The organism is Bacteroides sp. 44_46 (assembly GCF_001915465.1).
GTDB lineage: Bacteria > Bacteroidota > Bacteroidia > Bacteroidales > Bacteroidaceae > Bacteroides > Bacteroides clarus.
In genome coordinates this window covers 1-56,394 of sequence record NZ_MNQO01000007.1, presented here as the reverse complement: position 1 = coordinate 56,394, position 56,394 = coordinate 1, and the positions used below count along the sequence as shown (strand labels likewise).

Sequence of the window (56,394 nt, the reverse complement as noted above, 5' to 3'; positions counted from 1 at the left end):
GTAAATCGGCATTTATGAACGCTGCCGAGTATGATGAAGTGTCGGGCTACACCGAACCGTCGGAAAGCGAACACGACTTCTTCGTCATCGGACATACGTCGACTTCCGTCAGCCTTGCCACCGGACTGGCCAAAGCGCGTGATTTGAAAGGTGATACGGGCAATGTGATAGCCGTAATCGGTGACGGCTCTTTAAGCGGCGGCGAGGCTTTCGAAGGATTGAACAATGCCGCCGAATTAGGTACGAACTTCATCGTGATTGTGAACGATAACCAAATGTCCATTGCCGAAAACCATGGCGGACTGTATCGTAACCTGCAACTGTTGCGTGATACCGACGGGCAGGCGCCTTGCAATTTCTTTACCGCTATGGGATTGGACTATCTGTACGTAAAAGACGGTAATGATGTGCAGGCATTGATAAGCGCTTTCCAAAAAGTGAAAGATATCGACCATCCGGTTGTGGTGCACATCAATACCCTTAAAGGTAAAGGCTACCGTCTTGCCGAGCAGCAGCAAGAACGTTTCCATTACAGTATTCCGTTTAGTTTGGAAACGGGTAACCCGTCGGTTGACTTCGGTAATGAAGAAGATTATGGCGACCTTACGGCACGTTACCTGCTGCAAGAGATGAAGCGAGACCGTACCATTGTCGGTATCACAGCGGGTACACCCACTGTTTTCGGCTTTACGGCGGAGCGTCGCGAAGAGGCGGGACATCAGTTTGTTGATGTGGGCATTGCCGAGGAACATGCCGTTGCCATGGCTTCCGCCATTGCTGCCGGTGGTGGAAAGCCTGTCTTCGGTGTATACAGTACTTTCATCCAGCGTGCCTACGACCAGTTGTCGCAAGACCTGTGTATTAATAACAATCCGGCATTGATTCTCGTCTTTTGGGGCGGAGCGTCGAGCATGAACGATGTCACTCACCTTTGTCTTTTTGATATTCCGGTCATCGGCAATATTCCGAATATGGTCTATCTGGCTCCAACCTGCCGTGAGGAGTATCTGGCTATGTTGGAGTGGGGCATTCACCAGACGGAGTATCCGGTGGCCGTCCGTGTTCCCGCCAACGGGGTTATTTCACGCGGCATCGATCCGGAAAAGGATTATGGCAAGCTGCTGAACCGCTATGAAGTGTCGCGCCGTGGCGAAAAGGTTGCCGTTCTCGGACTTGGTTCTTTCTATCAATTGGGTGAGGAAGTAGTCAGGAAGCTGAAAGAGGACACCGGAATCGATGCAACGCTTGTCAACCCTCGTTTCATTACGGGTGTGGACGAAGAACTGCTCGAAGACTTGAAGTGCGATCATACATTGGTGGTTACTCTGGAAGACGGTGTGCTCGACGGCGGCTTTGGAGAGAAGATTGCCCGTTACTATGCTTCGTCGGATATGAAAGTCTTGAATTATGGTATCAAGAAAGAGTTTGCAGACCGCTATGACATAAGCGAGTTGTTGCGGGATAACCGTTTGACAGCGCCGCAGATAGCGGATGATATAAAGAGGGTAAGATGAGAAAAAGCGGAGATAAGCTTTGGCAAAATAAACTCCCGGTTTAATGGGGATAAATTAAGAGTTTAATAGCAATAAACAGGCAGTTTATTGCTATTAAACTCTTAATTTGTTTTGGGTAAACGATAGTAAACTATACGTGTCTCGATTGTCGGTCTTCAGGTTACTTGATACCCAGCTTCTTGGCAATGTCTTTGGGCAGTGCATCCTTATGAACGATGATGTTCATCGTTTTGTAGCGCACGAACGCTTTGGAAGCATACCACAAACCTTTGTATGTGCCGGCTTGTCCCCAAGAATTCTTTACCATATAATATTCGTTGCCCTCTTGGTCTTTGGCGATACCGTAAATCAGCATACCGTGGTCATCGGTCGTTTCCCAGTTGTCGTATGCCAACTGACGTTCTTCCTGTGTGCACCATTTTTGCGGTTGCGGCTTGCTGTTCAGTTTCTTTTCCTCGGGTTTCATCTTCAGCCAGTGCGCCATGTCGGAACCGCTTAACTCTTGAACTTTTTCAGCATCAGGCATAACGGCCACACCGTCGCGTGTGAAACCCTGTTCGCTTACGTCGCTGCCCCAAGCGATGGTGTAACCCTTGTTGATGGCATTGTCGAATACTTGCATCAGCTCGTCGATAGGCAGGTTGTAGGAAGAAGCCCAGCGCCAGTTGTCTTGGATTTCCAGAACGAACGGCTGGTAGAACGGGTGGTGAGTATAGGAAGTGAGTGAGATGTAATCATCAGCATTCAAGCCCGTGGATTCGTAAAAGGACTTCGGGGTATACTCCTTGCCTTTGTAGGTGAACTTTTCGGGACGTTCGCCCAAATAGATGTCGTGTATGGAAGCGATGGCTTTCTTCCAAAGCAGGTTGTTGTCTTTGTCGGCCTGCAATTTGCGGTGATTTCCTTTGGCGATGGCTGCCACTACGGCATCGGATACGGCTGTCAGCTCGTTATGATTGCTCAGCGTATCGCCGTACATCACTCCCGGACGCATTTCTTCTTCGGGCACCAGGCCGAATGTTTTCATACCGTATATCACATCGTAGAACGAACCGCCTTGCGAGAAAGATATATCGCCGTGTGTGCGTACTGCTTTGTCGGCACGGTCTAAGTAAGTGTTGTGCACGATAAACATTTCTGACAGGTCGTACTCGCCCTTGCCCATACGGAGCAACTCGGATTCGATGAACGCCAGTCCGGAATAGCACCAGCATGTGCCGGCACGGTTCTGGTTCTTGATGGATGTAATCGGGTTTTCTTTTACGGTAGTAAAGACGAATCCCTCTTCTTTCGGGGTGTCCTGTGCCATTGTATTCAGACTGAACAGTCCTAAGGCAGCGATCAGTATAGACTTTTTCATCATGATTAAATTGTTATTAATTTATAGTTGTAGCCGCAAATATAGGTAGAATATCGTAAACAAAAGCTATCTTTGGCACGTTAATTCTGACACTTATGGAGAAAATAGTACGTATGGACAATCAAAGCGGCCTGGTTCTTGAGGGTGGCGGCATGCGCGGCGTCTTTACTTGCGGCGTGTTGGATAATTTTATGGACCGGGGTATCCGCTTTCCTTATACGATTGGCGTCAGTGCAGGCGCATGTAATGGACTGTCGTATATGTCGGGGCAGCGGGGACGTGCCAAGTATAGCAATATAGACCTGTTGGAGAAATATAATTATATCGGACTGAAGTATCTGCTGAAAAAGCGCAATATCATGGATTTCGACTTGCTGTTCAGGGAGTTTCCCGAACATATCCTGCCGTACGATTATGATGCGTATTTCCGTCGCCCGGAACGTTTTGTCATGGTAACGACCAACTGCCTGACGGGGGAAGCCAATTACTTTGAGGAAAAACGGAATAAGGAACGGGTCATTGATATTGTCCGCGCTTCGAGCAGTCTGCCTTTTGTTTGCCCCATTACCTATGTGGACGATATCCCGATGCTGGATGGCGGCATTGTGGACAGTATTCCTTTGATGCGCGCCCGCCGGGACGGTTACGACCGCAATGTAGTGGTGTTGACACGTAACCGGGGCTACCGTAAGGATATTCAAGGGACTAAAGTTCCGCCTTTTATTTATAAGAAATATCCTCATTTGCGTGAGGCAATCAATCGGCGCAGCAGTGTCTACAATGAGCAGCTTGAATTGGTGGAACGGCTGGAAGATGCGGGGGAGATTACCGTTATACGCCCGCAAAAGCCAATAGTGGTAGACCGCATCGAAAGAGATATAAACAAACTGACTGCTCTTTATGAAGAGGGATATGCGTGTGCGGCAGCTTTCCGGTTTGAGTAAGCTGTTAACTAAGGTATAAATTTGCCGGATAAAAATCATAATAAGGAAAATAATTTGTATCTTTGCGCCCACATAACTTCTGCAAGTTATAAATATCCGGGGTTGACTGGATTTGACAGCGGGCAGAAATGGTAAGTAAGCATGCAGTGCGTCGTTGATTTGCACTTAAATCTCAGTCTTCAAAATTTTATCTGGCGAAAGACAATTTGCTCTTGCTGCTTAATCGAAGTATAGTAGATTAGCTTAATCCCGATACAAGGTGTCGGGACGGGACATCACTCGGAAGCTGTTGCTCCGAAGCATTCCGGTCAAGTGGTGCAGTCAAATCGGGGATAGTTCATGTCGGCCTCGCGGCATGGATGAAACTTTAGAGGATAAGGTAACGGTTGATGGCTTTGGTTCTGCCGTTGCACGAAAACTTAGGCAAAGATAAGCATGTAGAAAGCTTATGATTTCCTCGTTTGGACGAGGGTTCGATTCCCTCCAGCTCCACTCTTGATGTTGAAAGACAGGAGATTGGAATAACGACTCCCCCAATTAGTCTCATAAAACTAATTGGGGGAGTTCTTTATTCTTTGGGAGTTGCCTTTGCCGCGCATTCCGGGCAAAGCCCTTTCAATACATAGTTGATACTGCTCAGCGTAAATCCTTCCGGCACCTGTACTACCGGCGTAGGGATATTCTGGAAGCAGAATGTTTTGTTGCATTCTTCGCAATGAAAATGAGTGTGCAAATCATTGACTTCGCAAGAACAGCCGGCGCTGCATACCGCATATTTAAACGACCCCGACCCGTCGTCAATGCTGTGTATCAGGTGATGAGAAAGGAAAAGAGTGATGGTGCGGAAGATAGAAGATTTATCAACCGTATCCAGCATATTTTCCAAATCGAGCAAAGAGACGGAGCGGCCTGCCTTTAGCATGGCCTGCAACACTAATATGCGTATGGCGGTAGGTTGTATCTCTCTCTTTTCCAACAGGTCTAAATAATCCTTTTCTTTCATAAGATTCTGCCTTTCTATTTTATCAGTTTCTGTATGCGGATAGCGTTTACTATAGCGATAAGAGCCACGCCGACATCTGCAAAAACGGCTTCCCACAGTGTAGCCAATCCGCCGGCACCTAAAATCAGTACTAACAGTTTAACCCCGAAAGCCAGCGAAATGTTCTGCCAGACAATCCGGCGCGTCTGCTTACCGGCACGAATCGCAGTAGCTACTTTGGAGGGCTGGTCGGTCTGGATTACGACATCGGCCGTTTCAATGGCGGCATCGCTGCCCAATCCGCCCATTGCGATTCCCACATGGCTGAGGGCGAGGACGGGAGCGTCATTGATGCCGTCGCCTACAAAAGCTATCCGATTACCGGCATTCTGCCGAAGTTCCTCTATGTGCTCCACTTTGCCGTCGGGCAGTAAGTCGCCATAAGCCTGTGTTACTCCCAGCTTTTCTGCAAAGTTAGTGACAATCGCTTGTTTATCTCCCGATAATATCTGAATATTATTGATATTTAAAGTTTTCAAATCCTCTATGGCTTTGCGGGCGTCTTCTTTCAGCGTATCGGATAACAGCAGGTAACCCGCATAGGCAGAATCGACGGCGCAGACTACCACCGTATCGGCAATCTTGGATAATTCCTGCGGATATTCCACGTTATATTTGGATAATAGGCGGGCGTTACCTACCAGTATGCGCTGTCCGTCTATCTTTGTTTCAAGACCGTGACCTGCAATTTCCGTGACTTCCGCAGTGGGAACAAAGGATATCCGCCTTTGCTCCGCGTAGCCGGTAATAGCCTTGGCTATGGGGTGTGTGCTGTTGCGTTCCGCGGAAGCGATGATTTGTATCAGCTTTTCTTCGGATACGCCGTGTTGTGTACGGCAGGACTGTACTTCAAACGTTCCTTTGGTCAGCGTGCCCGTCTTGTCGAAGACTACCGTATTGACTTTGGTAATGGCATCCAGGTAATTACCGCCTTTGAACAATACACCCAAGCGGGATGCGGCGCCGATACCGCCGAAGTATCCCAAAGGAATGCTGACTACCAGAGCGCAAGGACATGAAATGACCAGAAATACAAGTGCCCGGTACAGCCAGTCGTCAAAGGTGAATATGAACTGCGTGTTTGCCAATGAATAGAGGAAAGGCAGCAGCACTATCAACACCGCCAGCCCGGTTACAATCGGCGTATAGATGCGGGCGAACCTGCGTATGAACAGCTCGGCGGGCGCTTTGCGTTCGGACGCGTTCTGCACCAGCTCCAGTATGCGCGACAAAGCGCTCTTCTCAAAGGGCTTCGTCACTTCCACCCTGATAACCTTATCTGTGGCAATCATTCCGGCAAGTACTTCTTCGCCTTTTCGTATCGTGCGGGGCACGCTTTCGCCCGTAAGGGCGGAGGTGTTGAATGCGGCCGATTCGCCCAGCATTGTTCCGTCCAGCGGAACACGTTCCCCGGGTTTCACTTCGATAATGTCACCCACCTGTACATTGCGGGGAGATTCGGTAACGGCCTCATTATCCCTGATAACCGTTGCCTTTTCCGGGCGTACATCAAGCAATGCGCTGATATTCCGCTTGGCTCTGCTTACCGCTTTGTCCTGAAATAATTCCCCCAATGAATAGAACAGCATTACTGCCACGCCTTCCGGGTATTCCTTAATATAGAAAGCCCCTAACGTAGCGATAGACATCAGTGTAAATTCACTGAAAACATCTTTCCGCAGAATACTTTCCCATGCCTCTTTCAGTACGGGTAACCCTACGGGCAGATATGCCAGCAGATACCAGACAAGTACGACGGTATCGTCCGAGAAGAAGCTTATATTCATCGCTTTCATGGCTATTCCGCCAAAGAGCAGAAGGGCTGAAAGCAGGATTCTCCGATACTCCTTTAAGAAACCGGTATTTCCCGGTGTATTCTTCGGCTGTGCATTGTCATGCGCACAGCAACATGTACAACTATGATGTCCCATATTATCTTTATTTTTGATGCAAAGATAGGCAATGGGAAATGCAACCAAGTTGCAAAGTTACGTTACTCTGGATAATATTCAGATTTCAAGCATTTTCTTTTCTCTTTCCAAATCCTTTTCATTGAGAAGGGGAGAGGGGACAGAGCAGGTTTTGATATAATCGCCCGGTTGGCAGGTATAATTATAATAAGGTATTTGCTCTTCCGTCAGTTCTTCTTTAGGGATGATAGCGCCCTTCAGCTCCAGAAAGTCATCCATGTTGGTGCTGTCCGAGTATTTGATGAAGATGATTCTTCGGGCTATCGGGTTGCGGTTATAATCCAGACAGAGGTAGAGGCCTTTGAGCATGTGCGGGAAATCGTACATGGGCAGTTGCAGATAGATTGTGAATAAGGCCATTTGCGGAGATTCCCGTTCGTTGAACATAATGTAGGAATTCTGATGATTGCTGAAGATACCTGTGCCGAAGTGGGTAGTGTTGTAGGCGCTCATGTGTATGACCTTGACATAATCGTTGTTTTCGGATGTCGTGATAAGGTAAGGCTCCACTTTCAGGGCGTTGGTTGAGGAAGAAAGGCTGTAACTGATGTATATGCCGCTATAATTGTACGCGTCTTGCACCGAGCGGAGCATTTCTTCCGATATCATGTCCAGAAAGGGATTCTCTTTCTGTCCGGTGGCAGCGGCGGGTTCCAGTTCGTACAGTCGCTCTTTTAATTCTTTCAGATTACCGAGAAGGCGTTTTTTCGATACATTGTTCACTTGCGACAGCGCGTAGTCCAGTGCTTCTTCTTCATTATTACCTTTTTTAATGCACCCGATATAGGTGGGCAATACGCTTGAGTAGAGCGAGGACAATACGCTTGCCGCCATATTGGTGTGGTCGGCTATCTCTTTCATCTTTACACCTTTGTTGCGCAGGTACTCAATGCGTTTGTATATTTCCGGCAGTTCGTTCATATCGTTGCGGGTTACTGGCTGTTTACTTAAAATGTCTGCAAAGAAAATCACGTGGTGTTATGCTTTCATTACATTAATATTGCATTAATGTTACATTATAAAATGCTGGTTTCATGAATATTATTAATAATGGAAATTCATTTTTGCTGTTGAAAAGCTGCCTTACATTTGCTGCCGGAATCAAAAACAAGATAGATATTATGAATACGATAACCGGTAAAAAAGAAGCCGTTGTTTCCAACAAGAAATTGTCTGATGCCCTGTTTATTCTTTGGGCGGGCGGGGCGGCACTGCTTTCTTATTCTTTGGTATATGCATTGCGCAAGCCGTTTACCGCCGCAACTTTCGACGGACTCGACTTTTTCGGAATGGACTATAAGACTGCGACCAGTATTATACAGATATCCGGTTATTTTATTTCCAAACTGATAGGCATCAAAGTGATTTCTGAGCTGAAGAAAGAAAATCGGCTGAAGTTTATTATCCTTTCGGTCGCGGTCGCCGAACTGTCCCTTGTTCTTTTCGGAGCGCTTCCGCAGCCTTTCAATGTATTCGCCCTGTTCTTCAACGGGCTTTCTTTGGGATGCATGTGGGGAGTGATTTTCAGTTTTCTGGAAGGGAGGCGGGTAACGGATTTGCTGGCCAGCCTTATGGGACTGAGCATCGCTATCAGCTCGGGCACCGCAAAGTCGACCGGACTTTTTGTGATGGATAACTTGCATATCAGTGAATTCTGGATGCCTGCTTTTATCGGAGCGTTCGCTTTTCCGCTTTTATCCTTTTTGGGGTGGCTGATGACGCGGATGCCCCAGCCTACGCAGGCTGACAAGGAACTGCGCACGGAAAGGGTTACGTTGGACAGCAAAGCCCGCCTGAATCTGTTCAAGAGCTTTATGCCTGTACTGATAATGCTGTTCTTCGCCAACCTGTTCATTACGGTATTGCAGGACATCAAAGAGGATTTTCTGGTGAAGATACTCGATATCAATGCTGCGGGACTTTCTTCGTGGGCGTTTGCCCGGGTAGACGCGACGGTTACATTAATCATTCTGTGCATGTTCGGGCTGATGTCAATGGTAAGGAGCAACATAAAGGTACTGTGCCTGCTGTTGGGACTGGTTACTTGCGGCACGGCCGCGTTAAGTTTCATGGCTTTCAATTATTCGGCTTTGCGGTTGCCGCCTATGATGTGGCTGTTTCTCCAAAGCTTGTCGCTCTACACAGTCTACCTTAGTTTCCAGACACTCTTTTTCGAGCGCTTCATCGCTTGCTTCAAGATAAAAGGGAATGTGGGCTTTTTCATTATTACACTGGATTTCATTGGTTATACGGGTACGGTGGTGGTACTGGTATTCAAGGAATTCTTTAATCCTGCCGTCAACTGGCTGGACTTTTACAATCTGATGTCCGGTTATGTAGGTATAGCGTGCAGCGTTGCGTTTGTCGGTTCGGCAATTTATCTGGTACAGCGTTATCGCCGTGAGAAATATGCGGAAACTTCCGGCGAGGAATTCGATACACCTCATCCGGCGGGTGGCTTATCCGGTAAGCGTGTTTCATTGGAACTTCTTCCGGATATGGCAAAATAAGCAGACAGGAAAAATAACAGTAAGATATAAATTATGAAGAAAATTGAATGTATTATCATGGATTGGGCAGGCACGGCAGTCGATTACGGCTGTTTCGCTCCGGTCGCCGCTTTCATTGAGAGTTTTAATGTGATAGGCACTCCGGTAACGGCTGCTGAGACACGTGCCCACATGGGGCTGACCAAAGTAGAGGAAATACGCGCTTTGTTCCATATCGACCGCGTAAGAAACGAGTTTGAAAAGAAATACGGCCGCCCGTATACCGAGGAAGATATATTGGCGCGCTATGCGGATTTTCAGCGTGTGTTGTTTGCATCCCTGGAAGACTATACGACACCCGTTCCCGGTGTGGTCGAAACAATATCGGGATTGCGTGCGCAAGGGATTAAGATAGGCTCTACTACCGGTTATAACCGTGCAATGATGGATGTCGTATTGCCTGCCGCCGCGGCCCGCGGATATGTGGTTGACAATTGTGTCACTCCCGACGGACTGCCTGCCGGCCGTCCCGCTCCTTATATGATTTATAAGAACATGACGGAGCTTGCCGTGCCTTCGGCAGACTGTGTAGTGAAAGTAGGCGATACGATTGCCGACATCAAAGAGGGAGTGAATGCCAAAGTCTGGACGGTAGGCGTCATACTTGGCAGCAACGAACTGGGGCTGACCCTGGAAGAAGTGAATGCTTTGCCCGCCGCCGAATTGACAATCCGCAAGCAGGATGTCCGCCGCCGTATGCTGGCTGCCGGAGCCCATTATGTAATAGACTCCGTTGAAGAACTTCCCGCCGTGATAGATGATATTAATAACTTTAAAATACCAAGAATATGAAACCTTACATTTTATTGACCCCCGGGCCTCTCACTACTTCCGAAACCGTAAAAGAAGCCATGCTCACCGATTGGTGTACATGGGATGCGGATTATAACGTGCATATCGTGGAAGAAATCCGCAAATCCCTCGTTGCGCTTGCCACAAAGCGGACTGATGAATATACTTCCATTCTTTTGCAAGGCAGCGGAACCTATTGTGTGGAAGCCGTTATCGGAAGTACTGTTAAGCCGGGTGACAAGCTTCTTATTTTAAGTAACGGAGCCTACGGTGACCGTATGGGAAATATAGCCGAATATCACGGCATCGACTACGATATGCTGGCCTTTGATGAGACGGAGCAGGTATCTGTCGACTATGTGGATGATTATTTGGCGCATAATGCGGAGATTACGCATGTGTCGGTAGTGCATTGTGAAACCACTACCGGGGTGCTGAATCCGTTGAAGGAGATTGCCCATATTGTAAAGATGCACGGCAAGAAACTGATTGTAGATGCCATGAGCAGCTTTGGCGGCGTACCTTTGGATGTGCAGGAGCTGGGTATCGATTTCCTTATCAGCAGCTCCAATAAGTGTATTCAGGGAGTACCGGGCTTCGGCTTTATTATTGCCCGCAAGTCGGAGTTGGCGCACTGTAAAGGCGTTTCCAAATCTCTGTCGCTCGATATTTACGATCAGTGGGAAACAATGGAAAAAGGGCATGGAAAGTGGCGCTTTACATCGCCTACCCATGTGGTGAGAGCTTTTAAACAGGCCATGGATGAATTGCTGGAAGAGGGCGGGGTAGAGGCACGCCACGAAAGATATTGTGCGAATCATGACGTACTGGTAAAAGGAATGCGCTCACTCGGCTTCAAGACTTTGCTTCCTGATGAAATACAGTCTCCGGTTATTACCTCTTTCCTCTATCCGAATGCGGACTTCGATTTCACATCGTTTTATGCGCAGCTCAAGGAAAGGGGCTTTGTGATTTATCCGGGCAAGATTTCCCAGGCGGACACGTTCCGTATCGGTAATATCGGCGATGTGTATCCGGAGGACTTCGGCAAGCTGATTGAGGTAATCAAAGAATGTAAGTATTAATGAGCGTTTCGGGCAAACTGCGGTTTCCCAGTCGCATACCGAGATACTCCGGGGCATATCCTCGGGGTATCTCGGTCGTATTCACAGGGTATCTCGGCTGTACCTTCAGGGTACCTCAGTCGTACCCTTAGGGGTATCTCAGCCGTACCTTCAGGGTACCTCGGTCATATACTTAGGTATCCCCCTGCCTGAAATGCGCTGCGGGGCACAACAATTATCGGGGGAAAATCGTTGTAGACGTAAGAAAAAATTATATCTTTGTTCGTAGAGTCAGGTATTCATGAAGATTCTGAACCCGATTACGAACTTAAATTCATCTTTATGAAACGATTCTTCCTCTTTGCCGCTGTGGCTGCATACATGGTGCTTGCAGGATGTAACGGGCGTCAAGACCACGCTTCATCTCCTGTCGCGCGGGTATCGGAACCTGCCGATACCGTTGTGCCTGTGGTGGAAACGCCTTTCAGGGAGAAGTTGCTGACGGCAGCCGATATCACGCTGACCAAAGACTTGCTTTACGATACGTATACGTTGGAAGATACCTATCCGTACAAGGATACCGTGCGTTCGTTCAAATGGGATGTAATCCGTAATTGTCTGGCTTATATAGAGAACATGCAACGGGACGGCGTGAAGTGGGCGGTATTGCAGAATTATAAGAATCTGAATCGGGAAGCCCCTTTAGTCCGCAAGTTTGTGCGTAATGCCTATCGCCGCGTGGCGGACACACTCGGAGTGGAGCGTTATCAGTCCGTTCCCTTGTATCTGCCGGGAGATACGTTGGTCCCCGAACGCTATGGCAGGGATGGGACATTGGCTTATCTGCTGGGTACGGAAGGTGGTTTCGACCGTATTCTTCCTATTACGCTGGAAGATGAATGGCTGGTACCTCATCGTTATCTGAGAGAGCTGGCGGACAGTACCGTCTTTCATCATGTCATTTTCGTAGACCGGCTTGACCAGAATATCGCCACGCTGGAGCGCATGGATAAAGGCGAATGGAAAATCCGCAGCATGAATCCTGCCACCACGGGACGGCATGTGCCGCCCTATGCGCAGGAAACGCCGCTGGGGATGTATTTGCTTCAGCAAAAAAAGTCGCGTATGGTTTTTCTGAAAGACGGCTCTACGGCAACGGGCGGGTATGCACCCTATGCCAGCCGCTTTACCAACGGTGCCTATATTCATGGAGTGCCGGTGAATGTGCCGCGTACGGCGATGATTGAGTATAGCTGGTCGTTGGGCACTACGTCGCGTTCGCATATGTGCGTGCGCAATGCTACTTCGCATGCAAAGTTTGTGTTCGACTGGGCGCCGGCGGAACGATCTTTAGTGGTTGTTATCGAATAATGCCTTTCTTTTTAACTATCTGTGTGATAGGTGTATGGACGGAAAGTGCTAACTTTGCCGCCGATATTTTCTCAGGTCGGATATTTATGTTGCGAGTTTGCTTGTCTTTTTTATTCCTGTTTTTTCCTTGTTTCCTGTTTTTGGGAAGCAAGCCTGCCACCGGTGTGCCGGATAAGCCTGATGTTGCGCCGGCGGTGGAATCGGCGGCATGCGCAGAGCTGTACCGTTCCATGCAACTGGAAGGAGTGGTGAGTTGGAACGCTTTCCGTCAGGCGGTAACGGGGTATCATAAAATAGCAGGCCGTAAACGGGATGTGCTCACTCTGATTGATTTCTCCCGTCCCTCTACCGAGCAACGTCTGTTTGTATTCGATATGGGGCGGCGGAAGCTGCTTTTTTCCTCGGTCGTTGCGCATGGCAAAAACAGCGGTGACAAGTATGCCACCTCATTTTCCAACGAATACGGTTCTTACAAAAGCTCCTTGGGCTTCTACCTGACGGAGACGACCTATCAGGGCAGGAACGGATATTCCCTTATCCTGAACGGGTTGGAAAAGGGTATCAACGACCGTGCCCGTGAGCGCGCCATTGTGATGCACGGGGCTGCCTATGCCGATCCTTCGGTGGCAATCAGAGGAGGACGTTTGGGACGGAGTTTCGGCTGTCCGGCTGTCCCGCAAAAACTCAGCCGTCCTATCATCGACGCCATTAAAGGAGGGAGCGTGATGTATATCTACGCCGGGACTCCCGACTATCTGGCTCATAGCTCCGTACTGAAGAAAACGACCGGCTTGTAAGTGGCTGTTTTCTGTCTGAATAAACATGTCGAATCACTCTCGGGATTTTCCGCATCTTTTGATATGCATCAATTTCCGCCAGCATTTCTTTTACTAATTTTGCACCGACTTTCGGGGGATTAGATTGTATGGCGACATCAAGAGAAATGACGGAAGGACGGGCTCTTCCGCTGATATTCAATTTCACTTTGCCTTTATTGCTGGGTAATTTGCTGCAACAGACCTATTCTTTGGTGGATGCTGCGATTGTCGGTAAGTTTTTGGGGATAAATGCGCTGGCTTCTGTCGGGGCGAGTACATCGGTCATATTCCTGATACTCGGTTTTTGCAACGGATGTTGCGGCGGATTCGGCATTCCGGTGGCGCAGAAGTTCGGGGCGAGGGATTATGTTACGATGCGCCGTTATGTGGCGGTCAGTCTGCAATTGGCCGTGGTAATGTCGGTGGTGCTTGCCGTGGTCACAAGCGTTTATTGCGCGGATATTCTGCGCATGATGCGTACACCGGAGAATATCTTTACCGGAGCTTATTATTATCTGCTTGTTACTTTTATAGGTGTTCCCTGTACTTTCTTCTATAATTTGTTGTCCAGCATTATACGTGCTTTGGGGGATAGCAAGACGCCGTTTTGGTTTCTGCTTTTTTCCACCGTCCTGAATATTCTGCTCGACTTGTTTTGTATCCTTGTTTTGGACTGGGGCGTGGCGGGAGCGGCGATCGCTACGGTCTTTTCCCAGGGAGTTTCGGCGGCGCTGTGTTATATCTATATGATGAAGCGTTTTGAAATTCTGAGAACTACTCCTGCCGAACGTAAATTCGACGGCGCGCTGGCGCGTACGCTGATGTATATCGGAGTGCCTATGGGGTTGCAGTTTTCCATCACCGCTATCGGCAGTATCATGCTGCAGAGCGCCAACAACGCGTTGGGTACGGCGTGTGTAGCGGCTTTTACGGCTGCCATGCGTATCAAGATGTTCTTTATGTGTCCCTTCGAGAGCCTGGGTATGGCGATGGCCACTTATAGCGGACAGAACTACGGTGCGGGCAAGCCCGAACGTATATGGCAGGGTGTCAAGGCAAGCGCTCTGATGATGATTGTCTACTGGGCGTTCACTTTCGTGGTGCTGATGCTCGGAGCCGGAACGTTCGCTCTGCTGTTTGTAGAGGCTTCGGAAGTGGAAATACTGAGAGATGCGGAACTTTTCCTGCATATATCTGTCTCTTTCTTCCCGATACTGGGGTTGCTTTGTATCCTGCGCTACACGATTCAAGGAGCGGGCTACACCAATCTGGCTATGCTTTCGGGCGTTTCCGAAATGATAGCCCGTATTCTGGTCAGCTTGCTGGCGGTTCCGGCATTCGGCTACATCGCCGTTTGCTTCGGTGACCCGACCGCTTGGATTTTCGCGGATTTGTTCCTCATTCCCGCTTTTATTTATGTCTACCGACGTATACTTCGGATGAACAAAAAATAGTGTATCTTTGTACCGGTAGTTGGTACGATGATGGCCGAACGGAAGATTATACATATCGATATGGACGCTTTTTACGCATCTGTGGAACAGCGCGATAATCCGGAACTGCGTGGCAAGCCTGTGGCAGTGGGGCATGCCGAGGAACGGGGCGTGGTGGCTGCCGCCAGCTATGAAGCCCGCCGGTTCGGGGTGCGTTCGGCCATGTCGTCACAGAAAGCGAAGCGGTTGTGTCCGCAGCTTATTTTCATTCCGGGGCGCATGGATATGTATAAATCGGTATCCCGCCGGATACATGAGATTTTCCATGAGTATACGGATATCATAGAGCCTATCTCTTTGGATGAGGCTTTTCTGGATGTGACGGAAAACAAGCCGGGTATGCCCCTGGCTGTGGATATAGCCAAAGAAATAAAACGGAAAGTACGTGAAAGGCTGAGCTTGGTGGCGTCTGCGGGAGTTTCCTATAATAAATTCCTTGCCAAAATAGCATCCGATTACCGTAAGCCGGATGGCTTGTGCACCATTCATCCCGACCAGGCTTTGGGGTTTATAGCACGTTTGCCGATAGAAAGTTTCTGGGGAGTAGGACCGGTGACGGCAAGGAAAATGCATGCTTTGGGGATACACAATGGAGAACAGCTGCGCGCCTGTTCGCAAGCAATGCTGCTGCGCGAGTTCGGGAAAGTAGGAAGTATCTATTATGATTTTGCCCGTGGGATAGACCTTCGTCCGGTAGAGGCGGTACGCGTTCGCAAGTCCATCGGGTGCGAACATACTTTGGAAAAAGATATCAACCGGCAGGCGTCGGTGATTATCGAATTGTATCATACCGCGGTGGAACTGGCAGGCCGTTTGGAACATAAGAACTTCCGGGGGAATACATTGACGCTGAAAATCAAGTTTCATGACTTCAGCCAAATCACCCGCAGCATCACGCAGTCCAAAGAGTTGACTGCCCTTGATGTGATTCTGCCATTGGCAAAGCAACTTTTGAAAGAAGTCGATTACGAACATCATCCCATCCGCCTGATAGGGCTTTCCGTTTCCAATCCTCGTGAAGAAAGTGATGAAAAAGGTGTCTGGGAGCAGCTGAGTTTTGAATTTAGTGACTGGGAATCCAATGAATAAGGAAGAAAGAATATTATCTTTGCAATGTCGAACATAAAAACGTAATACAATGGGATGTCTGATGAATATTTTGTGGCTGGTATTCGGCGGTATTTTTACCGCGGTGGAGTATATGATAGCCAGTCTGTTAATGATGATTACAATCGTCGGTATTCCTTTCGGCATGCAGACAATGAAAATGGCAGGCCTTGCTTTGTGGCCTTTCGGCAAGGACGTGCGTAGCGGAGTACGCTCCGGCGGGTGTCTGTATATACTGATGAATGTGCTGTGGATTTTTCTGGGTGGAATATGGATTTGCCTTTCACATTTGGGGTTTGGCATATTGCTGTGTATCACTGTCATAGGCATTCCTTTCGGTATGCAGCATTTCAAACTTGCCGCTTTGGCATTGGCTCCTTTTGGAAAAGATATTGTGGAGGCGTAAGCATGCTGTCTTGCATAGGCAGAAGACCGATAAAAGAAGAGGGCGGGAAACTGAAAAATTTCCCGCCCTCGTTCATTTTATTTAAAGGTGTGATTTACATGGTCATGGTGGCTTGCTTTGCCAGCAGTTTTTGTAGTTTGCCGTTTAAGGTTTGGCACATAGCTCCGTTACCCATTGCTTGATAGCGTTTGATACGGTACTGTAACATAAAAATTTCATTTGCATTCTTTTTCATAATCGTCTTCTTTTTTGCCTTCCGCGTTTCGGAAAGCGATTAAACATCTTTTATTGTTTTCTCTCTTATTAACGCTGCAAAGATACAAAATGTTCGTGAGAAGTATGTTTTATAACATAGAAATTTGCGTCTACCCTTTCATTTTCTTAAAAAAACACATCGTTTTGCTATCCAGGTATTACAAATATATGGCGGAACGTGCGGTTGCTACGTGATCGGAAAGAGGCGACAGGGATGAATCCCTCCCTTTACGGGAGCATATCTTCGGAGGATAAGGGGATTTCTTCGGAGGGAAACGATATCTCCCCGGAGCGTTCGGTTTCTCCGGCAATACGAAGGGTGGTTTAGAGAAGATGCCGCCTCGATAATATATTCGGGATAAATAAATTTTCTTTTGCACGTGATTTATGTTACTTTTGCAGCTCAACCTTAATGATATGTACCTTATGAAACGTACCACTTTTCTTTCCGGCATAATCGGCTTGCTGTGTTTGCTGGTTGCTTGCGGTGATTCTCATTTCATGACGGATGCCGCTTATCGCTCGCGTGTGGAGCAAGATTTTCAAAAGAAAAAGACTTTGATGCCGCAAGGAGACTTGTTTACCATATTCGATGCTTCTCTCACTGCTTACGAGCGTGAGGCTTTGGAGTTTCTTTATGCTTATATGCCCTTGGCGGATATTGCGGATTACCCCGGAGAGTTTCACTTGATGAATGTACGTGCTTCTCGGCGGGCTGCCGATGAAATGCCTTGGGGAAAGATTATCCCTGAAGATGTATTCAGGCATTTTGTTCTTCCGGTGAGGGTGAATAATGAGCATTTGGACAGCGCCCGCGTCGTATTCTATAAGGAGCTGAAAGACCGGGTGAAATCTCTTTCTTTGCGGGATGCCATTTTGGAAGTGAACCACTGGTGCCATGAGAAAGCCATTTATATGCCTTCCGATGCGCGTACGAGTTCGCCTCTGGCAACGGTACGTACGGCTTACGGCCGTTGCGGGGAGGAATCAACATTTTTGGTTGCCGCACTCCGTTCGGTAGGTATTCCGGCACGTCAGGTATATACGCCCCGTTGGGCTCATACCGATGATAATCATGCGTGGGTGGAGGCATGGGCAGACGGTAAATGGTATTTCTTGGGAGCTTGCGAGCCCGAACCGGTTCTTAATCTCGGGTGGTTCAATGCGCCTGCCAGTCGGGGGATGCTGATGCATACAAAAGTTTTTGGACGCTATGAGGGGGAGGAAGAGATAATGTCCGTTACTCCCACTTACACCGAAATCAATGTGATTGACAATTATGCACCTGCTGCAAAAGCTTCCGTAACCGTAGTGAATGCGGACGGTACGCCCGTGGATAGCGCCTGTGTGGAATTCAAACTTTACAATTATGCGGAATTCTATACGGTGGCTACCAAATATACCTCTGCCGGCGGCACTTGCGGATTGACCGCAGGAAAGGGAGATGTGTTGGTGTGGGCATCGAAGGACGGATGCTTCGGTTTTGCCAAACTCTCTTTCGGCAGGCAATCGGAATTGACGGTGAAACTTGATAAAAAGAAGGGCGATGCTTTTGCCGTGGATATAGATATCGTACCGCCACCGGAAACAGCCAATCTGCCCGAAGTGACACCGGAGCAACGCGCTGGGAATGATTGGCGGCTGGCGCAGGAAGATTCTATCCGTAATGCCTATACGGCGACATTTATGACCGAGGATTCGGCGTGCGCCTTTGCCCGTAAGTATAAACTGGATGAGGAAGCCGTCGCGAAGATATTGGTTGCTTCCCGCGGCAATCATAAGGTAATTTGTGACTTTATGACCCGTTTGCGCTCTGACAAGTCAAAGAAAGGCGGCATCGACCTCTTGCAACGGATTTCGGCTAAAGACCTTCGGGATGTCGGTCTGGAAGTACTGATAGACCATATGCTCTCCAGCGTGCGTACCGATGCGGAGACTTTCCGTAACTATGTACGTAACCCGCGTGTAAGTAACGAAATGCTGACTCCCTACAAAGGTTTCTTCAAGAAAGTCGTTTCAAAAGCAGATATGGAAGCCTATGCGGCACAGCCGATGAAATTGGTGGAGTGGGTGGCGGAAAACATTCGTGTGGATAAGAATTGTAATTTAGGCGGCGATCCTGTTTCTCCCGAAGGCGTGTGGAGAGCGCGGTTGGCGGATGCGCATAGCCGGGATATTTTCTTTGTATCCATGGCGCGTAGCATGGGTATACCTGCACGTATAGACGAGGTGACGGGCAAGGTACAGCTGATAAGGGCGGAAGGCGCAACAGATGTCGATTTGGACTGCAATCCGCAAGACCTTGTATCTATGGAGGAAACTATTCCTCTGAAGGGTAAGCTTGTCGCTGAATATCCGCCTATCAAGTCTTTGGACGATCCTAAATATTATTCTCATTTCACCCTTTCTAAAGTAACTCCGCAGGGGAAGTTGCGGTTGTTGGCTTACGATGAAGGTGACCTTGATATGGGCGGCGGCACTACTTGGAGCAGCCTGTTGAGGAAAGGGACATCGTTGGATAGCGGAGATTACCTCTTAGTGACCGGAACCCGTTTGGCAAAAGGCGGTGTGCTTTCCCGTATCACGGAATTCAGTATCAAACCCGGGCAGACGACTCATCTCGAGTTGGCGGTACGTGAAAGTAAGGATGAAGTGCAGGTGATAGGTAATTTCAATTCGGAGTCTCTCTTTACTCCGCTGCAAGCGGCCGGTTCCAAGCAAAGCCTGTTGGAAGCCTGCGGACGGGGGTACTTTGTTGTCGGAATCTTGGGAGTTAACCAGGAACCTACCAACCATGCGTTGCGTGATATAGCCGCTTGCAAAACAGATTTGGAAAAGTGGGGACGGAAGATGGTATTGCTTTTCCCGAATGAGGCGCAGTCCGGGAAATTCGTTCAAGAATCTTTTCCCGATTTACCTTCTACCGTTATCTATGGTATAGATACGGACGGTATTCAATCTCAGATTGCGGAGACGATGAAGTTAAGACATAAAGAAACCTTACCTGTATTTATCATTGCGGATACATTTAACAGGGTAGTCTTTATCTCGCAAGGTTATACAATAGGATTGGGCGAGCAGTTGACGAAAACGATTGGTAAGTTGTAAGTAGGTGAGGGATTTAACTCCCGGCTCTCAATTTTCCAATTGTTTTTTTCACCCGTTCTTTAGTTGTCACGTTGCGTTCAAATTCATTGATTTGTACGGTTGCGCCCATCGGCACCCGTTCTTTGCGGTATTGCATACGGCTTGCTACTGTTTCTCTGGCCGAGAAATGAAACTCATTGATACCTGTCTCTTGGGCTATACGTGCGATATTTGTTTCATTTACTCCACAACCGGCAAGCAAGGTGATACGTCCTGCCGCCTGCTGTTGCAGTTCTTTCAACAGGGGAATGCCCAGTTCGGCTGTGGCTTGCTGTCCCGAGGTCAGGATACGGTCGCATCCGAGACTGATAATGTCTTCCAGCGCTTTTTGCGGATTGCGGCAAACATCGAAAGCCCGGTGAAAAGTGACCGATATATCTTGAGCGGCTTCCATGAATTGCTTCATTAGCGGAATATCGATTTCTCCGTCATCCGTCAGACAGCCTAAAACAACACCGTCTGCTCCTAAGCGGCGGGCATTGTCTATGTCCTTTAGCATGATGCGTTGTTCGATAGGAGAGTATAGAAAATCACCGCCGCGCGGACGGATAATAACATGTAGTTTGGTTTTTTGCAGGACTTCTCTTGCAATGACAATATCACCGTACGAAGGGGTAGTTCCCCCTTCGGGTATTCCGGCGCACAGCTCTACCCGATCGGTTCCACCCGCTTGGGCGGCAATGCAGCTCTCTACCGAGTTTGCGCAAACCTCAAATAAATATTCCTTCATGGCTTTTATCTCTTTTTATAGTCACAAAAATAAGAAAACTCCGTGAACTCCGGAAGCGGATAAAATAAAAAAGGAGCGAATGGCCTGTTGCCAACGCTCCTCTCATGGTTTTAATTCTTTTGTTTACTTAGCGTAGCTTACCGCACGTGTCTCACGGATAACGGTAATTTTCACCTGTCCCGGATAAGTCATCTCATCCTGTATCTTCTTGGCTATTTCACCGGAAAGGTTTTCTGTCGCCTTATCGTCAATCTTGTCTGCACCGACGATGACGCGCAATTCACGGCCTGCTTGGATAGCGTAGGTCTTTGTTACGCCCGGATAAGACATCGCCAGTTGCTCAAGGTCGTTGAGACGCTTGATATAGGCCTCTACAATTTCGCGGCGGGCTCCCGGACGCGCTCCTGAGATGGCGTCGCATACCTGTACGATAGGAGCCAGCAGACTGGTCATTTCCACTTCATCGTGGTGAGCGCCGATAGCGTTGCAAATATCCGGCTTTTCCTTGAATTTCTCTGCCAGTTTCATACCGTAGAGTGCGTGCGGCAATTCCGGCTCTTCATCGGGCACTTTACCGATATCATGCAGCAATCCGGCACGTTTTGCCTTTTTGGGGTTCAAACCGAGCTCAGATGCCATTACAGCACATAAATTGGCTGTTTCACGGGCATGTTGCAACAGGTTCTGACCGTAAGACGAACGGTATTTCATCTTACCGATGATACGGATAAGCTCGGGATGCAGACCATGAATACCTAAGTCTATGGTAGTACGTTTACCGGTTTCTATAATTTCCTCTTCCACCTGCTTGCGTACTTTAGCTACTACTTCCTCGATACGTGCAGGATGGATACGTCCGTCTGTTACCAACTGGTGCAATGCCAGACGGGCAATTTCGCGGCGAACCGGGTCGAAGGCTGATAATACGATGGCTTCCGGAGTATCGTCCACAACGATTTCCACACCGGTGGCAGCTTCCAACGCACGGATGTTACGTCCTTCACGACCGATGATGCGTCCTTTGATTTCATCCGATTCGATGTGGAATACGGTAACGGAGTTTTCGATAGCGGTCTCTGTCGCTACACGTTGGATGGACTGTATAACGATACGTTTGGCTTCTTTGCTTGCTGTCAGTTTGGCATCGTCCATGATATCATTGATATAGGATTGCGCCTGCGTCTTGGCTTCTTCCTTCAAGGATTCTACCATACGCTCTTTGGCTTCTTCGGCGGAAAGGCCTGAAATTGCTTCCAGCTTTTCGATTTCCTGGCGTTGCATATGTTCCAGTTCCTCTTTCTTTTTGTCAACGATTACCAATTGGGCTTCCAGATTCTCTTTCACCGCCTCGGCTTCCATCTTCTTACGCTGAATTTCTTCCTGACGCTGGTTCAGTACCAGTTCGCGTTGTTTCAACTTATTCTCTGCCTGCTGTATCTTTTGGTTACGGAGTGATACTTCTTTCTCCAAATCCGCTTTCTTGTTCAGGAATTTTTCCTTTACTTCCAGCAACTTATTCTTTTTAATCACTTCCGCTTCAGTCTCGGCTTCTTTAAGGATGCTGTCGTATTTGGACTTCAATCCATGCTTGAAGAACATATACGAAGCAAATCCGCCGACGATGAAACAGGCAATGGATACTACTATTGTAACTACTGTCATTTTATTAATTTGTTTTTAAGTATATAAATAAAAAGCACTGCATAAAAGCCTGTCCGTTACCGGACGGGGCTTTTGTACAGTGCGCGATATTGTCTCTCTCGTAAAAACGGAACAGAAAATTGTTTCCTTATCTTTCCTTGAAATAGGATTCCAATACTTCTGTCAGTTCTTTTATCTTGGCTGTATAGGGCTCAGTATCATTACGGTCTTTCAACTGAAGGGTCTCCAAAGCAAATTGATAAGCCACCATAGCTATAATCCTCTCTGAAGAGATGTTCTGATAGTGTTCCCGATACGCATTGATCCGGATATTGACCTGTTTGGCAGCTTCCCTTACTATTTCCTCGTCCTCACGGTTGATCGTGAGAGGATAGGTGGCTCCTGCCATTTGCAGGTTTATCTTTATCTTATCGTTCATACATCCTCTTTTTTATTCATTCAATAAAGCGATGCATTTATCGACTTCACGCACTAATTTGGACAATCGCAGTTTCGTCTCTTTTACGTCACTGCCGTTAAGGCTGATTGTCGTAGCTGTTTTTAGGTTTGTGTAGTTCGTTTCCAGCTCTTTGTAATCGGCACGTACTTTCTCGCATTCTTCCTCTTTAGCTTCGAGAAGTTGCTTAAGTTCAGCATTTTCGCGTTTTAATTCATCATGCAGATAGATTAAATGCCGCAGTCTGGCTTCAAAAGTACTTAATAGCTTCTTTTCTTCGTCTGTCATTACTACACCAAAATTGTACACAAAAATACAATTAACTTGGAGATTACAAAAGCTTTTCAAAGAAAAATGTTCCGTATGTACTGAAATAAGGGGAAAAAGAGGTTATGTCATGTGGGATAAAGGGAACTTTGGACTATTTAAGTGATAGTATGGCCGATATTAATCCGTAGCAATATCGGAGATTACTGCCTTAATAACTTTAGATTGGTTTTCTGTGTGTGTATTGAAATCTTCATAAAATAATTTGTGGGATAATTTAATTTATATACTGAACTAATTGTATACCTTTGTGTACCATATCTGTGCAGTTGGATAAACCGGGTAAGAAGGAGTATGTGGAGGTGTTGAATTTGTATATTATAAAACAGGAATCAAAGAATATGAGAATTTTAGTTACTTACGCCGTTCAGGGTGAATTTACGGAATTGAAGTTTCCCGGTTTGACAGGGGAAGAAGAAGTGCAGGTGGGCTATCTTCGCACCGGAATAGGAAAGGTGAAATCGGCTTTTTATCTTACGGAAGCTATCAATCGCGCACAGCCCGATTTAGTTGTCAATATGGGTACGGCAGGTACTGTCCGTCATCAGGTGGGGGATATTTTCGTATGCCGTCATTTCGTAGACCGCGATATGCAGAAGTTGACTGATTTTGATATGGAATGTGAGATAAACTCGGCGGAACTGTTGGCTCGGAAAGGCTATTGCCTGCATTGGCAGGGCGAAGGAATATGTAATACGGGGGATACTTTTCTGACGGAACTGTCGGATGTAAAAGGAGATGTTGTGGATATGGAAGCTTATGCCCAGGCATGGGTGTGCCGTACCAAAAATACACCGTTCATCGCGGTGAAGTATGTAACCGATATCATCGGGCAGAATTCGGTGAAGCATTGGGAGGATAAACTTGCGGATGCCCGTAAGGGATTGGGAGAATTCTTTGAGGCGCTTGGAGGAGCAGGGTAATTCGTAATTGAGAAGCAAGGCTTTACTTTATTTCAGTGTTTTGAAAGAGAGGATATGGTAACTTGTTCCTATTGCAATCAGTAACAATAATATTTTCAGCCACCAATAGGGGGCTATGAAAAAGATGCAGTTGAGAATTGTTATCCATATAAGTGATATGGAAATGATTTTAGCTCTTAACGGAATAGCCTTATTCTCACGGAAATTACGGATATAGTTTCCCAAATATTTTTGGTGCAACAACCAATGGTAGAGGCGGGGAGAACTGCGGACGTAAAGAGCTGCTGTAAGTAACAGAAATGGAGTTGTAGGCAGCAATGGGAGAAAAACTCCGATGATGCCGAGTATTAAAGAAAGTGTACCGAATAGGATATAAAGGGCTTTCATGCCGCAAAAATAGAAAAAATATGAAGAATAAAGTCGTTTTGCTATTGTTTATTGTTTGTTGCGCATGGACCGCTACGGCCCAGACGGTTGCGGATTCTTTGGCTTTGGTTGCTGCGCATTGGCAGGTGACGTCTTTAAAGAAAGGCGTACTTTGCCGAAAGGCTTTTTTCAATTCTTTATATGGTGTTCCACAGGAAGTTTCCATACTCGAAATAACTCCGAAGTATTACAATCTGGATGTACTGATTCATCAGCCTAAAGAGGAAACCAGTGTGGCTGCACACCGTTCGGGAGCAATAGCTGCCGTTAATGGTTCTTATTTTAATATGAAAGCAGGTAATTCGGTTTGTTATCTGCGGAAAAACGGAGTGGTGGTGGATACAACTGCCAACGGCGCATTGGGTACGGTTTCCAATGGAGCTGTATTCATAAAGAAAGGACGGATGAAATTGTTGCCCTGGAGCAAACAAGAAGAAAAGGCTTGTCGCTTGAAGCATGGGACGGTGCTTGTTTCCGGTCCTTTGATGCTGATGAATGGAAAAGAGTGTGATATTTCCGCCTGTAACCAAAGTTTTGTGAATACCAAACATCCGCGTAGCGCCATAGTGCTTACGAAAGATAAAAAGATTTTGTTTGTTGTTGTGGACGGACGTATGAAAGGAAAGGCGGAGGGTGTCAATATACCCGAACTGACACACATGATCCGCGTATTGGGTGGAAAAGACGCGTTGAATCTTGACGGTGGCGGTTCTTCTACTTTATGGAGCGGGGAATATTCCAATACGGGTATCATTAATACGCCTTCGGGTGGAGTGGAACGCCGGGTTGCCAATTCTATCTGTGTGTATGAATAAGTGGTAATCTGATGTGTAAATTCCAAGTTTTTTGTACTTTTGCTGTCGCATTGAGGTGACATTAGATGCACAGTACTATAAATGATATTTTAATTAGCGTATTAACAGTATGTATACAGTCATTAAACGAATGGAAGTTTCGGCTGCCCACAGCCTGAAGCTTTCCTATCAGAGTAAATGTGAAAATCTGCATGGTCACAATTGGATAATCACAGTTTATTGCCGTTCCAAAGAGTTAAATGCCGATGGCATGGTAGTTGATTTCAGCCATATCAAACAGGTGGTGAAAGAGCAGTTGGACCACCGGAATATCAATGAAGTTCTTCCTTTTAATCCTACAGCCGAGAATATTGCGCGTTGGATATGTGACCAAATACCTACTTGTTTTAAAGTAGAGGTGCAGGAATCCGAGTCGAATATAGCCGTATATGAAGAAGATTGACACGACCGCTTATGAGAAAGATTAACGAAATATTTTACAGTCTGCAGGGAGAGGGATTTCATACGGGTACTCCTGCTGTTTTTATCCGTCTTTCCGGTTGTAACCTGAAGTGCCCGTTTTGTGATACGCAGCATGAAGAGGGTGTTTTGATGACAGATGAAGAAGTCATGGCGGAGGTGGGGAAATATCCTGCGATGATGGTGATACTGACGGGTGGAGAACCTTCGCTTTGGATTGATCGGGAATTTGTAGACCGTCTGCACCGGATGGGAAAGTATGTGTGTATCGAGACTAACGGGACACACGAGCTACCGGATAATATAGATTGGGTGACTTGCTCGCCCAAACGAGGGGCAAAACTGAGCATTTCCCGCATGGATGAGGTGAAAGTGGTGTATGAAAGTCAGGACATTACCGTGTATGAACAACTACCTGCCAAGCATTTTTTTCTGCAACCTTGTTCTTGTAGTAATACGGTAGAAACTGTGGCGTGCGTGATGCAGCATCCGAAATGGAGACTGAGTTTACAGACGCATAAGTTGATTAATATTTCTTGAGCGGTGGCTTTGCCTGATAAGGCGGTTGCACGGGAGGAGAGGCTCGAACTCCCGACACCCGGTTTTGGAGACCGGTGCTCTACCAACTGAGCTACTCCCGTGTTTGCGGCTGCAAAGGTAATGGAAACTTTCAAATCTGCAAACCCTTTGTCCCTTTATTTTAAAGGGAAAATCGCTTATAGCATTTGTAAGTCCTGATACATAACGCGATAGGCTGCCGCTTTTTTTTCTAAAGCCAGCGGATAAGCTCTTGATGAAGAAGGCATGCGATAGAGACGTATGGGGCGATCCTCGAAAATGAACTCTGTAAAATCCCCGACCTTGGGCTCTTTCAATGAAAACAGCGCGCAAAGTGTGTCCGTCGCCTTTTGCCCCGTGGTGACAATCGCTTCGCATTGCGGCAGTTGTTGCAGCAATGCGGCTATATCGGTAGGTTGGACTACCTCAAGGAACTTATCGGATGCATTATCCTGTAATCGCCGTACGGCGGTGGCCGTATCGAACAGGGCTATTCCCTTTTCGTTCAGGAAACTGATAATACACTCTTTACAGAAGGCCTTTCGGGATTTATCTACGAAATGATCTTTATCATTAAAGAATAAGAGACCTGCAATGCGCCACATGTCGTTATTCCAATTCGGATAATAAAACTCCATTGACCACCGCTTCTTTTGCGGCGGGAAACTCCCCAGCATCAGTAAACGTGCATTGCCGGGGAGAAAAGGTTCTAAGGGGTGCTGTTCTATTTCCATAGAAAAAAGCGTTTGCGCTTATTGGCCGAGACTTCGGCTTATGCTTTCTCTTGTTCGTCGGCTTTCTTTTTCGGCTCTTTCTTTGCCAGCATAACGATATTGTACACATACTCGGTCATCCATTGTTCCGAGTATCCCAAACGTTCTTTGTACTGACGGACTGTCATGGCTGTTTTGTGTACGTCATCCTTTTTCCAAACGGCCTTGGTACAAACCTCATGTACCGTTTTTTCGGTCATGTTGCGTAATGCGCCTTTAAAAATAGACGGCATACGGAATTTCCATTGCATCAGGTTACCCATCAACATCATCAGATCGTTAGAGAAGCCCTGATACATGAAAAGATAACCTTGTACGTCATTCTGCGTACGGCAGTGTTTTTTTACGGAAGCGTCGATCTCTTTAAAGAAGTTCTCGCTTATTCCGTAGTCCTGCATCAGCATCTTGCGGGAAGCCGCTTTTTCCGCTTGTCCCAGACGACCGCCCTGTGTAGGGATTCTGAATAAACGTTTGAAGTTGGCTACATCCGGTACAAAACGGATGTTGGTGATACCCAGGTTTGCGGCTATCACAGATTGGAAGTAGACACGTGTCAGTGAGACAAAGTCTTCCACATTTTTGGAAGAAACCTCTTCCGAATTCTTGTTGAATAGTTTGGCAAATATACCCATGATGATAGTTTTTCTAAATTTACGGGTGCAAAGGTAGTAAATAACTTGCTTTTTACCAGCACTCCAACTCTTTTTCTACTTCATTTCAGCTTGAAGTGAAACTTATGTCCTTCGAATATGGGTTCCACAATGTCATAGCGAATGAGTTTAGCCAGCAAATGTTCCGCGGAACGGCGTGACAGATGTGCCAGACGGCAATAACGGTTCAGTGACAATCGGTCGTTTTGTTCCAGCAAATCAAGAAGCAGTTGTTCCCGTTCGGTGTATTTCATCAGTTCTCCTTTGGGACTTTCGCTTTGTTGCCAGATACGCAGGTGTACCGGGGTGGCAAGAATGTTTTCGTCTTTAATGCGCAGGTAGGCGAGATACCTGCCGGTTTCGTCTTTGGCATATACCGGTTTCCGGTCGCTTTCATCAATTTGCACGAGTAGCACGCTGCGGCCTTCCACCTGATAAGTCTGCGTGCTGTAACTCACTTCCGGGCGACAGTATAATCGGGCTGCCGCTTCTATCATATATTGTTCCTCATCGGAGCGTACTCCGGCTATTTTTCCATTGTCTTTTACGCCGATGAGGAGACGTCCGCCGTCCGTATTTGAAAAGGCCGAAAGCGTCTTGGCAATTTTTCGCGCATCGGATATTTCGAACTTGAAATCTTGCTGCTGGTGCTCTCCTTCGGCTATGAGAGCATGTATATATTGGGCATCAGTAAGCGTTTTCATGCCTGCAAAAGTAGATAAAAAACACGTATGAGCCCTTTTTTATGCCGATTTTGCGTATTATTTCAAAAAAAATATCGTTTTTCTGCATTTATTTCAAGAAAGAATGTATTTTTGTCGGACATTATTAACGAAGTAATTAAAAAAGGATTATGAAAGAATTAGTTGAAAAAGTTGCAGAATTGTATGCAGCATTCGAAAAAGATGCAAAAGCTCAGTTGGAAAACGGTAACAAGGCAGCCGGTACTCGTGCACGTAAGGCTTCTTTGGAAATCGAAAAGACAATGAAAGAATTCCGCAAAGCATCTTTGGAAGCTTCTAAGAAGTAAGAAAAAAGCAGATTTAATGCTGTGAAAGACTGCCGTCCGGCGGTCTTTTTTATTTTATATATAGTAGTTCCTTTGTACGGATAAGTCGTTTCTCTATCCTATCCCTCAACGATTTTTAATATATTAATTGCTTGGCCTTCGTCCTTGAAATCGAAGTTTTATTGCTACTTTTGGCACGGGTTATGGACGAGAATGTATTAAATAAGTTGAAGATATTGGCGGAGTCGGCAAAGTACGATGTATCTTGCTCATCCAGCGGTACTGTGCGTTCCAATAAAGCGGGCATGGTGGGTAATACTGTGGGCGGGTGGGGTATCTGTCATAGCTTTGCAGAGGACGGACGCTGTATTTCGTTGTTGAAAGTGATGCTGACGAATTACTGCATATACGATTGCGCCTATTGTATCAACCGTCGTAGCAACGACTTGCCTCGTGCCACCCTTTCCGTCGGCGAACTGGTGGATTTGACAATGGAATTTTATCGCCGCAACTACATCGAAGGGCTTTTTCTGAGTAGCGGTGTGGTGCGCAACCCCGATTATACAATGGAACGGTTGGTGCGTGTGGCCAAAGACCTTCGTACCATCCATCGCTTCAACGGCTATATCCATTTGAAGAGTATTCCCGGAGCCAGTCGGGAGTTGGTGAATGAAGCCGGGTTATATGCCGACCGTCTCAGTGTAAATGTGGAAATCCCCAAAGAAGAAAACCTCAAGCTGCTTGCTCCGGAGAAAGACCATAAGAGTGTGTTTGCTCCGATGCGATATATCCAGCAAGGTGTTTTGGAGAGTGCGGAAGAACGTAAGAAGTATCGTTATGCGCCCCGTTTTGCTCCGGCGGGACAGAGTACACAGATGATTGTGGGGGCTACCGCTGAAACGGACAAGGATATTCTTTTCCTTTCATCGGCTCTTTATCAGCGTCCTACGATGCGGCGCGTCTATTATTCCGGATATGTCTCGGTGAATACGTACGACAAGCGCCTGCCTGCTTTGAAACAGCCGCCTTTGGTACGCGAGAACCGCCTCTATCAGGCTGACTGGCTGCTGCGTTTCTATCAGTTCAAGGTAGATGAAATCGTAGATGACGCCTATCCGGATTTGGATTTGGAGATAGATCCGAAACTGTCGTGGGCCTTGCGTCATCCCGAGCTGTTTCCCGTTGATATCAATAAAGCGGATTATGAGATGATACTCCGCATACCGGGTATCGGCGTGAAATCGGCGCGCCTGATAATCGCTTCCCGCCGTTTTTCCAAATTGGGATTTTATCAGCTGAAAAAAATCGGCGTGGTAATGAAGAAAGCGCAGTATTTTATTACGTGCAGTGAACTGCCTATGCGTACGGTCAATGAAATGACTCCGCAAGGGGTGCGCAATCTGTTGGTGCGAAAGCCTAAAAAGAAATACGATGACAGGCAGTTGACACTTGATTTTGGAGAAGAAAGAGAATGAACCTGTTTATATTCGATAATACTTTCGAGGGATTGCTGACTTCTGTTTTCGAGGCCTATTCCCGCCGTACTTTTCCGGATGCTTTGTTGGCAGAGGGAGAGCCGCTACCCTTATTCCATGATGAGGCTTTTACGGTGGTTTCCGATGAAGAGAAAGCGGGTAGGGTTTGGCGCGGTTTACAGAAAAAACTGTCTGCATCCGCCTTGTCCTGCCTTACCCAATGCTGGCTGGCGGAAGAGCCGGAAACGGCATCGCTCCTGTTTCGTTATATCCGTAAAGCAATAGATGCTCCCCGTTCCATTGAAACCAATTTTGCTGACCCTGATGTTTTGGAATTCTCACGTATGTGGAAACGGGTAGATTGGGAACGCATACGGATGTTGCAGTTCATCCGTTTTCAAAAGGCTGCGGACGGTACTTATTTTGCAGCGGTGGAGCCGGAGAAGAATGCACTTCCCCTGATAACCGGGCATTTTAAAGACCGCTTTGCCGACCAACGTTGGTTGATATATGACATTAAGCGCGCCTATGGATATTATTACGATTTAAAAGAAATACGGGAAGTTACTTTCGGCGAAGATAGTCGTGAAGGGCATCTTGTGACGGGTATGCTGGACGAAAGCCTTATGGATAAAGATGAAAAACTCTTTCAGCGACTTTGGAAAACCTATTTCAAGGCAATCTGCATCAGAGAGAGGCTGAATCCCCGCAAGCACAGACAAGATATGCCTGTGCGTTATTGGAAGTATTTGACGGAGAAACAGACTTGACTCTTAATTTATTACCCAGTGCTTGTTATAAGGAACGGTCTTATGCGGATCGTAGTGCATTCCGGCTTGCGTCGGTATCTTTAGGATGTATGTACGTCCGCTTTTGTTCATCAAAGAAATGTCACGCAGCCAGGGATTTGCATCTTTCAGCTGGGCATAGGTGATACCTTTGCTTTTGGCGAATTGCGCCAGATTGGTTATTCCCGTAGTGACTTTCACTTCAGTGTATGGGATGGACGGATAAAGATGTTCACGTTTCAGTAAGAAACCGTATTGTTGCGGATTGCTGATAACAGCCTTTGCCGCCAGCAAACGGAACATATAGCGTGAGGTTTCCTCTACCAGCCAAAGGTCTGCCGCCCGGCTCACCATTTGTTTCTGTAACTGTGCGGAGATGCGTCCTTGTCCGGCATTGTAGGCAGCGGCTACGCAGAGCCAGTTACCATATTTGGCATAGGCCTCTTTCAGATATTTGCAGGCGGCTTTCGTTTCTTTTTCCACGTGATAGCGTTCGTCGATGTTATTGTTTACTTCCAAACCGAACTCACGTCCTGTACCGGGCATGAACTGCCACATGCCGGCGGCACCGGCGGGTGATTTGGCAAGCGGGTTAAGCGCGCTTTCTATTACGGCCAGATATTTAAAATCATCCGGTATGCCGTTTGCTTTTAATATAGGTTCTATAATAGGAAAATAGCGGTTTGCACGCTTTACGGTGAGCATCGTGGTGGAATGCATATAGGTGAACGACATCAGTTCGCGGTCCATACGTTCCCGGTGATCGTAGCGCAGCAAGTCCACTTCCTGTCCGGCAAAGGTAATCTTGGCGGGTACGGTAGGAGAGGTGACGCAGTAGGGCACTTCCGATTTAACGGATTGTTGTTCAGGATTCAGCACACTGTTGCCGAAGAGAAAAGGCAACGAAGCGCCTGTACACAGGGCAACGGTGGCTGTAAGTATCATATATCCGGCTTTTCTTTTCATCTTGGTCGTTTTTGGTTTATTGGCGTGAAGATACGAAATCAATTCTTTATAGGCAACCGTTCCCACAGCCAACGTGGAATCATTCGCCAAAAGAATACCAATAGGCTGTAACGTCCGTCAATTACCGCCACCCGTTTTTTATGTTTTAATGCCCGGACGATGTGTCGGGCTACTTCGTCGGCATGCATCAGCATCGGGTACTTGCCATTCCGCAGCAAGTCCGTTGCTACGAAGCCCGGACGGATATCGGTGAAGCGGATGTTGAGGCGCTGCATCCGCGAAAGTTGCGCCAAAGCGTCGATGTACGTATTCTGAAACCGCTTGGTGGCAGAGTAGGCGGGTGCTACACCCAGCCCCTTGGTGCCTGCTATGGAACTGATTACAGCGATATGTCCGCCACCCGTTTTTTTGAAATAGTCGAAAGCGGCGGTTACCATTCGGGTAAATCCTTCGACATTGGTACGTGTGGTGTTCAATTCTATTTCCGGTTCCAAGTCTCTGTTCTGATAACCCACACCGGAACTTAGGAAAAACAAGTCCATACCGCCTAGGCGGTCTACCAATCGGTTGAGATGCAGGATGGCATTATCCTCTGTCACATCAAGACATTGCATCTCTATCTGTTCGGGGTTGGTTTGCTGCATGCTCCGCAGGGCTTCTTCGCGCCTGCCGGCAATACCTATGCGCCAACCTTGCCGCACGAGTAAACGGGCTACTTCCTGACCGATGCCTGAGGTGGCTCCTATGATAATGGCTTTTTTCATGGGCAGAGATTATCCAATAACGGTTGCGACGATTTTTCTTCCGCCGCCACGATTGCGAAATTCACACAGATAGATACCTTGCCAAATGCCCATGTTCATCCGTCCGTTGGTAATGGGGATGGTCAGTTCTGCTCCCACAATGGTGGACTTGGCATGCGCCGGCATATCGTCGTCTCCCTCGCAGGTATGTTCGTAATAAGGTTCACGTTCCCTGACAAGGCGGTTGAAGATGGCTTCCATATCTGTCTGTACATCCGGGTCGGCATTCTCGTTGATGGTGAGTGCGGCACTTGTGTGCTTGATGAACAAATGTAATAATCCGGTTGGCGGCAACGGCGGCAGGTTGCGGGATATTTCTTCCGTAACCAGATGAAAGCCACGCTTGTGAGGGGTGAGGGTAAACTCTTTTTGTATTATCATATTTCTTTCCTGTTCTTTATTTCTATTCCGTTATGTCGCCGGCTGTACTTGGCAGGGAAACGTTACGGTAAACGTACTGCCTTCGTCTACGGCGGATATCACCTCGATTCTCCCGTTCATGTGTTCCACGATGGACTTGCAGATGGATAAGCCCAGTCCGGCTCCTTGTACGAAAGAATCCGTTTTTTCGAACCGTTCGAATATCACGCCGAGCTTTTCTTGAGGTATGCCGCGCCCGGTATCGGAGACGCTTATCCTCGCTTCGGACTGTCCCGTTTCGTATGAAATCTCGACATATCCCTGCGTTGTATTCTTCAACGCGTTCGATACGAGGTTGCTTAATACCTGCTTGATGCGCATCGGGTCCTGCTCTATCAGGCGGGGAATTGCCGGATAGCGGGTTTTGAGCGTTACGCCTTCGGGAACATTACGTTGACATTCGGTGCAGCTCTCGTCTATCAGGTCCGAGAGATTGAGCCAGACGGGAGACAGCTCTATGTGCCCGGCTTCTATTTTCGACAAGTCCAATACATCATTGATGATATTCAGCAATAACTCATTGTTGTGGTTTATCAGGGCTATATAGCGGCTGCGCTCCTCGGCGTCCTCTATGTAGGGCAAAAGACCGGAGAAACCGATAATGGCATTCAGCGGCGTGCGTATTTCGTGACTCATGTTGGCGAGGAAAGCGGATTTCAGGCGGTCTGATTCTTCGGCTTTCTCTTTGGCCAATATCAGCATGGCTTCCGTATCTTTGAGCCGGGTGATATCGTAGTTGATACAGATGAGTTCGATACAGTTCCGTTCGGGAGCGTACACTTTCACTATCAGGTTGACGTGCGTCCAAGAACAGTTGCCGTCTTGTCTGAGAATGCGTATCTCCTTGTTGAACTTGTTCTCTGTACCTTTTAGGGCGTTATCCAGAAAGCGGAGCATATCGTGACGGTCGTCGGGATGGATGTGGTTGTACACTCCGATGATTTCGGACAACGGTGTGTCCTCCTGTTCACCGACATTGATATACCAGCTGTGTTGGGCATATCCCTGCCGGGTGAGCAGATTGTAATGGGCATACCCTACTTTGGCATAGTTACCTATCAGTTCGAAGAAACTCTCGAATTCCTGTATTTTGTTGTAGGCTACGGTAGTCTCGGTCTTATCGGCATTTATCAGCAGATAGTTGGTAGGGACGTGCTTTTCGTCGTACAGCGTGGTTACTTTGGTCACGAGGTCTATCGTACCCGTTTTGGTCTGCGGGTCGTAGTAAGAGCCTACTTGCGCGAAGTCGTAGCGGAACGTGAAATCGGCGTTTTCATATTTTCTCAGTTTCTCTTTCATCTCTTGCGGAAATACGGGATTGTCGAAGATATTGACACCCAGCAGGTCTTCTTTCCGTCGCAAGTGGAACATTTCCAGTTCCTTGTCGTTGAGGTCTATCAGAACTCCGTCTATGTTGTAGAGTTCGATGCCCACCGGAAGGTTCTTGTAGATGTTGTGCAAAAGCCGTTCGCGTTGTTGCAACACCTGCGAGGCGGATGACATATAAGGGCCGTCCTGTATTTCGGCTATGCCGTAAATCTTGGTATGTCCTTTTTCATCGGTTTTCTGCATGCAGGCTTTACTGCGCACCCATACGGGGCCCTTTACGCTATCGAGCAGATAGACGGCTTCATTCATCTGCTGCATATTGTAAAAGGAATGTGAGGTGGTATGCGGTTGCTCCTCTTTCAAGATGCGTTTGTTGAAGTCTTCAAAGCTGATGTAACCGTCTTCTTTCAAACCCAGCAGGTTGGCGATGTATTCGGAACAGATATAACTCGCATCCTGCACGTCGGCTTCCCACCAGCCCATGTTGGCATTGCGCATTATGTCTGATAACAGGTTATAATCCTTTTTAGCGTCCATACAGGAATATTTAGAGTGATTGATATTCTTATTATATACTTGTATATGCTTACAAAAATAGATATAATTCGCAGAAATGAAAAGAAATGGGGAAGAGATATAATAAAAATACAATACAATAACAGTTATTACCAACCGTATGTTTGTTTTGTTATGCGGAGCCATGACATTATCTGTTTGCAGACAAGTATAAACTTACGCGTTCTTTGTGGAATGTGCGGCTCATAATAAGGTAGACTATGGTAAAAACAGCCGGAATATATGGCTTTTTAGCAGTCTGTTTGTAATTTATTCGGAGATAAGCGGTATCTTTGTTACCGTTTACAACGCTATTTACCCAACAAAACAAAGAATATATGGAAAAAGTTATTATCAACTCGTATGAGGATTTTGAAAAGCTGATAGGTCAGCAAATCGGTGTTTCGGAATATGTGGAGCTTACGCAGGAACGTATCAACCTCTTTGCCGACGCAACGCTGGACCACCAGTGGATTCACGTTGATACCGAGCGTGCCAAGACCGAAAGTCCTTTTAAGAGTACTATTGCGCACGGTTATCTTACCCTCTCCATGCTGCCGCATCTGTGGAACCAGATTATTGAGGTGAACAACCTGAAGATGATGATTAACTATGGTATGGACAAGATGAAGTTCGGCCAGGCTGTACTGTCTGGGCAGAGTATCCGTTTGGTGGCTTCCCTGCACTCGCTGGCAAACCTGCGCGGTGTGGCAAAGGCGGAAATCAAGTTTGCTATCGAAATAGAGGGCGAAAAGAAGAAAGCGCTCGAAGGTATCGCCATCTTCTTATATTACTTCAACTGATGACGCGTAAAATGATATGCCCCCAATGTAAAGTGGGGGCTTTTTTTGTCCTGAACGGCAGCGGAGAGCGTCTGCCCGTATATGTTTCCCGTGAGGGAGAGATTGTGCCCAAAGATCCTGAAGCTTCTTTGGAAGGGTATGATTTGACGGAAGTCTACTGTTTGTGCTGTTCCTGGCATGGCAGTCCGAAGCGTTTGCTGAAATATTGATGTATATACTCCTTCCATAAATGCTGGAGTGCCGCCGCAGGGTGATAGAGCAGCATTCGCGGCCCGGCATACCGCATCACCTCACGCATCCGTTCTTTCATGGCAGGCTTGTAGCAATGAATGGGGCAGAGCCTGCAAGTGTTCTTCTTCTCGCCAAACGGACAGCGGGACAGGCGCATGCGGGCATACTCCAGTAACTCGAGGCATTGCGGGCAAAGTTCTTTGTTGCCCTCTTTCTTGCGGCAGTAGAGACGGATCATCTGCTCTACGGTGCGTTGCTCTTGGGCGATGCGTGATGGGCGGGCGTTATTTTTACTCATTCATGCTGCGTTTTAGGTAAATCATATCTTTCAGTTGCTTGCCCGCTTCGTATATGGGATGGTCGTAGTTGTCCGTAAAGAAGTCGGGGATGCGGTGCGAATATGTGAATCCGCAGCTTTCATAAAAGGGAACGGTCAGAGGACTGTCGCCCGTACCCACGAGCATGGTTCGGCATCTGCCTGCATACCGCTTGAAAAGATATTCTATCAGTATCCTGCCATATCCCTGCCGTTGGAATCGCGGGTAGGTGGCAATGTTCTTTATCTCGAAAACATCTTCCGCTTCACGGGTAACGACACAGGCGGCTTTTATGTTGCCTGCCTCCGTCAGGACGAACATTTCGCCACGTTCCAGATAACGGTCTATCATGGACTCTTGTTCGTCGGCCAGGAGTAGGAGGTCGAGGTATTGTTTCTTGTTATGAAGAACAGGATATATACTTATCATATCGCTTTCATGGATTTACGTTGCAAAATTAATCTTTGCAGGGATACTACCAAACAAAAAACGAAGTGATACTGTTGATTAATCAGTGATAATTCGTGTAATAAGTATAATCCGTGCTTGCCGCGCATCATTTGCGGTGAACCATTAATACCTGAACGATTATGAATAAATTGAAAACTTCTTTATTGATTCTGATGCTTCTGGCATCTATATCCGCCTCTGCCGGTTATGCTCCCGACAGCGTGCAAATAGCTCTTAAAAAGATGTATCCCACAGCCGTTGGCATAGCCTGGTCGCAGGACAAGGCGTATTATGTGGCGGATTTTATGATGAATGGCTTCGATACCAAAGTCTGGTTCAACTCGGATGCGGAGTGGGTAATGAAGCAAACGGACTGGGAAACGCTGGATGAAGTGCCCGCCGCCGTGTTCAATGCTTTTGCCGCCAGCCAGTTTTCGGACGGGGTGGTGCAGAACGTTGTTTGGGTGCAGTTTCCCAAATGGCAACCCATCGTGGCCATACAAGTGGGCAAACCGAATGTGCAGATAAAATATCAGATATTGTTTACTCCGAAAGGCGAGGTCCTTCGCCAGCAGAATATCACTTACGCCTATAACACGCTTGGAGCAAGTACTTTCCTATAAACGGAAAGGGGTGTCCCTGTCCCGACAGGCGGGCATCTCATCCCGTCATTCGGTGTAAAAAATGAGCGGACTTGTTTTGTATGCTCTCCGTTTGCCTTATCTTTGCCGGAAAGAAAGACTGTATCTTATGAATCACGATGCTTTTCTGCAAGATGTTTACAGCGTTGTTGCCGCTATTCCTGCGGGACGCGTGGTGACTTACGGACAGATTGCCTATCTGGTAGGCAGACCTCAGTGTTCGCGTATGGTAGGACAGGCGATGCACAACGTGCCGGAAGATTTGCACCTGCCTTGCCATAGGGTGGTGAACAGTCAAGGCAGACTGGTACCGGGCTGGACGGAGCAAAGAGCGTTGCTGGAAAGTGAAGGTGTCCGGTTCAGGGCAAACGGTTTTGTAGATATGAAAAAGTCTCAATGGGAATTTATGAAAGAACAATAAACAAATGAATAACAATCGGAATATGAAATTTATAGGCGCGCATGTATCTGCCGGCGGCGGTGTGGAATTCGCTCCCGTCAATGCCCATGAAATAGGGGCGAACGCTTTTGCCCTGTTTACCAAGAACCAGCGCCAGTGGGTGGCGAAACCTCTGACGCGGGAAAGTATTGCTTTATTTAAGGAGAATTGCGGAAAGTATGCTTTGGATGCACGCTATATTCTTCCGCACGACAGTTATCTGATAAATCTGGGACATCCCGAAGAGGAAGGACTGGCGAAAAGCCGTGCGGCTTTTCTGGATGAGATGCAACGTTGTGAAGAGTTAGGATTGAAGTTACTGAATTTTCATCCTGGCAGTCACTTGAACAAGATTTCCGTTGAGGCTTGTTTGGATAGGGTGGCCGAATCCATCAATATGACATTGGGCAAGACGCAGGGCGTTACGGCGGTTATTGAGAACACCGCCGGGCAAGGCAGTAATGTCGGCAATGAATTCTGGCACTTGAAGCATATCATCGACCGGGTGGAAGATAAGTCCCGCGTAGGCGTTTGCCTTGATACCTGTCATACCTATACGGCGGGATATGATATTGTAAACGAGTACGATAAGGTGTTTGAGGATTTCGATAAGACCGTCGGTTTCGGCTTTCTTCGCGCTATCCACCTGAATGATTCCAAAAAGGCGTTGGGTACTCGCGTAGACCGCCATGATAGCATCGGGAAAGGACTTATCGGCATAGATTTCTTTGAACGTTTCATGAAAGATGAACGGTTCAACGACATGCCGATTGTGCTTGAAACTCCCGATGAATCACTTTGGGCGGAAGAAATCAATATGTTGCGTGGTTTTGAGGCGAACGTTATTGATTGACCTTAACGTTCTTCCATTCAAAATTAGAGATAATCTCTTTATCGCATTTGGCGTCCTTTGCCTTGATATTCAGATTCTCGAAAGTGAAATCCTTCAATTCGTACTGGTCGGACTTGCTGACGTTGAAGAATATGTCGCAACTCAGGTTGATATTGCGCAAAGTTACGTTGTTGGCACGTGAGAGGGGAATATCCTTACGGCCTTTGAGGTCGAAGAACTGTGTCCACGGTTTGATGAGCAGCATGCTCTTGGCATCGCCTGTGATGTCTTCCACCAGGATGTATTCGTAGTGTTGCGGCGTGTCGGGACGCATCTTCAGCCACAGCAGACGAGTAGCGTTGCTGATTTTGCAACGGCGGAGTATGATGTTGCGGTTGTGTATCGATTCACTGCCGCACGTCAGGCCGCTGTGGCAAAAACCATATGTACAGTCTTCTATGATGATATTGGTATTGCTGCCGTTATTGGCGTCTTTATCCGCCCACGGGCCTTTACCGCCTTTCAGGGCTACGGCATCGTCGTTAACGGACATATAGCAGTTCTTAACCAGTACGTTGCTGCATACATCGATGTCGATGGCGTCACTGCTCGGCGCTTTTACCGGAGCGGCGGGAGCGAAAATATGGAGATTCAGCAACTTGATGTTATTGCAGCGGTAGATATGCGTAGTCCAGAACGGAGAGTTCATGAGACGTACTCCGGAGATTTGCACATCGTTGCTGTTGGAGATGTAGAGCAGACGGGGACGCAACTCGTCCATGTTGGTGCATTTCGGGATGACCTGCCGGCGCAGCCAGAATGATTTCCAGTATCTATGTCCGTTACCGTTGATTGTGCCTTTGCCGGAGATTGTAAATCCGTTTACTTTGTCGGCATTGACCAGAGCGGCGAAATACTTCAGGCTTTGTCCTTCTATGCGGGTGTTGACAATGGCGAAATTGCTGATGTCGTCACTTCCTTTCAATACGGAACCTTCTTCCATATATAGATGTGTCCGGGGTTTGAAGAAGATTGAACCGCTGAGGAAAGTTCCTTTGGGGACAACAATGACACCGCCGCCGTTTCGGGCTGCCCGGTCTATTACCGCCTGTATCTTTTCTGTTTGGAGGATTGTACTGTCGTTTACTACACCATAATCGGTTATGGTATATTTCTGTCCCAGCGTTTCGATGTTTACGATTTCGTTTTGTCTGAACCAGTCGGGGATAGGCGTACCGTCGGGGAATTTCTCTTGTCCGAACGCTTGCAGACTGATAAATGCTGTAAATAGGAATGCAATGATTTTCATGGTTTCCGATAAATTTAAAATCAACTTATGAATTACGCTGCAAACATAAGAAACTTAGTGCAATGCCGGGCGAAAGGCGTTGATTTAAATTCTGTGTAAAATGACTTTTTAGACTGCCTTGAACACGCATTCCACCCGGTTGCCGTCGGGGTCGAGTACTACACTTTCAAAATATCCGTCTCCCGAGGTACGGGGCTCCCCGGCGATGGTATATCCGGCGCTGCGCAGTTGTTCCGTCAGGCCGAGAACTTCCTCTTTGCTGTTGAGTGCAAAGGCGAAGTGGGTCAGGCCGAGTCTGTTTTCTTCAATGGGAGTATCCCGTACATCGGTACGGCTCATCAGCTCCAGGTCGGCTCCGCTGTCGAAACGGATAAAGTAGGATTCAAATCCTTTTTGGGGATTGACGTACTTTTCATTGCCTGTACCTTTGAAGTAACGGATATAAAACTCTTTCATTTCTTCCAGACGAAAAGTCCAGATGGCGATGTGGTGTATTCTCATGAGTCAATCTGTTTTTGTGTTATGCGATATGGGTTTGTTTACGGCTTCCATTGCAGGTGCAATATGGGAAAAGGATTTCCCGCAGGGTCGGTTTCATCTCTTCCGATAAACCGGAAGCCCGTGTGCAGGTAGAATCGGTGAGCTGATTCGTTTTGCTCGTTGACGTCTACCTTATATATATGCTTTTCGTGGAGCGCGTATTGTATCAACTGCTTGCCGCAGCCTTTTCCTTGCTCCGCGGGATGTACAAAAAGCATTTCGATGAACTCATCGCTCAGTCCCATGAAGGCGGCGATTTTTCCTTCCCGGTTCCGGATGATGTAAAGCTCTACGGCTTGGAAGTATCGGTTTCGTACCAATGGTTTATAGAACTGTATGTTCTCTTCCGTCAGGAAATGGTGGGTGCTTCGTACGGAGGCTTCCCATACGGTGAGCAGCTCGTCATAGTCTTGCGGGGTGGGGCGGAGAATAGTCATTCTGATATGTATTGTTGTTTATTCCTGAACATTTGATTAAAAGTCTGCTTTTCGGCTGATTCTCACTTGCTTCCCGGTTATGGGATGGGTGAATTCCAGCGTCTCGGCATGCAGATACAGCCGTTCGGCTTTCTTTCCGTAGAGCTCGTCGCCGATAATGGGGCAGTGCAGTCCGAGCGGGTGGGCGGCGTGTACCCGAAGCTGATGTGTGCGTCCGGTACGTGGATAAAAAGCGATGCGGGTGCGGTTATCCCCGCGTTTCAATACCTCAAAGTCTGTTACGGCGGGTTTGCCATATTCGGCATGTACCATTTGCCGGGGGCGGTCAAGCGGATTCGGGCATAGCGGCAGCTCAACCGTTCCCGTATCTTGCGAAACCATTCCTTGAAGCAATGCTATGTAGCGCTTTTGGATACTGCGGTTTTTAAATTGCGCCTGCAGGTTTTGGTGAACCTGCTTGGTCTTTGCCACCACCAACAGACCCGATGTCGCCATGTCCAGGCGATGCACAATCAACGGACCGTCCGCGTCAGGATACCGTTCACGTACCACGCTGTAAACGGAAGCCGCATCTTCTTTGCCGGGAACGGACAACATGCCTGCCGGTTTATTAACCACCGCCAACCATTCATCTTCATAGATGATTTCCAATTCTTTCTTGTTGGACTGCAATTCTTTCAGCATCGGATTCTCGTCCACTTCAAGACCTTGCAGCATATGTCTCAAAATCGGTTCGCACTTGCCTTTGCAAGCCGGATAGTAATGTCCGTGATGCCGTATCTCTGTTTTGGGAGACTCTCCCCACCAGAACTCTGCCATTGCAATAGGCTTCCAACCATGCAGATAGGCTTGTTGCAACAGTTTGGGGGCGGCGCATTCACCGGCTCCTGCGGGTGGGGTTTTGTGTACGGTCTGCTCAAAGATGTCGCAAAGCGTCTTGACTTCTCCCCGGTGATTCAGCATTTTGAATTGTCCGAACAGTTTTTGTTGCAGAGCGGCGGAGCGCACCTTCCGTTCGGCTTTCAATGCCTGTATGCCGGCCTCGTGGGTGGAAACGGTTTGTTGTAAAGGGGCGATACGCTCTTTCCAGGCACGTTCCATACGTTTGTATTCCGCTTTCTGAAACTGGCTTTCACGTATCAGAGTGCTTTCTTCTTCGGGAGTGATTCGGCAATCGGGAGATAAGGCGGCCTGCCGTCTCCGTTCTTCCCGCCTCTCTTTGGCGGCTTTCATTTGCAGCCTGGCTTCTTCCAAAGACGCTCGGGCGGTTTGTTGCAAGGCGGTCAGTTGCTCAATCCGCCGTCTGTATGCTTCATCCTCTTCCAACTGTCTGATACGTACGTTGATTTGCGAGATTTGCTCTTCTTCTGTTTTGAAGAATCCTTGCGGTTGCAACAGGTCGTACACGGGCGGTACAAAGAAAGGATGCACGTTTTTGCCTGCCAGGATGCCCGAGAAAGCCGCGAGATATCCTATTTCGCCTTTGTCCGTCTCCACCACCAATACGCCGAACATTTTGCCTTGCGCCAACTCTTCTTTCCATCGGTCTTGTCGGCCAAGATAGTCCTGCACCTCTTTCACCGCCGCGATGCAGAGCGGATGCGGAGTGTAGCAAAAGGGGTAAGTAAACTTTTCCGGCAGCGGAATGTCTGTTACGGACGTATGGAAGGGATGCAGCATAACTTCTTCCGAATCGGTCACAACATCATCTTCGGCTTGTTGCGGCAGATGGCGCAGGTGTACAGATTTCTTTTTCTTTCCGTATTTACGTTCTCTTTCCCAGGCGGCCTTGCGTGCCAGGTATCGTTCGTATTGATTTTCCAGATAGTTGTCGGCCATAATCTGTTGTTTATAGGTTGTTCGGTTCGTATGGAAACTCCGGTAACTCTTTTACCGCCTGGTGGACAGTGAGAATTCCTGCCAGTCGTATTGTTGCCCGTTTCCGTCGGCTACGGCCACGCGTATGGTGATATCGCCCGTCTTTATCCGGTCTCCTGCGCTGATGTTGGCGGTATACTTCACGCCGTTGCGCGGAGCTATCTGTTCCACCATGACGGGCGGAGAAATATAGATGCGCTTCATGCCTGTAATTTCCGTCACCATAGGGACTACATTATATATTGTCTGATTCCCCTCGTTCATGATTTCAAAAATCACTTTGCTGCTTTCGCCGGAAGTGATTATATGGTCGCGGTCATCGTCGATGAAACGTATGTTTCGTATTCTCAGATTGTCGAAAACGGAGGGAGCGGGATAGGCTTCGGGCTTCGGCTTGCAGGTTTCCGTTCTTTCTATCCGATAGCTGTATTCTTCCTGTTTCGGGGCGGAGACGGCATTCCCAATGGCCGCTCCGGCAATGGTTCCGATAATTGTGCCGATGGCCGAGCCCCGATAACCGCCTCGCCAGCCGCCGTTATTGTCACCTATCAGACCGCCGATGGCACCACCGACATTTCCGCCGATGGCTGCACCCGCAAATATTGCGCCGGGGTCGCCCGACGCCATTTGGCTTGTGCCGCAACCGCTGCACACAGCGACTAACGCCAGAAATCCAACGAAACACTTCTTCATATCATTCAATTTTGTTTTATGATATACAAAGGTAGGGAAAGTATTGGAAGGTTATTCTGTTTTCTTACTTTTTACTTTTTTATTCAGTATCTTTATAATATCTACTCTAATTGCTTTCTGTAAACAGCGTCCAATGTGTTTCCGTCTTTGTCTTTCCAAACGCGCCACCCGTTATTGCAGCTGCCGGTGCAGAAGTCGGCAGCAGTACTCGGACTTGAAAAGGTGATGTCATGCTCGCTGTTATCGCGTATTCGTATCGCAAAGATAGAAAAAGAATTTTTATCCTTGTCATTTCAGCTCCTTATATGCTTCTTTTTTGTCCTGTTTCGTGTGTTGTTTCCCGTTTGCGTAGGGTGAACGGACGGCGTTGATATGGCCGACTGTTTGTTTGGATGCGCGAAACAAACTGTTTCCCTATGGAGAACACTTTGTTCGGTATGTTGGAACACTTTGTTTCAACGCACGGAACATTTCGTTTTATCGTATGGAAACAAAATGTTTTTATACGATAGAACAAAGTGTTCACCGCTGTGAACTAATCTGTTAGCTTACTTGTCGGATAAAATAGGCCCGCGTATTCCCCGGCATCCCTGCGGTACTCTACCAGCTATATTCCTCGCTGTAAGAATCGAAGGCCGGTTCTCCCTGGATGTTATACTGACGGAATATGCTGCGAATATATGCTTGGTCGTCGGGAGAGAGGTAAGACTCTTCCCGGTAGAAGCGGTAGTATTTTCCGCGACCGAAGTGGGCGATGAGCCGGTTTTTCAGCGTATGCAGATATTTGTACGGAACATCATCGAGCAAATGGCTGATGCCCCACGCCACATGTGCCTTTTGTGCCGACTGGAAGTAAGGACATTTGCTGCTGTCTGCCGGTATGCACAGTGGGTTGATGACGCGGATGGACGGATATTCGGGCGTGTCGCGGACAGCGGCAAGGCGGTGCAGGCAGGTTTCGGCTTTTGCGCATTGGGCGTTGAAGCAACGTGAGAAACTATAAGGTGCCAATGGCTTTTCTGATTGATGTTTCATATTTACAGGTATAATGATATAGCAGACAAAGGTAAGGCCTTTTTTCCCGGGAAGGAAAGGAAACAAATGAAAAGTTTTCTGCTATTTTTTATCCTTTTCTATTCTACTCAATCTATAAATACCTATATTTGGCCTGTTTTTGTAACCTTAGAGCAACTGTAGGATGTCTTTGTTTATACCACTAACACCGGATATGGATGATGAAACACTTTTCGCGCGGGTAGAGCGGGGAGACGTGGAGGCGTTTACCGTGGTCTATAAAAAGTACCATAAGCTGCTTTATGTACTGGCTTATCGCTACCTGATGAACAAGACCATGGCAGAGGATGCGGTGCAGCATGTCTTTACCCGTTTCTGGGAGTTCCGTTCGGAACTTCGCGTAGGTGTCAGTCTAAAGAACTATCTGGTGACGATGACGAAGAACCATATTCTTAATGTAATCCGCAATGAGAATACTGCCGTCGCAAAGAATTATGAGATAGCGCAAAGCACGCCCGAATATGAAGATACGCTGGTAGAGAATCTGGAGAAGAAGGAACTGATGTCATTGTTTTATCAAGCGCTGGACAAACTGCCGTCTCAGAAACGTGAAATCTGTATGATGAAAGTGCGTGATGAACTTACCAATCAGGAAATAGCGGAGCGCATGCATTTGTCGGTCAATACCATCAAGACCCATTATTCGGAAGCGTTGAAGTTGTTGCGCGCGCATCTGCATAAATTGCTAATATTTGTTACATACCTCACCCTGCTGAAGCATTTAAGTGTCTTTTTTATACTATGGATAATAAGATGATGAATAAACCCACCGAAGAACAGATACAGGAAGTACTTGCCGGAACATCTACTCCTGAAACAGCCCGTCTTGTCGCGCAATGGTTCGCTACGGATGAAGGAACGGCCTATTTGTCCCGAAGCATGGATTGTGAGGTGGAACAGGTGAAGCTTGGTTATGAAGAACTTTATGTGAACCATGAAATAGCGTCTGATGAATTGTTTGCCCGTATTCGCAGGAATATCCGCCGGAAGCGTATCCGCAGGATAGCTTTCCGTGCGGCTGCGGTATTGATTCCGTTTATTGTGCTGGCAGGCCTGTTTGTACAGTTGGACAAGCGGGTGGATTTGTTTGGCGGTTCCGGTTACGAAGAAATCTATGTGGCAAAGGGTGAGCGCCTGCAAATGATGTTTCAGGATGGCACACGCGTATATATCAATTCCGATTCCCGCTTGAAGTACCCCAGGAAGTTCGCGCTTTCCAGCCGCGAAGTCTATCTGGAAGGTGAAGCTTATTTTGTGGTATCTAAAAATCCGGACCGCCCTTTCATCGTTAATCTGAACGGGCCTGCCATTCATGTACTGGGAACTTCGTTCGATGTCAATGCCTATCCGGATAATAAAGATATTACCGTATGTCTGGATGAAGGGCGTATCGACCTTACGCTCCCCTCGGACAAGAAATATCCGGTGCAGCCCGGTGAACGGCTGGTGTACAACCGGGAGGACGACCGCTGTACCATTTCACGAAACAGTGACACCCGCTTTTCTTCTTTGTGGAAAACAAATGTAATCGCTTTCAGGGATGCTCCTCTGGCGGAAGTTATCAAGGTGCTGCATCGCTGGTATAATGTTGATTTTAAAGTGGAGAACCAGGACGCTTGGAATGTTTATTTCACGCTGACTTCCGAAAATACACTTCTTGAAAAAGTATTGCGTGATTTGGAGAAGATCGCCCCCTTATACTTTCGGTATGATGAGGCTGAAAAAGAGGTAATTGTCACTACAAAATAAAATTCAGCAAAAAAAAGAGATTTTCTCTCACCCGTTCCGGACTCTTGTGTGTCTACTTAGTATAAAGAGAATTTTATACTATTGCTAATCTAAAATTAAAGTTATGAAACACAAGATTCTGCTTGTACTGCTTTTTAGCTCTATGGCTTGTATTACGGCCACTGCTCAAAAGGTTTCAATGGATTTCCGGCAGGTGAAACTGGCGAAAGTCTTTGATGCCATTACTCAACAGACCGGACTGACGGTTGCATACAGCCGTCCTACGGTCAATCCCGATAAACTCGTTACTGTCCGGGCGGATAAAGAAGAACTGTCTGATGTACTGAACAGATTGCTGTCCGGCATGAACGTTGCTTATGAGATAAGCGGAAAGAAAGTCTATCTGAAAGCGAAAAACAGTTCGGAAGCTGCAGGGCAGGGTGGAAAGATGAAAAGGATTTCCGGTATCATCGTTGACGAAAAAGGCGAACCGGTAATTGGTGCGAGCATTGCCGTGAAAGGCACTTCTTTGGGAACGATTACGAATGTTGACGGAGAATATACATTGGCTGGCGTTCCCGAGAAAGCGGAAGTTGTCATCTCGTTTATAGGCTACAAGACACGGACTTTTTCGGCAGGGGACAAAGCGCTTGCCAATATAATTCTGAAAGAGGACAGTGAATTGTTGGAGGAAGTAGTGGTTGTGGGATATGGCGTGCAGAAGAAGAGCGACGTATCTACTTCCATATCTTCTGTGAAGGCGGAAGATATTGCCAAAACATCCGCTTCAGATTTTCGTCAGGCATTGGCGGGAAAAATGCCGGGAGTGCAGGTGACTACTCCAAGCGGTGATCCGGAAGGCAATGTCAGTATCCGCGTGCGTGGTATCAGCACTGTCAATGCCGGTAGCGATCCGCTTTATATCATTGACGGTGTACCGGTAGAACGTGGCTTCGCCAATCTTAATAATAATGATATAGAATCGGTGGAAGTGTTGAAGGATGCTTCGTCGGCAGCTATTTATGGCAGCCGCGGTTCCAATGGTGTTATTATTATTACTACCAAACAGGGGCAGACGGAAAAAGTGAAGATACAGTATGACGGTTATTATGGCATACAGAATGTATCGAAGAAACTGGATATGATGAATGCCTACCAGTTTGCGGAGTTTGCCAAGGACGGTCATGACAACGCCTATCTGGATGCCAATCCGGGAGTTTCGCCCGACGACCCGAACGGCATGCGTCCCAACTCGTGGGAACGTATTCCCACCGAACTGTTCCCTTACCTGAATGGCGACCGCGGATTGACGGACACCGATTGGCAGGATGCCATTTTTCGGACTGCCGGTACACAGAGCCATAATATCTCTGTTTCGGGGCGTGGGAAAACGGTCGGCTATTTTGTTTCGGCCAATTATTACGATAAAGAAGGTGTCGTTATCAATTCCGATTTTAAGAAATACAGTATGCGTATGAATCTTGACGGCCAGTACAAAAGATTCAAGTTCGGGGTTAATTTCTCTCCGTCCTACTCGACTTCCAACCGTGTGGACGCATCAGGTTCAGGCGGTGTTGTACAGTCTGCGTTGATGATGCCGCCTGTATGGCCTGTATATAATGCGGACGGAAGTTATAATTATCAGGGAAACGGTTATTGGAGAATCGGGAACGACTATCAACACAATGCCATATTGAACCCCGTCGCGATGGCCAATTTGCAATCCGACGTTGTAGACCGTATGGCCATTGTAGGAAAAGTGTTTGCTGAAATAGAGTTTTTTAAAGGGCTGACTTACAATATTTCTTTCGGTGGCGATTATTACGGCTCGCATAATGATACGTACCGTTCCTCGGAATTACCGTTGCTGGGACAGAAGTATTATGATACCAAATCCAATCCTGTTGCTTACAGCTCTTCCGGCTTTTATTTTAATTGGTTGATAGAGAATAAGATAAATTATAATACTACTATCAATGAAGACCATTCTTTAAATGTAGTGTTGGTTCAGTCTGCGCAGAAAGAAACCTATAAAGGAGATAATGTAACGGCCACAGACTTTCCGAATGATTATATCCAGACCATCTCGGGCGGTACGGTGACGAAAGGTAACTCCGATAAGACGCAATGGACCATAGCCTCTTATCTGGCACGCGCCCAGTATAGCTATAAAGGTAAATATATGGCTTCTGCCGCCATACGTGCCGATGGTTCTTCACGTTTCGGAAAGAATAACCGTTGGGGGTACTTCCCGTCAGCTTCGGCAGCATGGAGAGTCAGCGGTGAGGATTTCTTCCAAAACACTCAGGCGCTTTCTTTTATAGATGATTTAAAGATAAGGGCAAGTTACGGTGTTACCGGTAATTTTCAAATAGGCAACTATGACCATCTGTCGCTTATGGCAATCGATAATTATATACTTGGAACAAACAGCGGCCAACTCATTTATGGCTATAAGCCCAACACGATTAAAAATGAGGATTTGAGCTGGGAAAAGAATGCGATGATTAATGCCGGTATTGATATACAGATGTTTAAGGGGCTGCTGGGAGTTACGGTAGATTATTACAATACGAACACTTCCAATATGCTTCTGAATGTTCCTGTTCCTCATCTGACAGGTTATAGTACTGCGTTGATGAATATCGGTAAAGTGAATAACAGAGGATGGGAGATAGCTTTGACTTCTCAGAAGAATTTTACGAAAGATTTCGGATATTCGTTCAATGCCAATTATGCGACCAATACGAATGAGGTGAAGGCTCTTGGTCCCGGCAACGCTCCTATTATCTCTACCGGCAGCGTAGACCATGCTTATTATATCACTAAAGTGGGTGAGCCTATCGGCAGTTACTATCTGCTGGTGCAAGATGGTATCTTTTCCAATGAAGAAGAGCTGAAGAAGTATCCTCATTTCAGCAATACTCAGCCGGGTGATTTCCGTTTTGTAGATGTAGACGGTGACGGCGTGATGGATTTGGATAAAGACCGTACGATTGTAGGTAATTATATGCCTGACTTTACTTATGGTTTCGGTGGTAAAGTATGGTATAAAGGGATAGACTTGGATTTTAACTTCCAGGGTGTTTATGGAAATGAGATATTGAACCTGAACAGAAGATATATTGACAACATGGAAGGTAATGTCAATGGAACGACGATTGCTTTGGGGCGTTGGAAGAATGCTGATAATCCGGGTAACGGTCAGGTGAATCGTGCCAATCGTAAGTCAAAAGGCTACAACGGCAGAACTTCAACCTGGCATTTGGAGGACGGTTCTTACCTGAGATTGCAAAATGTGACTTTAGGATATACTTTGCCTCAAAGCTTGACTCGCCACTTCTTTGTCGAGAAGCTGAGAGTGTATGTGTCGGGACAAAATCTTTGGACATCTACCGATTACAGCGGATATAATCCGGAAGTTAATGCACGTCCCGGAAACTCACTCTCTCCGGGTGAGGATTATGGAACGTATCCACTGGCCAGAACGTTTTTATTCGGCCTGAATATAACTCTTTAATTATCCCTTTAATAGATATGAAATATGAAAAAATATAAACTTCTTCTAATAGCATCAGCCGCTTTTCTGTCGGTGTCCTGTACTGATAATTTTTTCGATTTGGAACCGAGCAGTAGTGTGCCTACGGATAAGATATATAAGACGGCCGAGGATTTTAATGTAGCGGTTATAGGTTGTTATTCAAAGTTGCAGACGCAGGTAAGCTATTTTAGCGAGTGCTGTGAATATCGGAGTGATAATCTGTATTTGAGCGCTCCCACTACCGGAACGCAAGATCGGTATGATATAGACCAGTTTTCCGATAAACCGTCGAATGGTATCTTGCAGGATGCATGGGCTAATTTTAATAATGGTGTGTACCGTTGTAATCTGGTGCTGGATAAAATAGATGGAGCGGATTTCGATGAAACGTTGAAAAAGCAGTATAAAGCTGAAGCCTTGTTTATCCGTGCCTTGACGTATTTTAATATGTACCGTTTATGGGGAGGAGTACCTATGACTGATAAAGTCGTAACCGTTTCTGAAGCGCTGGCGATCGGACGCAGTTCGGAACAACAGGTTTATGATTTTCTGACAGGTGATTTGAAGCAGATAATAGAAAATAATATGTTGCCTCAGTCGTACACAGGTACCGAAGTAGGGCGTATAACTTCGGGAGCTGCCAAAGCGCTGTTGGGTAAGGTGTATCTAACTTTCCATAAGTGGGAGGAAGCGAGGGATGTTCTGTCTCAGATTATAGGTAAATATAGTTTGATGTCTTCTCCGGACAAAGTATTCGATGTGGATAATGAAATGAATAATGAGGTCATTTTTGCAGTTCGTTTCAATAAGGATATAGAGGGTGAGGGGCATGGCTATTGGTTCTCCATAACCAATTTGAGCGATGATACCAACCAGACGGAAGCATTGAAAAAGTGTTATTCGGACGCTGATGATAAACGCAAGGAACTGATAGAATATACACAAGTGGAAAGCAAGGTCTTTGTGTTGAAAAAATTCAAGGATGTCAAGAGCGCCACTTATAATACGGTGGGTAATGACCAGATTGTTTTGCGCTATGCCGATGTACTGCTTATGTATGCCGAGGCTCTAAACGAAATAGAGTATAGCAACTCGCAGACCTCTGTTGCCATGAATGCTTTGAATGCGGTTCATACACGTTCATGCAGCTCTGCCATACAGATTGCAGAGCTTCCTGATAAGGATAGTTTTCGCAAGGCGATTATGTTGGAGCGTCAGCGCGAGTTCCCCTACGAAGGACATCGATGGTTTGACCTTGTACGAATGGGGGGCGCTAAAGAGGCCATGAAAGCGGAAGGACATGAAATTCAAGATTACCAATTCCTGTATCCTATTCCCAAAACGGAACTGGAACGTATCAATAATGAGAAACTTCTATGGCAAAATCCCGGATATTGATTCCTTGTTAAACTTAAAGAAACAGACAATGAAAAAAGTAATATATAGTTTATTTTTTGTCTTTGCGGCAGTTTTTACTGCATGTGAAGAAGAGCTGCCGAAGGCTAATTTTGATTTGTATGAATTGAAATCTTTAGAGGCAAGCGCCGGAGATATGAATGTAACTCTGACTTGGGAAGACTATGAAAACGCTCACCTATCCGAGTATCTGGTTATCTGGACTACCGGAGCCGCTGAGGATGATGGCGGACAGATGACAGTAGAAGCTGACAAGAAAAGTGTAGTTGTAGAGAATTTGGTGAATGACATGACTTATGGTTTTTCCGTACAACCTCGTTACGCAGGTGGGCTGGCCGGTAAAACGTCTGTAAATTGTACTCCCAAGAATGCACGTTATCCTGTTACGGACTTAACGGCTACTGCTGGTAATGAGCGGGTGCGGTTGAGTTGGACAAAACCTAATAGTGAACGTTTTACGAACTATCAGATAACTGTGAGCCCGAGTGGTAAGGTAATAACATTGGATGATACTTCATTGGAGTCTTATATCATTGAAGGATTGACTAATGATATGGAATATACTTTTAGTATGGTAGCTTCTTATCCTACGGGAAACTCTGAACCTGTTGAGGTTTCGGCTACTCCGGGAAAGGTTTCTCCTATTTTGGTTGATCAGTCTGAAAAGACGGAACTGACACTTTGGGAGCCTGTGACATTTACATTGAATGACATGTTTTTTATGGGAGGTGATGTACAGTCTGTAAATTGGGATTTTGGTGATGGAATGACATCTGTGGAACTAAGTCCAAAGCATGCGTATGGAGCTGTCGGTGATAAATATACTGTATCCGTAACCGTGACCTACACGGATGGCACTACTGACACGGGAAGCATGGATATTACAGTGGTGAATTATAAGTGGGATTCTATTAATTTGGAGTCTGGCAACTATAAAGGATATGTAAAAGTCTCTAATCCGGTATTTTCTTTAGATGGAAAAACAATGTATATTCCTACTTCAACTCCAGCAGGACATTTGTTTGCTATTGATGTAACTACTGGAAATATAAAATGGGTGTATGGTATTGACGCTATAACTTATGGTGGTGGTGCTTTGATAGGTGATGATGGAACCATCTATCAATGTGTGGAAAGTAAAGATATAGATAATGTTCATGCGATTAATTCTGATGGAACAAAGAAGTGGTCAATAAAATTGGATGATAAAATAGGTGCATTTCCTGCATTATCAGCTGATGGAACCGTGCTTTATTGCCTTACTAATGCTCCTACCTTATATGCGTTGAATATCGTTGATGGCTCTATTAAATGGAGAGTAGAAAAGTTAGATGATAGCAATAAAGGATGTGCCGTAGCTGTTGATAAAATGGGAAATATTTATGCGGGAACTAATGCCGCCATTTATTCCTTTACTTCGTCTGGAAATGAACGTTGGAATGGAAAAAATATAGCGTTTAAAATTACAGAGCGTGGTGCATTTGCTCTACATGGCGACTGTTTATATGCTACTACATTGGATAAAGGTCTAATTTCGGTGAATATGACGACTGGAGAAAAAAACTGGGATTATAAGAACACCGGTGGTAATGCTTATTTTCCGATAGTAGATAAAAATGGGGTTATTTACTTTACAGAAAAAGGAGTATCTGGTAAAGCATTGGTATATGCAGTGGAGCCTACTGGTTCTTTAAAGTGGTCAAAAGACATAGCTTCTGTATTAACTTACAATGGAGCGGCATTAAGTGCTGAGGGACTTTTGTTTTTAGGGAATAGTGGTGGTAAAAAAGTATGGAAGTTAGATACAAATGATAATGGAGAATTAACAGAAGTGAGAAATATAGGGCAGAATATTATGGCAGGAGTAACGATTGGAACAGATAAACGTCTGTACTTTGGAACCATTGGAAGCAATAATATAGGCTCCATAAAAGCTGTTGCAATAAATGCGTCTCCAGAACTATCCTCCTGGAGTATGCGTGGCGGTAACCTGCAAGGTACCAACCGTCAGAAGTAAATATGAATTTTAAAGATATAGAAAGTTTATGGACAATATAAGAAAAATAAAATATTTCCTTACCTGCTTATTAGCGGTAGGGCTCATGAGTTGCAGTAATGATAATGATGACATAACGACAGGATATGAAGGAATTCTTGATGACCTCTCGGAAGAAGTCAATGTTACAGTACAAGAATTGTGGAGTACGTCTCCACTTACTCTTGACGCAAAACGCACCGGAGCTTTAGCTAAAATACAAGGATATGCAGATAATTGTTTAAGTGATTACTTTTCAACTTTTCTGAGCGGATATGATCAGACTAGTGAAAATATGGAGAAAGCAGACCCTATATTAATATATTATCGTAGTGCATTTGATCGTGTTTTGGAGGATATTAAAAATTCTTCAGTAGAAGAAGGAACCGTTGAATTGTGGCAACTGTACAATATGGGATATGTGATAAAAACGTCATCGGGTTGTTTCGCCATAGATATTTCTCATCGTTGGGCAAAAGAGTTGGCTCCTTATATTGATTTTTTATGTGTGACTCATAATCATGCCGATCATTATAATAAGGAACTGATTCAAGCGATGTTTGACCTTGGCAAACCGGTTCTTTCGAACTATCTGCAAGATGAGTCGTATGAATATACCTCTAAAACTCCGACGGATTATACAATCGGTAACTTTGCTATTCACACCAGCATAACCGATCATAATAATTCCGGTTTATCCAATTTCGTAACAGTCTTTTATATAGATTGTGGTGAAGACACCGGTAACTTTACTTTGATACATACGGGGGATTCAAATTTTAAACCGGAACAATTTACTAATATTGCATCTCATGTGAATGTCCTGATTCCACGTTATGCACCGAATGCCTTGACCGAAAATAATATTATTGGTACAGGTTTGGGACAGACGCTTCCTGATTATGTATTATTGTCTCATATACTGGAACTTGCCCATGCAGATACCGATTCGTCCAGATGGTCTGTTGAAATGGCTTTGGAACGTGCCTCAAAGATAAACTGTGAACAGACGTATGTGCCTATGTGGGGCGAAAAACTGGTTTGGAAGAACGGAAAATTGAACTAATGAGAAAGTATATACTTATGACAGTGTTGTCTACATTCTCATTCATTTGCCATGCGCAACAGTATGAGGTGGGGACAACCACTGCCATTTGGAAAAATCCGGTGGCAGCAGACTTCAAGAAAGCAAAAGAACAGGGTGTTCATTATGTAGAAGTAGCTTTTAATCAGTGTTATCGGGGTGTTCCGGCGGAAGAAGTAATACCTCGTATTAAAATGATGAAGAGTAAAATTGATAGCGCAGGTATGCAGGTGTGGTCCGTTCACTTACCTTTTTCACGGGTATTGGATATTTCGGTTTTGGATGATTCGCTCCGTGAAGAGAATGTTCGTTTTATGGCACGGATGATAGAACAATGCAGGCATTTTAAACCTGCACGATTAGTTTTACATCCCAGTTCAGAACCGATAGCGGATAGTATTCGTGCACAACGTATAAAAAATGCACGGCATTCTATTATTTATCTTAAACCATATGCCGACCGTATAGGAGCACAGTTGTGTATTGAAAACTTGCCACGTACTTGTTTAGGAAATACGCCTGAAGAATTGTTAAAACTCATTCATGATATTCCCGGTGTAAAAGTATGTTTTGATACAAATCATTATACGAAGGGTTCCACAAGGCATTTTATGGAGGTATTAGGTCAATATGTAGGAACAATTCATGCTTCGGATTTTGATTTGGTGAATGAGTGTCATTGGCTTCCTACTCAAGGGAAAATAGATTGGCAAAACTTTATGAGAGATTTGCGGAGTAACGGATATCAAGGAGTGTTTATGTATGAGGCAATGAAAGATTGCGATTATAACAAAATACGCCCTGTTCCATCCCGTATTCGTGAAACTTTTGAAAAGATAATAAGCGGTGTACAGTAAACTTATTAAAAAGAAACATATTATGAAAAGATTATATTGGTTTTTCTTATTGTTTGTTTTCACCCAGTTATGTTGGGGACAGAACAAAGCTGATGAAATTAGAAATACTTTTTTGAATGACAATCTATCTCAACTTTTAGTTGTTGCTCATCGTGGGGATTGGCGTAATGCTCCTGAAAACTCTTTGCAAGGAATTCAGAACTGCATTGATATGGGAGTGGATATGGTAGAAATTGATTTGAAAAAAACAAAGGACGGGCATCTTGTCTTGATGCATGATAAGCTGATTAATCGTACCATGAACGGGAAAGGGCGTCCTGAGGATTATACATTGGCAGAATTACAAATGTTGAGACTGAAGAACGGTGCCGGTTGTAAAACTCGTCATCGGATTCCTACCTTTGAAGAGGTAATGAGATTGTGCAAAGGTAAGATAATGGTGAACGTGGACAAGGGTTATGATTATTTTAAAGATGCTTACGCCATCCTTGAAAAAACAGGTACGGTGGACCAGTGCGTCGTGAAAACCGGTTTGCCTTACGAACAGGTCAAGGCGGAGAATGGCGATGTACTGAATAAAATGATTTTCATGCCTGTGGTGAATTTACATAAGGCGGATGCGGAAGCCGTTATTGACAGCTATCTTACTCACATGAACCCTAAAGCCTTTGAGCTGGTGTTTAATAATGATGGTCCCGAAGTACAGCGGTTGATAAAGAAAGTGCGTGATAGTGGTGCAAAAATCTTTATCAACAGCCTCTGGCCCGAACTCTGTGGCGGACATGATGATGACCGCGCCGTGGAACTGTGTCAACCGGATGAGAGCTGGGGATGGATAATCGGTCAGGGAGCCCGCCTGATTCAGACTGACCGTCCCACCCTGTTACTGGAATATCTAAGAGGCAGGAATTTGCATGAATAAAGATTGAGTGTTATGTTTAAGTCTATTATTGATTTTTACAGGGTATCGCAAGCGAAACCCTGTAACGGCGGAGCTTTGTCCTCCAACTCGCTTTCCGGTAATTTCCGGCCTGAGGATAGACGGCGTTTGAAACGTTTGCAATGGTCTACTTTTCTTGCCGCCACATTGGGTTATGGGATGTATTACGTTTGCCGTCTGAGCCTTAACGTCGTGAAGAAACCGATAGTGGAT

At 46.4% G+C, this 56,394-nt stretch carries 56 protein-coding genes, 1 tRNA gene, 1 other RNA gene and 2 pseudogenes (1 of these 60 only partly in view); 33 read left to right on the top strand and 27 right to left on the bottom strand.

Features of this window, described 5'->3' with window-relative positions:
- Window positions 1-1,514 carry the 3' portion of a 1-deoxy-D-xylulose-5-phosphate synthase gene (locus BHV73_RS03705; RefSeq protein ID WP_195621705.1) on the top strand. Its footprint begins 247 nt before the window's first position, so 1,514 of the gene's 1,761 nt are visible here — the last part of the coding sequence; its start codon lies off the left edge, out of view; it ends in the stop codon at window positions 1,512-1,514.
- A gap of 160 nt (window positions 1,515-1,674) precedes the next feature.
- Here the strand turns inward: BHV73_RS03705 and BHV73_RS03700 are convergent, their stop codons facing one another.
- Window positions 1,675-2,874 carry a C1 family peptidase gene (locus BHV73_RS03700; RefSeq protein ID WP_039950535.1) on the bottom strand — a complete coding sequence of 400 codons (1,200 nt, stop codon included), beginning with the start codon at window positions 2,872-2,874 and terminating at the stop codon, window positions 1,675-1,677.
- Window positions 2,875-2,969: 95 nt separating this feature from the next.
- Here BHV73_RS03700 and BHV73_RS03695 point away from each other — a divergent pair, with 95 nt between their 5' ends.
- Window positions 2,970-3,818 (top strand): patatin-like phospholipase family protein, encoded by an 849-nt coding sequence (locus tag BHV73_RS03695; RefSeq protein ID WP_009121273.1) that lies wholly within the window; start codon window positions 2,970-2,972, stop codon window positions 3,816-3,818.
- Between the two features lie 98 nt (window positions 3,819-3,916).
- Window positions 3,917-4,313: a transfer-messenger RNA gene (gene ssrA / locus BHV73_RS03690) on the top strand.
- 73 nt (window positions 4,314-4,386) lie between these two features.
- Here the strand turns inward: ssrA and BHV73_RS03685 are convergent.
- From BHV73_RS03685 to BHV73_RS03675, 3 genes are all read right to left on the bottom strand, one after another.
- The gene (locus tag BHV73_RS03685) at window positions 4,387-4,821 is read right to left on the bottom strand and encodes a Fur family transcriptional regulator (protein ID WP_022217742.1); all 435 of its coding nucleotides are present in this window, start codon (window positions 4,819-4,821) and stop codon (window positions 4,387-4,389) included.
- 14 nt (window positions 4,822-4,835) lie between these two features.
- Window positions 4,836-6,791 (bottom strand): heavy metal translocating P-type ATPase, encoded by a 1,956-nt coding sequence (locus tag BHV73_RS03680; protein ID WP_286736587.1) that lies wholly within the window; start codon window positions 6,789-6,791, stop codon window positions 4,836-4,838.
- Between the two features lie 78 nt (window positions 6,792-6,869).
- Window positions 6,870-7,751, bottom strand: a complete 882-nt coding sequence (locus BHV73_RS03675; RefSeq protein ID WP_022217740.1) for a hypothetical protein — start codon at window positions 7,749-7,751, stop codon at window positions 6,870-6,872.
- 200 nt (window positions 7,752-7,951) lie between these two features.
- Between BHV73_RS03675 and BHV73_RS03670 the strand changes: the two genes are divergently transcribed.
- From BHV73_RS03670 to BHV73_RS03635, 8 genes are all read left to right on the top strand, one after another.
- Window positions 7,952-9,340, top strand: a complete 1,389-nt coding sequence (locus BHV73_RS03670; protein ID WP_242493968.1) for a DUF5690 family protein — start codon at window positions 7,952-7,954, stop codon at window positions 9,338-9,340.
- Window positions 9,341-9,373: 33 nt separating this feature from the next.
- On the top strand, window positions 9,374-10,171 hold the full coding sequence (gene phnX, locus BHV73_RS03665) for a phosphonoacetaldehyde hydrolase (protein ID WP_009121278.1): 798 nt from the start codon (window positions 9,374-9,376) through the stop codon (window positions 10,169-10,171).
- Window positions 10,168-11,256, top strand: a complete 1,089-nt coding sequence (locus BHV73_RS03660; protein WP_009121279.1) for a 2-aminoethylphosphonate--pyruvate transaminase — start codon at window positions 10,168-10,170, stop codon at window positions 11,254-11,256. The genes phnX and BHV73_RS03660 overlap by 4 nt, the downstream gene beginning before the upstream one ends.
- 321 nt (window positions 11,257-11,577) lie before the next feature.
- Window positions 11,578-12,606 (top strand): L,D-transpeptidase, encoded by a 1,029-nt coding sequence (locus BHV73_RS03655; protein WP_286736582.1) that lies wholly within the window; start codon window positions 11,578-11,580, stop codon window positions 12,604-12,606.
- An 86-nt stretch (window positions 12,607-12,692) separates the two neighbouring features.
- A complete protein-coding gene (locus BHV73_RS03650) occupies window positions 12,693-13,403 on the top strand; it encodes a murein L,D-transpeptidase catalytic domain family protein (protein ID WP_195621717.1) in 711 nt (236 codons plus the stop codon).
- Between the two features lie 128 nt (window positions 13,404-13,531).
- Window positions 13,532-14,878 (top strand): MATE family efflux transporter, encoded by a 1,347-nt coding sequence (locus BHV73_RS03645; protein ID WP_087413315.1) that lies wholly within the window; start codon window positions 13,532-13,534, stop codon window positions 14,876-14,878.
- A gap of 30 nt (window positions 14,879-14,908) precedes the next feature.
- Window positions 14,909-16,006: a DNA polymerase IV gene (dinB, locus tag BHV73_RS03640; protein ID WP_087413360.1), complete on the top strand. Its 1,098-nt coding sequence runs from the start codon at window positions 14,909-14,911 to the stop codon at window positions 16,004-16,006.
- A gap of 49 nt (window positions 16,007-16,055) precedes the next feature.
- A complete protein-coding gene (locus BHV73_RS03635; protein WP_009121285.1) occupies window positions 16,056-16,430 on the top strand; it encodes a YccF domain-containing protein in 375 nt (124 codons plus the stop codon).
- Between the two features lie 94 nt (window positions 16,431-16,524).
- Here the strand turns inward: BHV73_RS03635 and BHV73_RS03630 are convergent, their stop codons facing one another.
- Window positions 16,525-16,665 (bottom strand): hypothetical protein, encoded by a 141-nt coding sequence (locus BHV73_RS03630; RefSeq protein WP_009121286.1) that lies wholly within the window; start codon window positions 16,663-16,665, stop codon window positions 16,525-16,527.
- A 446-nt stretch (window positions 16,666-17,111) separates the two neighbouring features.
- Here BHV73_RS03630 and BHV73_RS03625 point away from each other — a divergent pair, with 446 nt between their 5' ends.
- Window positions 17,112-19,793 carry a transglutaminase family protein gene (locus BHV73_RS03625; RefSeq protein WP_286736577.1) on the top strand — a complete coding sequence of 894 codons (2,682 nt, stop codon included), beginning with the start codon at window positions 17,112-17,114 and terminating at the stop codon, window positions 19,791-19,793.
- A 13-nt stretch (window positions 19,794-19,806) separates the two neighbouring features.
- Here BHV73_RS03625 and BHV73_RS03620 read toward each other — a convergent pair whose 3' ends face one another.
- The 4 genes from BHV73_RS03620 to BHV73_RS03605 form a co-directional block, all read right to left on the bottom strand.
- On the bottom strand, window positions 19,807-20,562 hold the full coding sequence (locus BHV73_RS03620) for a copper homeostasis protein CutC (protein WP_118468953.1): 756 nt from the start codon (window positions 20,560-20,562) through the stop codon (window positions 19,807-19,809).
- Between the two features lie 123 nt (window positions 20,563-20,685).
- Complete coding sequence (gene rny, locus BHV73_RS03615; protein WP_022217732.1) at window positions 20,686-22,224, bottom strand: ribonuclease Y; 1,539 nt, start codon at window positions 22,222-22,224, stop codon at window positions 20,686-20,688.
- A 127-nt stretch (window positions 22,225-22,351) separates the two neighbouring features.
- Window positions 22,352-22,642, bottom strand: a complete 291-nt coding sequence (locus BHV73_RS03610; protein ID WP_022217731.1) for a cell division protein ZapA — start codon at window positions 22,640-22,642, stop codon at window positions 22,352-22,354.
- A gap of 12 nt (window positions 22,643-22,654) precedes the next feature.
- Window positions 22,655-22,948, bottom strand: coding sequence for a coiled-coil domain-containing protein (locus tag BHV73_RS03605; RefSeq protein ID WP_009121292.1), 294 nt, complete (start codon window positions 22,946-22,948; stop codon window positions 22,655-22,657).
- A 380-nt stretch (window positions 22,949-23,328) separates the two neighbouring features.
- On the opposite strand from BHV73_RS03605, the gene BHV73_RS03600 reads away from it, so the two are divergent.
- On the top strand, window positions 23,329-23,910 hold the full coding sequence (locus BHV73_RS03600) for a 5'-methylthioadenosine/S-adenosylhomocysteine nucleosidase family protein (protein WP_087413362.1): 582 nt from the start codon (window positions 23,329-23,331) through the stop codon (window positions 23,908-23,910).
- Window positions 23,911-23,937: 27 nt separating this feature from the next.
- On the opposite strand, the gene BHV73_RS03595 is transcribed toward BHV73_RS03600, so the two are convergent.
- Window positions 23,938-24,297: a YbaN family protein gene (locus BHV73_RS03595; protein WP_009121294.1), complete on the bottom strand. Its 360-nt coding sequence runs from the start codon at window positions 24,295-24,297 to the stop codon at window positions 23,938-23,940.
- Between the two features lie 20 nt (window positions 24,298-24,317).
- Between BHV73_RS03595 and BHV73_RS03590 the strand changes: the two genes are divergently transcribed.
- The 3 genes from BHV73_RS03590 to BHV73_RS03580 all read left to right on the top strand — a co-directional run bounded on the left by BHV73_RS03590 (window position 24,318) and on the right by BHV73_RS03580 (window position 26,150).
- Window positions 24,318-25,151: a phosphodiester glycosidase family protein gene (locus BHV73_RS03590; RefSeq protein ID WP_087413318.1), complete on the top strand. Its 834-nt coding sequence runs from the start codon at window positions 24,318-24,320 to the stop codon at window positions 25,149-25,151.
- Window positions 25,152-25,260: 109 nt separating this feature from the next.
- Window positions 25,261-25,593, top strand: a complete 333-nt coding sequence (gene queD / locus BHV73_RS03585; protein ID WP_009121296.1) for a 6-carboxytetrahydropterin synthase QueD — start codon at window positions 25,261-25,263, stop codon at window positions 25,591-25,593.
- Window positions 25,594-25,604: 11 nt separating this feature from the next.
- Window positions 25,605-26,150 carry a 7-carboxy-7-deazaguanine synthase QueE gene (locus BHV73_RS03580; protein ID WP_087413319.1) on the top strand — a complete coding sequence of 182 codons (546 nt, stop codon included), beginning with the start codon at window positions 25,605-25,607 and terminating at the stop codon, window positions 26,148-26,150.
- 28 nt (window positions 26,151-26,178) lie between these two features.
- Here the strand turns inward: BHV73_RS03580 and BHV73_RS03575 are convergent.
- From BHV73_RS03575 to BHV73_RS03560, 4 genes are all read right to left on the bottom strand, one after another.
- Window positions 26,179-26,251: transfer RNA gene (locus BHV73_RS03575), tRNA-Trp, on the bottom strand.
- Between the two features lie 75 nt (window positions 26,252-26,326).
- On the bottom strand, window positions 26,327-26,902 hold the full coding sequence (locus BHV73_RS03570) for a uracil-DNA glycosylase family protein (protein ID WP_087413585.1): 576 nt from the start codon (window positions 26,900-26,902) through the stop codon (window positions 26,327-26,329).
- 38 nt (window positions 26,903-26,940) lie between these two features.
- On the bottom strand, window positions 26,941-27,573 hold the full coding sequence (locus tag BHV73_RS03565; RefSeq protein ID WP_087413584.1) for a DUF8491 family protein: 633 nt from the start codon (window positions 27,571-27,573) through the stop codon (window positions 26,941-26,943).
- An 80-nt stretch (window positions 27,574-27,653) separates the two neighbouring features.
- Window positions 27,654-28,295: an AlbA family DNA-binding domain-containing protein gene (locus BHV73_RS03560; protein WP_087413583.1), complete on the bottom strand. Its 642-nt coding sequence runs from the start codon at window positions 28,293-28,295 to the stop codon at window positions 27,654-27,656.
- Window positions 28,296-28,444: 149 nt separating this feature from the next.
- Here BHV73_RS03560 and BHV73_RS03555 point away from each other — a divergent pair, with 149 nt between their 5' ends.
- From BHV73_RS03555 to BHV73_RS03545, 3 genes are all read left to right on the top strand, one after another.
- Complete coding sequence (locus tag BHV73_RS03555) at window positions 28,445-28,621, top strand: BF3379 family histone-like protein (RefSeq protein WP_009121302.1); 177 nt, start codon at window positions 28,445-28,447, stop codon at window positions 28,619-28,621.
- Between the two features lie 182 nt (window positions 28,622-28,803).
- Window positions 28,804-30,075: a putative DNA modification/repair radical SAM protein gene (locus tag BHV73_RS03550; RefSeq protein ID WP_087413582.1), complete on the top strand. Its 1,272-nt coding sequence runs from the start codon at window positions 28,804-28,806 to the stop codon at window positions 30,073-30,075.
- Entirely contained in the window at window positions 30,072-30,845 is a 774-nt protein-coding gene (locus BHV73_RS03545; protein WP_087413581.1) for a TIGR03915 family putative DNA repair protein, read from the top strand. The genes BHV73_RS03550 and BHV73_RS03545 overlap by 4 nt, the downstream gene beginning before the upstream one ends.
- 3 nt (window positions 30,846-30,848) lie before the next feature.
- Here BHV73_RS03545 and BHV73_RS03540 read toward each other — a convergent pair whose 3' ends face one another.
- Genes BHV73_RS03540 through BHV73_RS03525 form a run of 4 tightly spaced genes read right to left on the bottom strand, consistent with a single transcriptional unit; the run spans window position 30,849 to window position 34,918 of the window.
- A complete protein-coding gene (locus BHV73_RS03540; RefSeq protein WP_087413580.1) occupies window positions 30,849-31,829 on the bottom strand; it encodes a lytic transglycosylase domain-containing protein in 981 nt (326 codons plus the stop codon).
- A 38-nt stretch (window positions 31,830-31,867) separates the two neighbouring features.
- A complete protein-coding gene (locus BHV73_RS03535) occupies window positions 31,868-32,593 on the bottom strand; it encodes an SDR family NAD(P)-dependent oxidoreductase (protein ID WP_087413579.1) in 726 nt (241 codons plus the stop codon).
- 9 nt (window positions 32,594-32,602) lie between these two features.
- Window positions 32,603-33,013, bottom strand: coding sequence for a secondary thiamine-phosphate synthase enzyme YjbQ (locus BHV73_RS03530; protein ID WP_087413578.1), 411 nt, complete (start codon window positions 33,011-33,013; stop codon window positions 32,603-32,605).
- 30 nt (window positions 33,014-33,043) lie between these two features.
- Window positions 33,044-34,918: a PAS domain-containing sensor histidine kinase gene (locus tag BHV73_RS03525; protein WP_286736559.1), complete on the bottom strand. Its 1,875-nt coding sequence runs from the start codon at window positions 34,916-34,918 to the stop codon at window positions 33,044-33,046.
- Window positions 34,919-35,274: 356 nt separating this feature from the next.
- Between BHV73_RS03525 and BHV73_RS03520 the strand changes: the two genes are divergently transcribed.
- Together BHV73_RS03520 and BHV73_RS03515 are read left to right on the top strand one after the other, a co-directional pair.
- Window positions 35,275-35,739, top strand: a complete 465-nt coding sequence (locus BHV73_RS03520) for a MaoC family dehydratase (RefSeq protein ID WP_009121312.1) — start codon at window positions 35,275-35,277, stop codon at window positions 35,737-35,739.
- Complete coding sequence (locus BHV73_RS03515) at window positions 35,739-35,948, top strand: hypothetical protein (protein WP_087413577.1); 210 nt, start codon at window positions 35,739-35,741, stop codon at window positions 35,946-35,948. Before BHV73_RS03520 ends, BHV73_RS03515 begins: the two co-directional genes overlap by 1 nt.
- Here the strand turns inward: BHV73_RS03515 and BHV73_RS03510 are convergent.
- Both BHV73_RS03510 and BHV73_RS03505 read right to left on the bottom strand, forming a co-directional pair.
- Window positions 35,894-36,268 carry a nitrous oxide-stimulated promoter family protein gene (locus BHV73_RS03510; protein ID WP_195621713.1) on the bottom strand — a complete coding sequence of 125 codons (375 nt, stop codon included), beginning with the start codon at window positions 36,266-36,268 and terminating at the stop codon, window positions 35,894-35,896. The genes BHV73_RS03515 and BHV73_RS03510 overlap by 55 nt on opposite strands.
- On the bottom strand, window positions 36,261-36,716 hold the full coding sequence (locus tag BHV73_RS03505; protein ID WP_087413575.1) for a GNAT family N-acetyltransferase: 456 nt from the start codon (window positions 36,714-36,716) through the stop codon (window positions 36,261-36,263). The genes BHV73_RS03510 and BHV73_RS03505 overlap by 8 nt, the downstream gene beginning before the upstream one ends.
- A gap of 161 nt (window positions 36,717-36,877) precedes the next feature.
- Here BHV73_RS03505 and BHV73_RS03500 point away from each other — a divergent pair, with 161 nt between their 5' ends.
- From BHV73_RS03500 to nfo, 3 genes are all read left to right on the top strand, one after another.
- On the top strand, window positions 36,878-37,360 hold the full coding sequence (locus tag BHV73_RS03500) for a PepSY-like domain-containing protein (protein ID WP_009121316.1): 483 nt from the start codon (window positions 36,878-36,880) through the stop codon (window positions 37,358-37,360).
- Between the two features lie 127 nt (window positions 37,361-37,487).
- Entirely contained in the window at window positions 37,488-37,799 is a 312-nt protein-coding gene (locus tag BHV73_RS03495; protein WP_039950471.1) for an MGMT family protein, read from the top strand.
- Window positions 37,800-37,821: 22 nt separating this feature from the next.
- Window positions 37,822-38,670, top strand: a complete 849-nt coding sequence (gene nfo / locus BHV73_RS03490; protein WP_286736549.1) for a deoxyribonuclease IV — start codon at window positions 37,822-37,824, stop codon at window positions 38,668-38,670.
- On the opposite strand, the gene BHV73_RS03485 is transcribed toward nfo, so the two are convergent.
- The 7 genes and pseudogenes from BHV73_RS03485 to BHV73_RS03455 all read right to left on the bottom strand — a co-directional run bounded on the left by BHV73_RS03485 (window position 38,660) and on the right by BHV73_RS03455 (window position 44,541).
- On the bottom strand, window positions 38,660-39,958 hold the full coding sequence (locus BHV73_RS03485) for a rhamnogalacturonidase (RefSeq protein WP_087426583.1): 1,299 nt from the start codon (window positions 39,956-39,958) through the stop codon (window positions 38,660-38,662). The genes nfo and BHV73_RS03485 overlap by 11 nt on opposite strands.
- 108 nt (window positions 39,959-40,066) lie before the next feature.
- The gene (locus tag BHV73_RS03480; RefSeq protein ID WP_009121320.1) at window positions 40,067-40,459 is read right to left on the bottom strand and encodes a VOC family protein; all 393 of its coding nucleotides are present in this window, start codon (window positions 40,457-40,459) and stop codon (window positions 40,067-40,069) included.
- Between the two features lie 38 nt (window positions 40,460-40,497).
- On the bottom strand, window positions 40,498-40,935 hold the full coding sequence (locus BHV73_RS03475; protein WP_286736541.1) for a GNAT family N-acetyltransferase: 438 nt from the start codon (window positions 40,933-40,935) through the stop codon (window positions 40,498-40,500).
- 36 nt (window positions 40,936-40,971) lie between these two features.
- Complete coding sequence (locus tag BHV73_RS03470) at window positions 40,972-42,615, bottom strand: RluA family pseudouridine synthase (protein WP_196053241.1); 1,644 nt, start codon at window positions 42,613-42,615, stop codon at window positions 40,972-40,974.
- A 210-nt stretch (window positions 42,616-42,825) separates the two neighbouring features.
- Window positions 42,826-43,506, bottom strand: coding sequence for a hypothetical protein (locus BHV73_RS03465; protein ID WP_009121323.1), 681 nt, complete (start codon window positions 43,504-43,506; stop codon window positions 42,826-42,828).
- Window positions 43,507-43,607: 101 nt separating this feature from the next.
- Window positions 43,608-43,736 (bottom strand): annotated as a pseudogene (locus BHV73_RS03460) (DUF4357 domain-containing protein); the annotation flags it as partial.
- A gap of 370 nt (window positions 43,737-44,106) precedes the next feature.
- A complete protein-coding gene (locus tag BHV73_RS03455) occupies window positions 44,107-44,541 on the bottom strand; it encodes a DUF6078 family protein (RefSeq protein WP_039950473.1) in 435 nt (144 codons plus the stop codon).
- Window positions 44,542-44,704: 163 nt separating this feature from the next.
- Between BHV73_RS03455 and BHV73_RS03450 the strand changes: the two genes are divergently transcribed.
- From BHV73_RS03450 to BHV73_RS03410, 9 genes and pseudogenes are all read left to right on the top strand, one after another.
- Entirely contained in the window at window positions 44,705-45,337 is a 633-nt protein-coding gene (locus tag BHV73_RS03450) for an RNA polymerase sigma factor (protein ID WP_087426581.1), read from the top strand.
- Window positions 45,337-46,329 (top strand): FecR family protein, encoded by a 993-nt coding sequence (locus BHV73_RS03445; protein ID WP_370762169.1) that lies wholly within the window; start codon window positions 45,337-45,339, stop codon window positions 46,327-46,329. Before BHV73_RS03450 ends, BHV73_RS03445 begins: the two co-directional genes overlap by 1 nt.
- A 103-nt stretch (window positions 46,330-46,432) precedes the next feature.
- Complete coding sequence (locus BHV73_RS03440; protein WP_009121328.1) at window positions 46,433-49,828, top strand: TonB-dependent receptor; 3,396 nt, start codon at window positions 46,433-46,435, stop codon at window positions 49,826-49,828.
- Between the two features lie 24 nt (window positions 49,829-49,852).
- Entirely contained in the window at window positions 49,853-51,247 is a 1,395-nt protein-coding gene (locus tag BHV73_RS03435) for a RagB/SusD family nutrient uptake outer membrane protein (protein WP_286736530.1), read from the top strand.
- 28 nt (window positions 51,248-51,275) lie between these two features.
- Window positions 51,276-53,282, top strand: a complete 2,007-nt coding sequence (locus tag BHV73_RS03430) for an outer membrane protein assembly factor BamB family protein (protein ID WP_286736528.1) — start codon at window positions 51,276-51,278, stop codon at window positions 53,280-53,282.
- Between the two features lie 28 nt (window positions 53,283-53,310).
- On the top strand, window positions 53,311-54,366 hold the full coding sequence (locus BHV73_RS03425) for an MBL fold metallo-hydrolase (protein ID WP_087426577.1): 1,056 nt from the start codon (window positions 53,311-53,313) through the stop codon (window positions 54,364-54,366).
- Window positions 54,366-55,241, top strand: a complete 876-nt coding sequence (locus BHV73_RS03420) for a sugar phosphate isomerase/epimerase family protein (RefSeq protein ID WP_195501031.1) — start codon at window positions 54,366-54,368, stop codon at window positions 55,239-55,241. The genes BHV73_RS03425 and BHV73_RS03420 overlap by 1 nt, the downstream gene beginning before the upstream one ends.
- Window positions 55,242-55,263: 22 nt before the next feature.
- Complete coding sequence (locus BHV73_RS03415) at window positions 55,264-56,163, top strand: glycerophosphodiester phosphodiesterase family protein (protein WP_087413607.1); 900 nt, start codon at window positions 55,264-55,266, stop codon at window positions 56,161-56,163.
- 12 nt (window positions 56,164-56,175) lie between these two features.
- Window positions 56,176-56,394 (top strand): annotated as a pseudogene (locus BHV73_RS03410) (MFS transporter); the annotation flags it as partial.

What these genes read in the sequence shown, in the direction of transcription:
- BHV73_RS03700 (WP_039950535.1), bottom strand. Translation starts at nt 2,874, where the DNA reads ATGAAAAAGTCTATACTGATCGCTGCCTTAGGACTGTTCAGTCTGAAT.
- BHV73_RS03695 (WP_009121273.1), top strand. Translation starts at nt 2,970, where the DNA reads ATGGAGAAAATAGTACGTATGGACAATCAAAGCGGCCTGGTTCTTGAG.
- BHV73_RS03685 (WP_022217742.1), bottom strand. Translation starts at nt 4,821, where the DNA reads ATGAAAGAAAAGGATTATTTAGACCTGTTGGAAAAGAGAGAGATACAA.
- BHV73_RS03680 (WP_286736587.1), bottom strand. Translation starts at nt 6,791, where the DNA reads ATGGGACATCATAGTTGTACATGTTGCTGTGCGCATGACAATGCACAG.
- BHV73_RS03675 (WP_022217740.1), bottom strand. Translation starts at nt 7,751, where the DNA reads ATGAACGAACTGCCGGAAATATACAAACGCATTGAGTACCTGCGCAAC.
- BHV73_RS03670 (WP_242493968.1), top strand. Translation starts at nt 7,952, where the DNA reads ATGAATACGATAACCGGTAAAAAAGAAGCCGTTGTTTCCAACAAGAAA.
- phnX (WP_009121278.1), top strand. Translation starts at nt 9,374, where the DNA reads ATGAAGAAAATTGAATGTATTATCATGGATTGGGCAGGCACGGCAGTC.
- BHV73_RS03660 (WP_009121279.1), top strand. Translation starts at nt 10,168, where the DNA reads ATGAAACCTTACATTTTATTGACCCCCGGGCCTCTCACTACTTCCGAA.
- BHV73_RS03655 (WP_286736582.1), top strand. Translation starts at nt 11,578, where the DNA reads ATGAAACGATTCTTCCTCTTTGCCGCTGTGGCTGCATACATGGTGCTT.
- BHV73_RS03650 (WP_195621717.1), top strand. Translation starts at nt 12,693, where the DNA reads ATGTTGCGAGTTTGCTTGTCTTTTTTATTCCTGTTTTTTCCTTGTTTC.
- BHV73_RS03645 (WP_087413315.1), top strand. Translation starts at nt 13,532, where the DNA reads ATGGCGACATCAAGAGAAATGACGGAAGGACGGGCTCTTCCGCTGATA.
- dinB (WP_087413360.1), top strand. Translation starts at nt 14,909, where the DNA reads ATGGCCGAACGGAAGATTATACATATCGATATGGACGCTTTTTACGCA.
- BHV73_RS03635 (WP_009121285.1), top strand. Translation starts at nt 16,056, where the DNA reads ATGGGATGTCTGATGAATATTTTGTGGCTGGTATTCGGCGGTATTTTT.
- BHV73_RS03630 (WP_009121286.1), bottom strand. Translation starts at nt 16,665, where the DNA reads ATGAAAAAGAATGCAAATGAAATTTTTATGTTACAGTACCGTATCAAA.
- BHV73_RS03625 (WP_286736577.1), top strand. Translation starts at nt 17,112, where the DNA reads ATGAAACGTACCACTTTTCTTTCCGGCATAATCGGCTTGCTGTGTTTG.
- BHV73_RS03620 (WP_118468953.1), bottom strand. Translation starts at nt 20,562, where the DNA reads ATGAAGGAATATTTATTTGAGGTTTGCGCAAACTCGGTAGAGAGCTGC.
- rny (WP_022217732.1), bottom strand. Translation starts at nt 22,224, where the DNA reads ATGACAGTAGTTACAATAGTAGTATCCATTGCCTGTTTCATCGTCGGC.
- BHV73_RS03610 (WP_022217731.1), bottom strand. Translation starts at nt 22,642, where the DNA reads ATGAACGATAAGATAAAGATAAACCTGCAAATGGCAGGAGCCACCTAT.
- BHV73_RS03605 (WP_009121292.1), bottom strand. Translation starts at nt 22,948, where the DNA reads ATGACAGACGAAGAAAAGAAGCTATTAAGTACTTTTGAAGCCAGACTG.
- BHV73_RS03600 (WP_087413362.1), top strand. Translation starts at nt 23,329, where the DNA reads ATGAGAATTTTAGTTACTTACGCCGTTCAGGGTGAATTTACGGAATTG.
- BHV73_RS03595 (WP_009121294.1), bottom strand. Translation starts at nt 24,297, where the DNA reads ATGAAAGCCCTTTATATCCTATTCGGTACACTTTCTTTAATACTCGGC.
- BHV73_RS03590 (WP_087413318.1), top strand. Translation starts at nt 24,318, where the DNA reads ATGAAGAATAAAGTCGTTTTGCTATTGTTTATTGTTTGTTGCGCATGG.
- queD (WP_009121296.1), top strand. Translation starts at nt 25,261, where the DNA reads ATGTATACAGTCATTAAACGAATGGAAGTTTCGGCTGCCCACAGCCTG.
- BHV73_RS03580 (WP_087413319.1), top strand. Translation starts at nt 25,605, where the DNA reads ATGAGAAAGATTAACGAAATATTTTACAGTCTGCAGGGAGAGGGATTT.
- BHV73_RS03570 (WP_087413585.1), bottom strand. Translation starts at nt 26,902, where the DNA reads ATGGAAATAGAACAGCACCCCTTAGAACCTTTTCTCCCCGGCAATGCA.
- BHV73_RS03565 (WP_087413584.1), bottom strand. Translation starts at nt 27,573, where the DNA reads ATGGGTATATTTGCCAAACTATTCAACAAGAATTCGGAAGAGGTTTCT.
- BHV73_RS03560 (WP_087413583.1), bottom strand. Translation starts at nt 28,295, where the DNA reads ATGAAAACGCTTACTGATGCCCAATATATACATGCTCTCATAGCCGAA.
- BHV73_RS03555 (WP_009121302.1), top strand. Translation starts at nt 28,445, where the DNA reads ATGAAAGAATTAGTTGAAAAAGTTGCAGAATTGTATGCAGCATTCGAA.
- BHV73_RS03550 (WP_087413582.1), top strand. Translation starts at nt 28,804, where the DNA reads ATGGACGAGAATGTATTAAATAAGTTGAAGATATTGGCGGAGTCGGCA.
- BHV73_RS03545 (WP_087413581.1), top strand. Translation starts at nt 30,072, where the DNA reads ATGAACCTGTTTATATTCGATAATACTTTCGAGGGATTGCTGACTTCT.
- BHV73_RS03540 (WP_087413580.1), bottom strand. Translation starts at nt 31,829, where the DNA reads ATGAAAAGAAAAGCCGGATATATGATACTTACAGCCACCGTTGCCCTG.
- BHV73_RS03535 (WP_087413579.1), bottom strand. Translation starts at nt 32,593, where the DNA reads ATGAAAAAAGCCATTATCATAGGAGCCACCTCAGGCATCGGTCAGGAA.
- BHV73_RS03530 (WP_087413578.1), bottom strand. Translation starts at nt 33,013, where the DNA reads ATGATAATACAAAAAGAGTTTACCCTCACCCCTCACAAGCGTGGCTTT.
- BHV73_RS03525 (WP_286736559.1), bottom strand. Translation starts at nt 34,918, where the DNA reads ATGGACGCTAAAAAGGATTATAACCTGTTATCAGACATAATGCGCAAT.
- BHV73_RS03520 (WP_009121312.1), top strand. Translation starts at nt 35,275, where the DNA reads ATGGAAAAAGTTATTATCAACTCGTATGAGGATTTTGAAAAGCTGATA.
- BHV73_RS03515 (WP_087413577.1), top strand. Translation starts at nt 35,739, where the DNA reads ATGACGCGTAAAATGATATGCCCCCAATGTAAAGTGGGGGCTTTTTTT.
- BHV73_RS03510 (WP_195621713.1), bottom strand. Translation starts at nt 36,268, where the DNA reads ATGAGTAAAAATAACGCCCGCCCATCACGCATCGCCCAAGAGCAACGC.
- BHV73_RS03505 (WP_087413575.1), bottom strand. Translation starts at nt 36,716, where the DNA reads ATGATAAGTATATATCCTGTTCTTCATAACAAGAAACAATACCTCGAC.
- BHV73_RS03500 (WP_009121316.1), top strand. Translation starts at nt 36,878, where the DNA reads ATGAATAAATTGAAAACTTCTTTATTGATTCTGATGCTTCTGGCATCT.
- BHV73_RS03495 (WP_039950471.1), top strand. Translation starts at nt 37,488, where the DNA reads ATGAATCACGATGCTTTTCTGCAAGATGTTTACAGCGTTGTTGCCGCT.
- nfo (WP_286736549.1), top strand. Translation starts at nt 37,822, where the DNA reads ATGAAATTTATAGGCGCGCATGTATCTGCCGGCGGCGGTGTGGAATTC.
- BHV73_RS03485 (WP_087426583.1), bottom strand. Translation starts at nt 39,958, where the DNA reads ATGAAAATCATTGCATTCCTATTTACAGCATTTATCAGTCTGCAAGCG.
- BHV73_RS03480 (WP_009121320.1), bottom strand. Translation starts at nt 40,459, where the DNA reads ATGAGAATACACCACATCGCCATCTGGACTTTTCGTCTGGAAGAAATG.
- BHV73_RS03475 (WP_286736541.1), bottom strand. Translation starts at nt 40,935, where the DNA reads ATGACTATTCTCCGCCCCACCCCGCAAGACTATGACGAGCTGCTCACC.
- BHV73_RS03470 (WP_196053241.1), bottom strand. Translation starts at nt 42,615, where the DNA reads ATGCTGCATCCCTTCCATACGTCCGTAACAGACATTCCGCTGCCGGAA.
- BHV73_RS03465 (WP_009121323.1), bottom strand. Translation starts at nt 43,506, where the DNA reads ATGAAGAAGTGTTTCGTTGGATTTCTGGCGTTAGTCGCTGTGTGCAGC.
- BHV73_RS03455 (WP_039950473.1), bottom strand. Translation starts at nt 44,541, where the DNA reads ATGAAACATCAATCAGAAAAGCCATTGGCACCTTATAGTTTCTCACGT.
- BHV73_RS03450 (WP_087426581.1), top strand. Translation starts at nt 44,705, where the DNA reads ATGTCTTTGTTTATACCACTAACACCGGATATGGATGATGAAACACTT.
- BHV73_RS03445 (WP_370762169.1), top strand. Translation starts at nt 45,337, where the DNA reads ATGAATAAACCCACCGAAGAACAGATACAGGAAGTACTTGCCGGAACA.
- BHV73_RS03440 (WP_009121328.1), top strand. Translation starts at nt 46,433, where the DNA reads ATGAAACACAAGATTCTGCTTGTACTGCTTTTTAGCTCTATGGCTTGT.
- BHV73_RS03435 (WP_286736530.1), top strand. Translation starts at nt 49,853, where the DNA reads ATGAAAAAATATAAACTTCTTCTAATAGCATCAGCCGCTTTTCTGTCG.
- BHV73_RS03430 (WP_286736528.1), top strand. Translation starts at nt 51,276, where the DNA reads ATGAAAAAAGTAATATATAGTTTATTTTTTGTCTTTGCGGCAGTTTTT.
- BHV73_RS03425 (WP_087426577.1), top strand. Translation starts at nt 53,311, where the DNA reads ATGGACAATATAAGAAAAATAAAATATTTCCTTACCTGCTTATTAGCG.
- BHV73_RS03420 (WP_195501031.1), top strand. Translation starts at nt 54,366, where the DNA reads ATGAGAAAGTATATACTTATGACAGTGTTGTCTACATTCTCATTCATT.
- BHV73_RS03415 (WP_087413607.1), top strand. Translation starts at nt 55,264, where the DNA reads ATGAAAAGATTATATTGGTTTTTCTTATTGTTTGTTTTCACCCAGTTA.